This window comes from Pseudomonas sp. PS02288 (genome assembly GCF_029959715.1).
In the GTDB taxonomy this organism is placed as follows: Bacteria; Pseudomonadota; Gammaproteobacteria; order Pseudomonadales; family Pseudomonadaceae; genus Pseudomonas_O; species Pseudomonas_O kuykendallii.
Genome location: NZ_JASCPA010000018.1, coordinates 1 through 56,727 on the forward strand (window position 1 = coordinate 1; position 56,727 = coordinate 56,727).

The 56,727-nt window shown below is 56.7% G+C and carries 52 protein-coding genes and 2 pseudogenes; 26 read left to right on the top strand and 28 right to left on the bottom strand.

Features of this window, described 5'->3' with window-relative positions; translation table 11 throughout:
• The first annotated feature begins 83 nt into the window (after positions 1-83).
• Positions 84-686, top strand: coding sequence for a transposase (locus QMX85_RS09535; RefSeq protein ID WP_282340258.1), 603 nt, complete (start codon positions 84-86; stop codon positions 684-686).
• A gap of 406 nt (positions 687-1,092) precedes the next feature.
• On the opposite strand, the gene QMX85_RS09540 is transcribed toward QMX85_RS09535, so the two are convergent.
• Positions 1,093-2,772 (bottom strand): YfjI family protein, encoded by a 1,680-nt coding sequence (locus tag QMX85_RS09540; protein ID WP_282340260.1) that lies wholly within the window; start codon positions 2,770-2,772, stop codon positions 1,093-1,095.
• 177 nt (positions 2,773-2,949) lie between these two features.
• Between QMX85_RS09540 and QMX85_RS09545 the strand changes: the two genes are divergently transcribed.
• Together QMX85_RS09545 and QMX85_RS09550 are read left to right on the top strand one after the other, a co-directional pair.
• Positions 2,950-3,180, top strand: a complete 231-nt coding sequence (locus QMX85_RS09545; RefSeq protein WP_033937793.1) for an AlpA family transcriptional regulator — start codon at positions 2,950-2,952, stop codon at positions 3,178-3,180.
• Between the two features lie 478 nt (positions 3,181-3,658).
• Complete coding sequence (locus QMX85_RS09550) at positions 3,659-4,357, top strand: inovirus Gp2 family protein (RefSeq protein ID WP_282340425.1); 699 nt, start codon at positions 3,659-3,661, stop codon at positions 4,355-4,357.
• A gap of 3 nt (positions 4,358-4,360) precedes the next feature.
• Here QMX85_RS09550 and QMX85_RS09555 read toward each other — a convergent pair whose 3' ends face one another.
• Positions 4,361-4,471 carry a DUF4113 domain-containing protein gene (locus QMX85_RS09555; protein WP_225850683.1) on the bottom strand — a complete coding sequence of 37 codons (111 nt, stop codon included), beginning with the start codon at positions 4,469-4,471 and terminating at the stop codon, positions 4,361-4,363.
• Between the two features lie 156 nt (positions 4,472-4,627).
• Between QMX85_RS09555 and QMX85_RS09560 the strand changes: the two are divergent.
• Positions 4,628-4,984, top strand: a pseudogene (locus QMX85_RS09560) (type IIL restriction-modification enzyme MmeI); the annotation flags it as partial.
• Positions 4,985-5,089: 105 nt separating this feature from the next.
• Here QMX85_RS09560 and QMX85_RS09565 read toward each other — a convergent pair.
• Together QMX85_RS09565 and QMX85_RS09570 are read right to left on the bottom strand one after the other, a co-directional pair.
• Positions 5,090-6,466 carry a heavy metal sensor histidine kinase gene (locus tag QMX85_RS09565; protein ID WP_177429580.1) on the bottom strand — a complete coding sequence of 459 codons (1,377 nt, stop codon included), beginning with the start codon at positions 6,464-6,466 and terminating at the stop codon, positions 5,090-5,092.
• Positions 6,467-6,468: 2 nt separating this feature from the next.
• Positions 6,469-7,146, bottom strand: coding sequence for a heavy metal response regulator transcription factor (locus tag QMX85_RS09570; RefSeq protein ID WP_004374688.1), 678 nt, complete (start codon positions 7,144-7,146; stop codon positions 6,469-6,471).
• Between the two features lie 207 nt (positions 7,147-7,353).
• Between QMX85_RS09570 and QMX85_RS09575 the strand changes: the two genes are divergently transcribed.
• The 8 genes from QMX85_RS09575 to QMX85_RS09610 all read left to right on the top strand — a co-directional run bounded on the left by QMX85_RS09575 (position 7,354) and on the right by QMX85_RS09610 (position 15,432).
• Positions 7,354-7,713, top strand: coding sequence for a co-regulatory protein PtrA N-terminal domain-containing protein (locus QMX85_RS09575; RefSeq protein ID WP_282340273.1), 360 nt, complete (start codon positions 7,354-7,356; stop codon positions 7,711-7,713).
• Between the two features lie 167 nt (positions 7,714-7,880).
• Positions 7,881-8,438: a plastocyanin/azurin family copper-binding protein gene (locus QMX85_RS09580; protein ID WP_024616818.1), complete on the top strand. Its 558-nt coding sequence runs from the start codon at positions 7,881-7,883 to the stop codon at positions 8,436-8,438.
• A gap of 147 nt (positions 8,439-8,585) precedes the next feature.
• Positions 8,586-9,119: a cupredoxin family protein gene (locus QMX85_RS09585; protein ID WP_003246762.1), complete on the top strand. Its 534-nt coding sequence runs from the start codon at positions 8,586-8,588 to the stop codon at positions 9,117-9,119.
• A 79-nt stretch (positions 9,120-9,198) separates the two neighbouring features.
• Positions 9,199-9,447, top strand: coding sequence for a DUF2933 domain-containing protein (locus QMX85_RS09590; protein WP_003246761.1), 249 nt, complete (start codon positions 9,199-9,201; stop codon positions 9,445-9,447).
• 5 nt (positions 9,448-9,452) lie between these two features.
• Positions 9,453-11,816 carry a heavy metal translocating P-type ATPase gene (locus tag QMX85_RS09595; RefSeq protein ID WP_012018611.1) on the top strand — a complete coding sequence of 788 codons (2,364 nt, stop codon included), beginning with the start codon at positions 9,453-9,455 and terminating at the stop codon, positions 11,814-11,816.
• A gap of 173 nt (positions 11,817-11,989) precedes the next feature.
• Positions 11,990-13,717 carry an ATP-binding protein gene (locus QMX85_RS09600; protein ID WP_004374677.1) on the top strand — a complete coding sequence of 576 codons (1,728 nt, stop codon included), beginning with the start codon at positions 11,990-11,992 and terminating at the stop codon, positions 13,715-13,717.
• Positions 13,707-15,134: a UvrD-helicase domain-containing protein gene (locus QMX85_RS09605; RefSeq protein WP_282340285.1), complete on the top strand. Its 1,428-nt coding sequence runs from the start codon at positions 13,707-13,709 to the stop codon at positions 15,132-15,134. The genes QMX85_RS09600 and QMX85_RS09605 overlap by 11 nt, the downstream gene beginning before the upstream one ends.
• A gap of 97 nt (positions 15,135-15,231) precedes the next feature.
• Positions 15,232-15,432 carry a heavy-metal-associated domain-containing protein gene (locus QMX85_RS09610; protein ID WP_280066449.1) on the top strand — a complete coding sequence of 67 codons (201 nt, stop codon included), beginning with the start codon at positions 15,232-15,234 and terminating at the stop codon, positions 15,430-15,432.
• Positions 15,433-15,451: 19 nt separating this feature from the next.
• Here QMX85_RS09610 and QMX85_RS09615 read toward each other — a convergent pair whose 3' ends face one another.
• From QMX85_RS09615 to QMX85_RS09630, 4 genes are read right to left on the bottom strand one after another with little or no spacing between them, the layout of a single operon-like run.
• Positions 15,452-15,766, bottom strand: coding sequence for a hypothetical protein (locus QMX85_RS09615; RefSeq protein ID WP_282340292.1), 315 nt, complete (start codon positions 15,764-15,766; stop codon positions 15,452-15,454).
• 47 nt (positions 15,767-15,813) lie between these two features.
• A complete protein-coding gene (locus QMX85_RS09620) occupies positions 15,814-16,608 on the bottom strand; it encodes a DNA-binding domain-containing protein (RefSeq protein ID WP_003460128.1) in 795 nt (264 codons plus the stop codon).
• A complete protein-coding gene (locus QMX85_RS09625; RefSeq protein WP_004374664.1) occupies positions 16,605-17,441 on the bottom strand; it encodes a DUF692 domain-containing protein in 837 nt (278 codons plus the stop codon). Before QMX85_RS09625 ends, QMX85_RS09620 begins: the two co-directional genes overlap by 4 nt.
• A gap of 44 nt (positions 17,442-17,485) precedes the next feature.
• Positions 17,486-17,746, bottom strand: a complete 261-nt coding sequence (locus tag QMX85_RS09630; RefSeq protein WP_003460126.1) for a membrane protein — start codon at positions 17,744-17,746, stop codon at positions 17,486-17,488.
• Between the two features lie 283 nt (positions 17,747-18,029).
• Between QMX85_RS09630 and QMX85_RS09635 the strand changes: the two genes are divergently transcribed.
• The 6 genes from QMX85_RS09635 to QMX85_RS09660 all read left to right on the top strand — a co-directional run bounded on the left by QMX85_RS09635 (position 18,030) and on the right by QMX85_RS09660 (position 22,932).
• Positions 18,030-18,236, top strand: a complete 207-nt coding sequence (locus QMX85_RS09635) for a co-regulatory protein PtrA N-terminal domain-containing protein (protein WP_004374659.1) — start codon at positions 18,030-18,032, stop codon at positions 18,234-18,236.
• Positions 18,237-18,424: 188 nt separating this feature from the next.
• Complete coding sequence (locus tag QMX85_RS09640; protein WP_282340302.1) at positions 18,425-20,239, top strand: copper resistance system multicopper oxidase; 1,815 nt, start codon at positions 18,425-18,427, stop codon at positions 20,237-20,239.
• 12 nt (positions 20,240-20,251) lie between these two features.
• Positions 20,252-20,566, top strand: a complete 315-nt coding sequence (locus tag QMX85_RS09645; protein ID WP_282340303.1) for a hypothetical protein — start codon at positions 20,252-20,254, stop codon at positions 20,564-20,566.
• On the top strand, positions 20,556-21,647 hold the full coding sequence (locus tag QMX85_RS09650; RefSeq protein WP_282340430.1) for a copper resistance protein B: 1,092 nt from the start codon (positions 20,556-20,558) through the stop codon (positions 21,645-21,647). Before QMX85_RS09645 ends, QMX85_RS09650 begins: the two co-directional genes overlap by 11 nt.
• A gap of 9 nt (positions 21,648-21,656) precedes the next feature.
• Entirely contained in the window at positions 21,657-22,499 is an 843-nt protein-coding gene (locus QMX85_RS09655; RefSeq protein ID WP_282340305.1) for a cytochrome c, read from the top strand.
• A complete protein-coding gene (locus tag QMX85_RS09660; protein ID WP_003246746.1) occupies positions 22,489-22,932 on the top strand; it encodes a DUF411 domain-containing protein in 444 nt (147 codons plus the stop codon). Before QMX85_RS09655 ends, QMX85_RS09660 begins: the two co-directional genes overlap by 11 nt.
• A 177-nt stretch (positions 22,933-23,109) precedes the next feature.
• On the opposite strand, the pseudogene QMX85_RS09665 reads toward QMX85_RS09660, so the two are convergent.
• The 5 genes and pseudogenes from QMX85_RS09665 to QMX85_RS09685 all read right to left on the bottom strand — a co-directional run bounded on the left by QMX85_RS09665 (position 23,110) and on the right by QMX85_RS09685 (position 28,729).
• Positions 23,110-24,435 (bottom strand): annotated as a pseudogene (locus tag QMX85_RS09665) (OprD family porin).
• A gap of 157 nt (positions 24,436-24,592) precedes the next feature.
• Complete coding sequence (locus QMX85_RS09670) at positions 24,593-24,925, bottom strand: DUF2790 domain-containing protein (protein WP_004574339.1); 333 nt, start codon at positions 24,923-24,925, stop codon at positions 24,593-24,595.
• A gap of 341 nt (positions 24,926-25,266) precedes the next feature.
• Positions 25,267-26,526, bottom strand: a complete 1,260-nt coding sequence (locus QMX85_RS09675; RefSeq protein ID WP_169852810.1) for an OprD family porin — start codon at positions 26,524-26,526, stop codon at positions 25,267-25,269.
• A gap of 128 nt (positions 26,527-26,654) precedes the next feature.
• On the bottom strand, positions 26,655-28,058 hold the full coding sequence (locus QMX85_RS09680) for a heavy metal sensor histidine kinase (RefSeq protein WP_090256274.1): 1,404 nt from the start codon (positions 28,056-28,058) through the stop codon (positions 26,655-26,657).
• Positions 28,055-28,729 (bottom strand): heavy metal response regulator transcription factor, encoded by a 675-nt coding sequence (locus QMX85_RS09685; protein ID WP_090256273.1) that lies wholly within the window; start codon positions 28,727-28,729, stop codon positions 28,055-28,057. Before QMX85_RS09685 ends, QMX85_RS09680 begins: the two co-directional genes overlap by 4 nt.
• A 555-nt stretch (positions 28,730-29,284) precedes the next feature.
• Here QMX85_RS09685 and QMX85_RS09690 point away from each other — a divergent pair.
• From QMX85_RS09690 to QMX85_RS09705, 4 genes are all read left to right on the top strand, one after another.
• Positions 29,285-30,568, top strand: a complete 1,284-nt coding sequence (locus tag QMX85_RS09690) for a TolC family protein (RefSeq protein WP_241693741.1) — start codon at positions 29,285-29,287, stop codon at positions 30,566-30,568.
• 152 nt (positions 30,569-30,720) lie between these two features.
• Positions 30,721-32,310 carry an efflux RND transporter periplasmic adaptor subunit gene (locus QMX85_RS09695; protein ID WP_143003858.1) on the top strand — a complete coding sequence of 530 codons (1,590 nt, stop codon included), beginning with the start codon at positions 30,721-30,723 and terminating at the stop codon, positions 32,308-32,310.
• Positions 32,311-32,324: 14 nt separating this feature from the next.
• A complete protein-coding gene (locus tag QMX85_RS09700; RefSeq protein ID WP_090256271.1) occupies positions 32,325-32,666 on the top strand; it encodes a P-II family nitrogen regulator in 342 nt (113 codons plus the stop codon).
• Between the two features lie 11 nt (positions 32,667-32,677).
• Entirely contained in the window at positions 32,678-35,800 is a 3,123-nt protein-coding gene (locus QMX85_RS09705) for a CusA/CzcA family heavy metal efflux RND transporter (RefSeq protein ID WP_090256270.1), read from the top strand.
• A gap of 116 nt (positions 35,801-35,916) precedes the next feature.
• On the opposite strand, the gene QMX85_RS09710 is transcribed toward QMX85_RS09705, so the two are convergent.
• The 6 genes from QMX85_RS09710 to QMX85_RS09735 all read right to left on the bottom strand — a co-directional run bounded on the left by QMX85_RS09710 (position 35,917) and on the right by QMX85_RS09735 (position 42,848).
• On the bottom strand, positions 35,917-36,876 hold the full coding sequence (locus QMX85_RS09710; protein WP_282340342.1) for an arsenic resistance protein: 960 nt from the start codon (positions 36,874-36,876) through the stop codon (positions 35,917-35,919).
• A 465-nt stretch (positions 36,877-37,341) separates the two neighbouring features.
• Positions 37,342-37,578, bottom strand: coding sequence for a hypothetical protein (locus tag QMX85_RS09715; protein WP_143003857.1), 237 nt, complete (start codon positions 37,576-37,578; stop codon positions 37,342-37,344).
• A 192-nt stretch (positions 37,579-37,770) separates the two neighbouring features.
• Positions 37,771-39,096, bottom strand: coding sequence for an OprD family porin (locus QMX85_RS09720; RefSeq protein ID WP_282340345.1), 1,326 nt, complete (start codon positions 39,094-39,096; stop codon positions 37,771-37,773).
• 605 nt (positions 39,097-39,701) lie between these two features.
• A complete protein-coding gene (locus QMX85_RS09725) occupies positions 39,702-40,178 on the bottom strand; it encodes a hypothetical protein (protein WP_090256267.1) in 477 nt (158 codons plus the stop codon).
• A gap of 8 nt (positions 40,179-40,186) precedes the next feature.
• A complete protein-coding gene (locus QMX85_RS09730; RefSeq protein WP_090256266.1) occupies positions 40,187-40,549 on the bottom strand; it encodes a DUF3703 domain-containing protein in 363 nt (120 codons plus the stop codon).
• A 16-nt stretch (positions 40,550-40,565) separates the two neighbouring features.
• Positions 40,566-42,848, bottom strand: coding sequence for a heavy metal translocating P-type ATPase (locus QMX85_RS09735; protein ID WP_090256265.1), 2,283 nt, complete (start codon positions 42,846-42,848; stop codon positions 40,566-40,568).
• Positions 42,849-43,082: 234 nt separating this feature from the next.
• On the opposite strand from QMX85_RS09735, the gene cadR reads away from it, so the two are divergent.
• Positions 43,083-43,535 carry a Cd(II)/Pb(II)-responsive transcriptional regulator gene (gene cadR / locus QMX85_RS09740; RefSeq protein ID WP_282340432.1) on the top strand — a complete coding sequence of 151 codons (453 nt, stop codon included), beginning with the start codon at positions 43,083-43,085 and terminating at the stop codon, positions 43,533-43,535.
• An 82-nt stretch (positions 43,536-43,617) separates the two neighbouring features.
• Here cadR and QMX85_RS09745 read toward each other — a convergent pair whose 3' ends face one another.
• The 6 genes from QMX85_RS09745 to mreA form a co-directional block, all read right to left on the bottom strand.
• Entirely contained in the window at positions 43,618-44,262 is a 645-nt protein-coding gene (locus tag QMX85_RS09745; RefSeq protein WP_282340351.1) for a thioredoxin domain-containing protein, read from the bottom strand.
• Complete coding sequence (locus QMX85_RS09750) at positions 44,259-44,702, bottom strand: disulfide bond formation protein B (protein ID WP_137821415.1); 444 nt, start codon at positions 44,700-44,702, stop codon at positions 44,259-44,261. Before QMX85_RS09750 ends, QMX85_RS09745 begins: the two co-directional genes overlap by 4 nt.
• A gap of 853 nt (positions 44,703-45,555) precedes the next feature.
• Positions 45,556-46,272, bottom strand: a complete 717-nt coding sequence (locus QMX85_RS09755; protein ID WP_282340359.1) for a TraX family protein — start codon at positions 46,270-46,272, stop codon at positions 45,556-45,558.
• The gene (locus QMX85_RS09760; protein WP_137821414.1) at positions 46,269-46,709 is read right to left on the bottom strand and encodes a YqaA family protein; all 441 of its coding nucleotides are present in this window, start codon (positions 46,707-46,709) and stop codon (positions 46,269-46,271) included. The genes QMX85_RS09755 and QMX85_RS09760 overlap by 4 nt, the downstream gene beginning before the upstream one ends.
• Before the next feature lie 3 nt (positions 46,710-46,712).
• The gene (locus tag QMX85_RS09765) at positions 46,713-47,828 is read right to left on the bottom strand and encodes a nickel/cobalt efflux transporter (protein WP_282340361.1); all 1,116 of its coding nucleotides are present in this window, start codon (positions 47,826-47,828) and stop codon (positions 46,713-46,715) included.
• Between the two features lie 9 nt (positions 47,829-47,837).
• Positions 47,838-48,125 carry a metal-sensing transcriptional repressor MreA gene (gene mreA / locus QMX85_RS09770; RefSeq protein WP_042924893.1) on the bottom strand — a complete coding sequence of 96 codons (288 nt, stop codon included), beginning with the start codon at positions 48,123-48,125 and terminating at the stop codon, positions 47,838-47,840.
• A 118-nt stretch (positions 48,126-48,243) separates the two neighbouring features.
• On the opposite strand from mreA, the gene QMX85_RS09775 reads away from it, so the two are divergent.
• From QMX85_RS09775 to QMX85_RS09785, 3 genes are read left to right on the top strand one after another with little or no spacing between them, the layout of a single operon-like run.
• The gene (locus tag QMX85_RS09775; protein ID WP_282340372.1) at positions 48,244-48,603 is read left to right on the top strand and encodes a hypothetical protein; all 360 of its coding nucleotides are present in this window, start codon (positions 48,244-48,246) and stop codon (positions 48,601-48,603) included.
• Between the two features lie 47 nt (positions 48,604-48,650).
• A complete protein-coding gene (locus QMX85_RS09780) occupies positions 48,651-49,388 on the top strand; it encodes a HupE/UreJ family protein (RefSeq protein ID WP_137821411.1) in 738 nt (245 codons plus the stop codon).
• A gap of 12 nt (positions 49,389-49,400) precedes the next feature.
• The gene (locus tag QMX85_RS09785) at positions 49,401-50,063 is read left to right on the top strand and encodes a transmembrane anchor protein (RefSeq protein ID WP_137821410.1); all 663 of its coding nucleotides are present in this window, start codon (positions 49,401-49,403) and stop codon (positions 50,061-50,063) included.
• A gap of 68 nt (positions 50,064-50,131) precedes the next feature.
• Here QMX85_RS09785 and QMX85_RS09790 read toward each other — a convergent pair whose 3' ends face one another.
• Genes QMX85_RS09790 through QMX85_RS09800 form a run of 3 tightly spaced genes read right to left on the bottom strand, consistent with a single transcriptional unit; the run spans position 50,132 to position 55,982 of the window.
• Positions 50,132-53,266: an efflux RND transporter permease subunit gene (locus QMX85_RS09790; protein WP_282340376.1), complete on the bottom strand. Its 3,135-nt coding sequence runs from the start codon at positions 53,264-53,266 to the stop codon at positions 50,132-50,134.
• Complete coding sequence (locus tag QMX85_RS09795; protein ID WP_282340378.1) at positions 53,263-54,723, bottom strand: efflux RND transporter periplasmic adaptor subunit; 1,461 nt, start codon at positions 54,721-54,723, stop codon at positions 53,263-53,265. Before QMX85_RS09795 ends, QMX85_RS09790 begins: the two co-directional genes overlap by 4 nt.
• Positions 54,720-55,982 (bottom strand): TolC family protein, encoded by a 1,263-nt coding sequence (locus QMX85_RS09800; RefSeq protein WP_084342320.1) that lies wholly within the window; start codon positions 55,980-55,982, stop codon positions 54,720-54,722. Before QMX85_RS09800 ends, QMX85_RS09795 begins: the two co-directional genes overlap by 4 nt.
• Positions 55,983-56,727: the final 745 nt, after the last annotated feature.

The window sequence follows — 56,727 nt, forward strand, 5'->3', positions numbered from 1 at the left end:
TTTTCAGACCATCCCTAGGGAAGGTCTGAAAAAGACTTCCTGATTTGGCAAAATCCCCCGACTTCACCTCGCCGAGTTTTCCCATGAAGCAGATGACCTTCGCCGACGCCGAGTACGCAGGCAAGCGCAAGCAGACCCGCAAAGAGCTGTTCCTGATCGAGATGGATCGAGTGGTGCCGTGGAAGGGTTTGATTGCGTTGATCGAGCCGCACTACCCGAAGGGTGAAGGCGGCCGTCCGGCCTATCCGTTGATGGCGATGCTGCGAGTACATCTGATGCAGAACTGGTTTGGCTACAGCGATCCGGCGATGGAAGAGGCGTTGTACGAGACGACCATCCTGCGCCAGTTTGCGGGCTTGAGCCTGGAGCGTACCGGCGTCGACAAACGTCCGGAGCACGCCGACCGGAAGGTCGTCTGGCAGATTGCCGCCCGTCGCAGCACCTACAAGAAGCTGGGCAAGCGCAGCGTGCTGTACAAGGCCAAGCGCAGGATCGAACAAGCCAAAGCTCAGGTGCGCGCGAAGGTCGAACATCCGTTTCGAGTGATCAAACGCCAGTTCGGCTATGTGAAGACGCGCTTCCGTGGTCTGGCGAAAAACACCGCTCAGTTGGTGACACTGTTCGCGCTGTCGAACCTGTGGATGGCGCGAAGACATTTGATGAGTGCAGGAGAGGTGCGCCTGTAATGCGGGGAATAGCCGCCGCGAGAAGCTCGCAGCGGCTAAAAACCAAGAAATGAGCGGGTGATCGGGCGGGTTTTGATCGATTTGCCGCTTTCAAAATCGGCAAGGGCTGAAGTCGGTCAAAAACAGGCGGCTTTTTCAGACCTTCCCTAGTGGGCTCAGATGTTCCTATGGCTTATCATTTTACACTTCGCTTCGACTGCCCTGATTGCCTCTTGGATCTCGCGCATTGGCTTCTCGGCATTCCTGTTAGCTTCAGACTCCTTCTCAGAGAAAAACTCGGGTGCCTGTTCGTTAAATCCGGGTCTTCGCTCAGGTGTCTTATGGTTTTTATAATATGTTATAACGTAGCGTTAATTGTGTTCCAAAAAATCTTTCCCTTGGAATGGGTTGTCTTGGAATTAGTTTTTTAACTAATTTTGATGCGATAGCCCGATGTATGGTGAGGCGAGTTATTTTCTTGAACAAATTCCTGCTCGCAAAATAGCGGTAGCTCCTTGATTGTAATGATTTGGCCATTTTTTAGTTCAGGCTCTCCGGTGCTAAGAAGGATTGATTCTCTGAACCTGAAGTGACTTCTCTCCCTTTTGACGTGCCCCAGCTTGATAAGTAGATCTATTGCTGAATATAGTCGCTCAGAATTAGCGCGACCTCTTAGTACGCTTGGCCCAGACTGTTTAACTTGGGATAGTGTGAAAATAGTTTCCACGCCGATTATCAGATCACCTGGTTGCACTGGTCTAGCTTTGATTCGGTTAGGGTCCGATTTTCGATTGCTTTCAGTTTCGGGGTCTGGTGAGTGAAGGTCGCGCTTGTAAGCGGTTTTAAGCAAGAAGTGCGCAAGGAGGTTTGTGTCTGTGACGATTTGCGGTTCGTTGGCTAGGTGCTCAATAAAGTGCTTTGAACAGTTTTGGGTAAAAGACCAGCAAAACTTTAATGTGAAGATATCTATTTCTATATCGCTATTGTATTTTCGTTCGAAAGTATGCAATGTGGCTGCTAGTCGGCTAGTGTTTTCTAGTAGCTTTGAGGCGTGATCTTTGAGGTAATAATATAATCCGTTTTCCTGCATCTGCTTTTCAAGGTATTGGTTGCACATAAACCAGAAGTCTTTTGCCTGTTCTGAGAATTGCAGTACTTGTCTTTCTGATGATGATTCTGAAGTCAAAAGTTCTTGGATGCGGGTATTGAAGGCTTTCTTACGAGATAGCTTGGATAGTTTTTGGTTTGTTCGGTGCCCAGCCATTGTGCGAGGCTTTACGACTAAGAATCGAGCTAAAAATCCAGTTCCTCTAGCCTCTTCGCCGCGCTTGCTCATGAATCGATTAATTACATTCGGCTGAGCCATTAATGAAAGAGTAAGGCGAGCATTCTGTAGGACAAAACTATCCCTTGATATTCGGTCAACCTTCACGCTGCCGCCGTCCCACAGCGTGTTGAGTTTGTCCAGTTCTCCTAAGGCTTTCCCGCTAAAAATACTGCTTGCTTCGCTCGTTAATAAGCAGCCATGTGGAATATTCTCGTAGAGCATCTGTACGAGAGCCTGTGGGGTTGTGTCTTCGTACAAAAACTTTCCAGATCGAACTGGTTGTGGTTCAGCTCTGAGGTGCTCAGCTACTGCCTCTAAAGCTGCATGTGTAGCAGCCTCATCCCCTTGGGTCGCGCATTTGTTAAATGCACGCTCTAGGTGCTTTTTTTGTGTGATCCACAGCTGATGATCAACTTTTTGCTGAAGTAAGGCGGCTTCATTTGTGCGATGTGCGACATCATTTAGATTGGTGATGGCCTCAAAAAAATAGTTCTGTGTAACTGTTTTTCGCTCCCCAGACTCCGCAATGGTTAGGAGCATCAATGAGGTTGGCACTCTATGTCCGGTTGGCATTTCTACGTCAACGAGGCCTTGGCAGGCCGTGGCAATGGCACCTAGGGCGCACATCATCGCCATTTCACGAGAGACTTGATGCTCTCGCGCTGATTCCCCCACTGCGGCCTCAAAGAGGCTGTGCTCGCTAAAGTGGGGCCAACCTTGTTCGTCCATTGATGGGTTAGGGCTAGTCCAGGGTTGGTTTTTTTCAATTTCCTCAATCATCTTAAAACCTGCTATTTCTGCTATTAATCGCAAAAATAGCAGGTTTTTCTAATTACAAGCTGTGGATATTTTCAAAGCCACGAGTCTGTGAGCGGCATGCACCTGGTTCAGGAGAGGCGTATTGCGGTCTTTTTTTACCGTCTCAGCACATCTTCTGAGCCACAGAGGAGCCTGCTCATGCGAATTTTCCGCTTACAAGACGTGATCACTGCCACTGGCCTGTCTCGGTCGACCCTGTACAAGTACATCTCGGAAGGCACCTTCCCGAAACCGGTATCGTTGGGCGACCGCTGCGTCGGCTGGGTCGATAGCGAGGTGCACGACTGGATCCTGGCCAGGATTGAGGAACGTGACCAAGCCGAGGGGGCTGCTACGCGCCCGATTGGCCATCTGAGTATGGCCAGCTAGAACCGCCACCTGCGCCATGATCGGCTTCGGCTGGTCATGGCGCTTATGCCGCCGTTCATTGACTGGCTGTGCGGCCTCGCATGGCAAGTCGTGGCGGTATCGCTCCCGCCGCCCCGACAGCCTCTTCGATATCTGGCTCAGGCCTCTTCGGCTTGATTTATTTCCGAAATCCGAACTCGGTAAAAATTGCCGCTATGGCGGGACGATTGAGGTGGCTTTACCCGAGCTGCTCGGAGAAGGAAATTGCGGTGCGGGTATTATGCTTTTACTAGCCATTACCACCCGAAGGGTTCACGCCTAACCGAGTAGCAACCTTTACTGACCTACACAGGGAGTCGGACACTGATCCACCACCTGAGAGGCCATCACTACAGCGTATCCAGAGAGACCAACCAACGGATCAGGCGAGGACAGGTAACGGTTAAAAAGTACACAGCAGGCACTGGTTATGAAACTCAACCAACGAGAGGTCATAACCATGCTCAACGATACCGAACCCACCCAGCGCTACCCACTCCGTCATCCTGATAATCCCAACCTCCATCTGCACTACGGGGATACCTTCGAGGGCTTTCCCATACAGATCGAAGTAGGCCCCTTTATTCGGGAATACCTGTCTGATCTCAAGCGCACCGTCGATCTGGCACTAGCTGAGTATCCGAGGGTCTTGGCCTACAGGGTGGATCTCCGTTTGCCTCAGGGTGTCGAGCTACCCGACTTCGCCTATACAAACCAGGTCATCAGCCGGTTCTTCGAATCGTTTACGAAGAGGATTCAGTACCACCAGGAGCGAGTGGCTGAGCGTGGGTACTCGCGTGGTTGCAAAGTCCGGTACGTCTGGTCGAGAGAGATCGGCCAGGCCGGTCGGCAGCATTATCACCTGCTGATACTGTTGAACCGCGATGCCTACTACGGCATTGGGCGTCTTGGGTCAGAACGGGTGAACATGATCAGCCGTATAGAAGAGTCCTGGGCACGTGCGCTGGGACAACATGTCGACTGCGTCAGGGGGCTGGTGCACATCCCGAAGAATGCTGAGTATCGAATCGATCGAGTAAAGCGTCGAGACAAGGGCGATGAGCTGGATGATCTGTTCAAACGAGCCAGCTACCTGTGTAAGAAAGCGACCAAGTCCTACGGGGATCGTCAGCGAGGATTCGGCACTAGCCGAGGGTAGTGGCTAGTTCGCCTTTGCGACCATTAACTCAGACCAGCGAGTGGTGTAGGCGGGGGATAGCAGTTTTCTTCGCATAGCCCACTCGACTGGCTTGGCGATGCGTCCTGGCTGCAGCGTTCCACGTCCTCAGCAGTTTTTGATAGCTTCCATGGGGCACAGGATCATTTTCACATGCCAATGCTCGTTCCTTTATCATCCATGCACTTTGCATGGATGGTGGGCCTAGAGGCCCCCTTGCCGCCTTGGCAGCAGTGATCGGAACAGCCTTATATGAACGCCGTAGAAATCGAACAAGCCATCACCGACCTGGCCAGCCAGCCGTTTGACCGGGTCGAGTTCCCTTATGCCTTCCTGCAGGCTTTCGGTAATAAGGAAACCACCCTCAAGCGCCTGCGTTCGGGTGCAACCAATAAGTCCGATCTGGGCGGCGTACTGCAGACCAGCAATATCCATTTGGCTGTGTGTGAGCCAGGCAAGGTCACCGAAACCCTGGCGGCACTGAAGGCCAGCCCCGCGACGGCCCGTGCCAAGGCTAAATATGTGCTCGCTACCGATGGCGAGACGCTGGAAGCTGAGGAGCTGGAAAGCGGCGAGACGGTCGCCTGCGACTACCCGCAGTTTCCTGACTGTCTGGATGGCGAATGCAATCTGCGCTCAGTCGAGTTGCACCTGCACCCACCCTGTCAAGTTGGGCTAGCGGTTAGCTGTAGCCTACTTACCGCCAGACCGGCATTATCTGGGATGGGGCAATTCGATGTGAAAGCCCGTGAGGCTAGCCGCTGAGGTGCACCAGATGCGGCCTTTGTGAGCCTCAATGATGGATCGGGTGATTGCAAGCCCGAGCCCGGCGTTGCTCGGGCTGCCCTCCCGCCGAGCGGGGTCAACCCGGTAAAAACGGTCGAAGAGCTTCTCTAGATGCTCTGAGCTGATTGTGTCCCCTGGGTTCTCGATACTGAAGGTAGTGGAGTCCTCTGTCTCGCGGATCAGAACCGAAATTGTCTGTCCCGCCGGCGTGTAGCGCAGCGCATTGGACAGCAAGTTGGATAGCGCGCGATCAAGCATCAGCCGATCTCCCAGCACTTGGCCTTTGCCTGTGAGCGATAGCTCAATGCCGCGCTCTTCGGCCAGAAGGTGGTAGTAGTCAAACAGCTTGAAGACTACGTCAGCCAGTTCGATCCTGGCCTGCTCGGGGATGATCAGGCCATTATCAGCCTTGGCCAAGAACAGCATGTCATCAATCATCCGAGACATGCGCTTCAAGTCCTCCAGGTTGGAGTACAGATTCTCCTCATAGGCATTGATATCGCGTTTTTTACTCAGCACGACCTCGGTGTGGGTCATCAGGTTGCTAACGGGCGTGCGTAGCTCGTGGGCAATGTCGGCCGAAAAATTGGAGAGCCTAACGAAGGCATCCTCTAGCCGAGCCAACATCGCATTGAAGGATAGAACCAGTTGCTGAAGTTCCCGCGGCACTGGTTCGAGAGGGATTCGTTCCTGTAACGAGCGAGCGGACATCCCGGAGGCCACATGAGTGACTTGCCGCAGAGGCCTAAGGCCGCTGCGAGCAACCACCCAGCCGAGCGCGGCACTGAACAGGGCACTGATGACCAATCCAATCCAGAACCATCGTTGCAGCGTGTCGAAAAAGTGTGTGTGATTGGTGACGTCAAGAATCAGCAAAGCTGTGAGCGGCTCAGCCTGATCGGCTACCGAGATTTGCGCCGTCATGCCGCGGTACATGTGTTGGCCGTTCTGCCACTCCCACATGCTCTGCTCATTTTCACGTCTGAAACGCTCTGGTACTTCGACTGCTCTGGGGTCGGAGAACAGTACAGAACCGTCACTGGCCAGGATAGTGGCCGCCAGATCCTGATGGGCTCCCAGCAAGGCTCGCAACTGCGGTAATTCTTCCGAAAGGCTCGCTTCACCGCGAGCATTGTTGAGGATATGTTTGGCGGATTCGAGTTTCTCCACCAGGGCCTGCCGATCCAGCATCTTGAAGTGGTGCTGGCTGAGCATATTGAAACTCAGCCCTGCTACCGTCAGGACTGCAATTACCGCGGACATGAACATCAGGCTCATGCGTGCTGTCAGCGAAAGGTGCTTCATATTCACTCCGGCGCATCCATCATGTATCCCATGCCGCGGGCGGTATGAATCAGCTTGAGATCGAAATCGTCATCGATTTTTGCGCGTAGCCGGCGTACCGCAACCTCAATGACATTGGTGTCGCTGTCGAAATTCATGTCCCAAACCTGAGAGGCAATCAGCGACTTCGGGAGCACCTCGCCGCGCCGGCGCAGTAGCAGTTCCAGCAGTGAAAACTCCTTCGCGGTCAGGTCAATTCGTTTACCGCCGCGGATGGCGCGACGCTTCATCAGATCGACTTCCAAATCGGCAATTTTCATCGTTGTTTGCGTGGGTGAGCCATTGCCTCTACGCAGCAGCGTTCTGACCCTGGCCAGAAGCTCTGAGAAAGCAAATGGCTTGATCAGGTAGTCGTCCGCACCCAGCTCCAACCCTTTAACGCGGTCTTCCACACCATCGCGTGCCGTCAAGAACAGTACGGGGACGTCTTTTCCTGCTGCGCGCAACATGCGCAGCACTTCCCAACCGTCCAGCCCAGGCATCATTACATCCAGAATTAGCAGGTCATAGGCTTCGCTAAGTGCATGCTGAAGGGCATCTGTACCGGTCATAACCCGGTCGACATTGAACCCAGCCTCGGTGAGACCTTGCTGGAGGTACGTACCGGTTTTGGGTTCGTCTTCAGCTACCAGTAGTTTCATGTGTGCAGACTCCAAAAGTCGGGTGGCCTGAGTTTGCAGGCAAACCGCGGCCCCAACCAGAAGCTTACGAAAATGTAATTCTGACTTCAGCTCACTGACAGGGTGGCTTGTCTAGGGTGCAAGCATGAGCACTAGGTTGTGCTCTCGGCCCTCGACAGACCAAAAGCAGAGGTGCCGGCCATAGTTAGCACTGATGGAGACTGCCCCATGAAATCGCTGAAACCTTTACTTCTGGTTGGTTCGCTGCTGCTTTCTTCTATGGTCTGGGCCGAAGGGGGGGGTGATCGTACCTTTGAGCGCATGCAGCAGATGCGCGACAAAGCGGTAGCCGTGCTGATCCAGGCAGAGAAGGCCCCAGTCGGCGAGCGGCATGTGCATATGAAGGAGCACATGAACATGCTCGAAGACCTCATGAGTCAGCTGCACAATGAACATCCTGCTCCAGGCATGTCTGCCGAAGATCATTTGGCCTGGATGGAAAAACACGACAAGTTAGTAGACGACGTGCTGGGTCAAATGATTCGCGAGCACAAGCTGATGATGGCCGACAAAGAGTGCCATAAGTAAGAGTTTCCCCCATCTTCCAGGCCTTCCGTGATTGCTCCTTTGGCCTAGCGGCGCCTCAATGGCGCCGTGCTTTTTTCCAGCTGACGCAATTGTAGTTTTGGGGTCAGCGGCCTGGCAGGAAGCGGGGAATAGCATGAGATTTCCAGCCTACCTAGCGAGGTCTCACCATGAAACGCATCCCTCTTAAGCTGCTGATCAGCACACTGTTCATCAGCACCACTTTTCCGGCATTTGCCGAGACCAGCGACAGTAGCAATGGCATTGGGCAGCAGGCCCAGGCGACGCCAGCGACTCGTACCATCTTGGTAAAGATGGACGACATCAACTACAGCCAGAAAACGATCGATGTGAAGCCAGGTGAAACCGTGCGCTTCGTTCTGAAGAACGAGGGCGCGTTGATGCACGAGTTCAACATCGGGCAGGCAGCGTCCCAGCTGGAGCACCAGCGCAAGATGGCGTCCTTGTTCAAGGACGGCACACTGACCCCGACCGGCATGGCCGAGCGCATTGTCTGGCATGAGCGTTATGGCACGGGAGACTCCAACCCTCCAGGCTATCCGGAAGTCATCAAAGCCAAGCATGACGACCCGAACGCGGTTCTCGTCGAGCCCGGCACAACCAAAGAGTTCGTGTGGACCTTCCCTAAGGCGGGCAGTTTGAGCTTCGCCTGTACATTGCCTGGGCATTACCAGGCGGGGATGGTCGGTGAGTTTGCTCTGCGTTAGTCCGGCATCGGTGCTACCCGTTGGCAGCGGGCTGGGTAGCACCGATCTGACGAACCTTACTGCGATGTAGTTTTCACGTCAGCGTACCGCCAGCTGCACCTCATTAGCATCGGGACTCATCCCTCCTCAACACCTCAGAGGCACACCATGAAACTCAGACCCGCTTTCATAATCACCACCCTTGGCTTGCTGCTCAGTGCTGCCAATGCGCTGGCCAGCCCGGGCCACAAGAAAGACAGTATTGGGCAACCGGGAGACGGTCAGGCAGTAGATCGCACCATCGAAGTCCGGATGGGGGACATCTTCTTCGAACCCAAAGCAATGGAGATCAAAGCAGGCGAGACAGTTCGCTTCGTCCTGAAAAATGACGGTGCACTGCTACACGAATTCAATCTTGGCAAAGCGGCATCCCATGCCGCGCACCAGAAAGAGATGGCCGCGATGTTTCAGAACGGCACGCTGTCCCCTACAGGTGCACATGACATGAGCAATATGGGCCATGCCATGGGCGGCATGAAGATGGTCGGTATGGAACACGATGACCCCAACAGTGTTCTTGTCGAACCTGGAGCACGCGAAGAGTTGATCTGGACCTTCTCCGCCGCCACCGAACTGGAGTTCGCCTGCAATATTCCAGGACATTATCAGTCGGGAATGGTCGGTAAGGTGACCGTACGCTGACGTTTATTGATACTCGCCAACTCCGTCCAGTCTGAGACACCTATACTGATCCGGCCGCCATTGAAACGAGGCTATTGTCGTGGACCATACCCATCACACCAGTACCACTGAGCCGCCTTTTTGGAAGAGCAAGATTGGCATTGCGCTGATCATGCTGGCCGTAATCGGCATCTTCTATGTAGCGCGTGAGCATTACGGTCATCTTTCGCAGGCCCTGCCGTACCTCATCCTGCTGCTATGCCCGCTGATGCATCTGTTTGGCCACAATCACGGCGGGCACTCCCACTCCAGCAGCACCGCTGTTTCCAAGGACGAAGAAAGGACATAGATCGCATGCAAAAGACCTCCTGCCATCATGACCAGGATCATTCACATAACTCGCACGCCCACTCCGAGAGCCAGCGCGACCCGGTGTGTGGCATGGAGGTCAAACCTGATGGCCCTTATCGCGAGAGCTTTGAAGGGAAGGCCTATCATTTCTGCAGTGCGAAGTGCCTAGAGAAATTCCAAGCAGATCCTCATCAGTACATGAGCCATCAGTCTCATGGGGAGCATCACCAGCACGCGACTCCAGCACCCACATCGACACCTGTAGGTGCTGAATACACCTGCCCGATGCATCCAGAAATCCGTCAACCGGCTCCCGGAAACTGCCCGATCTGCGGGATGACGCTGGAACCTGTCATCCCGGAGCTGGAAGAGGAGGAAAATCCAGAGCTGAAGGACTTCTCGCTGCGGTTCTGGTGGACCCTACCGTTGACCGTCATCGTGACCGTATTGGCGATGGCCGGCCATTCCTTGCAACTGTTTCATGGCACGACCCAGAACTGGGTCGAGCTGGCTCTGGCGACGCCCGTGACGCTATGGGGTGGCTGGGTATTCTTCACCCGCGGCATTGACTCCATCCGCCACCGCAGCCCCAACATGTGGACCCTGATCGGTTTGGGAACGGCCGCTGCCTACCTCTACAGCGTGGCCGCTACCTTGGTTCCGCAGTGGTTTCCGGCGGCTTTTGCCCAGGACGGACGTATCGGCGTCTATTTTGAAGCAGCCGCGGTGATTATCTCACTCACGCTGTTGGGCCAAATGCTCGAACTCAAGGCCCGCTCGCAGACTTCGGCAGCCATCAAGTCACTGCTGAGGCTGGCACCAAAGACTGCGCGTCGCATCAAGCCCGATGGCCAGGAAGAAGATATTCCGCTGACACATGTCCATCAGGGCGACCACCTACGTGTCCGGCCGGGAGAGAAAGTCCCGGTGGACGGTACGGTTCTAGAGGGGGAGAGCGCCGTCGACGAGTCGATGCTTACCGGAGAACCGTTACCCGTGACCAAGCGGGTAGGGGATGCCCTTATCGGTGCCACCCTGAACACCCACGGCAGCCTGGTGATGGAGGCGCAGAAGGTCGGTGCCGAGACCATGCTGTCGCAGATCGTTCAGATGGTGGCCAGAGCCCAACGTTCCAAGGCCCCCATGCAGCGTATGGCTGATGCGGTGGCAGGGTATTTCGTGGTCGGGGTGATCCTGATCGCGATTCTGACCTTCTTCGGCTGGGGGCTATTAGGGCCGGAATCAGGCTGGGTATTTGGCCTGATCAATGCGGTGGCGGTGCTAATCATTGCGTGTCCCTGCGCTCTGGGTCTGGCAACCCCGATGTCCGTCATGGTTGCGACTGGCAAGGCCGCTAGCAGCGGTGTGTTGTTCCGCGATGCCAGCGCCATCGAAAATCTATGCAAGATCGACACGCTCATCGTCGACAAGACTGGAACCCTGACTGAGGGGCGTCCCGTATTTCATAGTGCGGAAGGGACAGGCGGTTACGACTCCAATGAAGTGCTGCGCCTGGCTGCTAGTCTCGACCAGGGTAGTGAGCACCCGCTGGCTCATGCCATCGTCGATCATGCGCGCGGTCAGGGCATTGCACTGGTCAAACCGGACACTTTCGAATCTGGCTCGGGTATTGGTGTGCGCGGCCAGGTCGATGACCATCAGCTGCAGCTCGGCAACACCGCACTGATGGACGAGGCGGGCGTCGATATTACCCCGCTGCGCAATCGCGCCGAGCAACTGCGTCTGGAAGGCATCAGCATCATCTATTTGGCCGTTGATGGTCGCCTGGCGGGACTCCTGGCCGTTTCCGATCCGATCAAGCCTACTTCTCAACAGGCTGTCTCCAAGCTTCAAAGCGAAGACGTAAAGGTCATCATGGCCACTGGTGATGGCCTCACCACAGCAAGAGCCGTGGCGAAGCAGCTCGGAATCGAGGAAGTGCATGGTGAGGTCAAACCGCAGGATAAGGAGAAACTGGTCGCCGATTTGCAGGGCTATGGCCGTCGTGTCGCCATGGCGGGTGACGGCATCAACGATGCGCCCGCCCTGGCCAGGTCTGACGTAGGTATCGCCATGGGCACCGGTACCGATGTGGCGATGAACAGCGCCCAAGTGACGCTGGTCAAGGGAGATCTGATGGGCATCCTGCGAGCGCGCACCCTGTCAGTGGCAACCGTGAAAAACATGAGGCAGAACCTCGCCTTTGCGTTCCTCTACAACGCGATGGGAATCCCGCTAGCAGCGGGGCTGCTGTACCCGCTGACGGGGCATCTTCTGTCGCCCTTGATTGCTGCGCTGGCGATGAGTGTCAGCTCGGCGTCGGTGGTCTTCAATGCTCTGAGGTTGAAATCAACGGACATCGGATAGGCTTCCATACCACCGACCAGGTGATTATTCAGAAGCGCATCTGACCGGAAAATGCCGTACGGTAGTTTCCGGTCCGACCTATCTGTCGCAACACATAGTGACGAGGTGACGTTCGATGGACTGTTGCCGCTGCGGGTAGGAGACTGGTCGTCGTTAACCCATGAGGACTCTCCGTGGCCCGCATTCGCAGACTGATTATCAGCAACTTCCGATCTATCCAGGCGCTCGACTGGGTGCCGGCCCCAGGAATTAACTGCCTCATAGGTCCTGGCGATAGTGGAAAGTCCAGCATTCTAGATGCGATTGACCTTTGCGTCGGCGCCCGCCGAGGCGGCACGTTCGGCGACATGGACTTCTTCGCATTAAACGTCGATGTACCCATCACCATCAGCGTGGCGCTTGGCGATCTGCCGTTATCGCTGATGGATATTGATGTCTACGGCGAGTTCTTGCGTGGATTCCATCCCGGTACGGGGGAAGTCGAAGACGAACCGCGAGCGGGGCTGGAGACCGTCATCACCTTGCGTCTGCAAGTTGGTGCCGATTTGGAGCCTGTTTGGACACTTTTCTCCGAGCGCGCGGAGCAGCAGCAACTTGAACGCACTCTTCCCTGGAAAGAACGAGCGGCACTAGCGCCCGCCCGTATCGGCAGCTTTGCGAGCTCGAACCTGTCGTGGAGTCGTGGCTCAGTGCTCAATCGACTTACCGATGAGCGCGCCGAGCTTGGTGCTGAACTGGCGCGCGCCGCTAGGCAAGCAAGAGCGAACTTTGGCAATCAAGCAGCCGAACATCTGACCCAGACGCTTGAGGTCGTGCAACGCACAGCACAGCATCTTGGCGTTTCGGTCGGGGCTATGCCTCAGGCGCTCCTTGACGCACATTCTGTGTCGATTGGCGAGGGGGCGATCGCGCTGCACAGTGAAACAGGTATTCCGCTGCGCTCCCTTGGCACGGGCTCGTCACGCTTGCTAGTGGCAGGGCTTCAAAGGGCTGCGGCCAGCGCCGCGCCAATTGCCCTGGTTGATGAGGTGGAATACGGGCTTGAACCTCATCGGCTCATGCGATTCCTGGACTCGCTGGGTGCAAAGGACGCTGCCGCTCCGTTGCAAGTGTTCATGACGACGCACTCGCCGGTCGCGCTGCGCGAGCTGTCCGGCAGCCAGTTATTCGTTGTTCGGTCAGCACCTCAGCGCCACAGTGTTATGCCAGCTGGGGAAGCCAACGAGGTACAAAGTACCCTTCGGAAGGACCCCGAAGCATTCCTCGCCAAATCCATCATCGTTTGCGAGGGGGCCAGCGAGGTTGGCTTCGCGCGTGGCCTTGACCAATGGTGGGTCAGTCTTGGCGCTACCTCATTCCTGGCCCATGGCGGCGCGTATGTGGACGCCGGCGGGGGAAGCCCCGATAACAGTCTTATCCGGGGAACAGCACTTCTGAACTTGGGTTACCGCGTGATGGTTTTTGTAGATGCCGACAAGCCTTCGACCGCGGGGCTCGCTGAAGCATTCTTGGCCGCCGGCGGGCAAATTCTTACATGGCGACCAGGCCTCACGTTGGAGGACGAGATCTTCCGCCATCTCAGTGAGCAAGCACTCGATGCACTTCTGGCGAAAGCCGAAACAATAGTGGGTGCAGAGCTGATGAACGCACACATTCAGACGAAGTCCCAAGGCCGCGTGACGCTGAACGATATCCGAGCCAAGCGACTCGTGGATGGGTACTCACCTGAGAGACGAGAGCTGCTGGGAACCGCATCCCGTATCCGCAACAGCGGCTGGTTCAAGTCTCTGACAACCTATCAGGAGGTTGCAAGGGACATCGTCGGTCCGTCTTTACAGAACGCCGAACCGGGCTTCATGGCAGTCACGAATCAGCTCTGGACGTTTACAAGTGCCCCCTGAGATTGATCTTTTCGCTATCGAGCGTGGCTCCATAACGGCCCCCGCAGGTTGTGGAAAAACGCAATTGATTGCCGAGACGCTCATCGCGCATACGCAGAGCAAACCCATCCTCGTCCTGACACATACGAACGCCGGCGTTGCGGCCTTACGGGCGCGCCTGAGACGAGCCGGTGTTCCTAACTCCGCATATCGAGTCTCCACCATTGACGGATTCTCGATGCGCCTGATCGCTAAGTTCCCAGCGCGAAGCGGCCATAACCCGCAGATCCTACAGCTGCATCAACCCAATACTGACTACCCGGCAATTCGGGAGGCCGCCATGCAGTTGTTGCAGGCCGGTCACCTCGCTCAGCCCCTTCGCGCCACCTATGCACGGTTGCTTGTCGACGAGTACCAAGACTGCAACGTCGTCCAGCACGCCATCGTGTCTCGTTTGGCCCAGGTGCTTCCGACCTGCGTGCTCGGTGACCCGATGCAAGCCATATTCAGCTTCCGTGGCAATCGACTGGTGCATTGGGCGAATGAGGTGCAACCCCTGTTTCCCGCAGCGGGAGAGTTGAGGATACCGTGGCGCTGGCGGCTGGCTGGAGCTGAGAACCTCGGGCAGTGGCTGCTCGCCATAAGGCAACAACTTCAAGCTGGTCAGCCGGTGGATCTGCGCACGGCTCCAGCAGAAGTGCGTTGGGTGCAGCTAAACGCCGGAACCGAAGTTCAGCAGCGACTGGTGGCCGCGAGAACCGAAGCTCCCAACGCTCAGGGTAGCGTCCTCATCATCGGGGACTCCATCAACGTGCAAGGTCGCCATCAGCTCACGAGCCAGACACCCGGTGCCATGGCCGTAGAAGCCGTCGACCTGAGAGATCTCGTCAACTTCGCCAGGAACTTTGACTTGCAGGGTGCCAATGCTCTGGCACAACTTGTGGAGTTTGCTTCCAGCGTAATGACGGGGGTAGGTGCAGCAAACCTGCGAACGCGCGTGGAGTCGCTGCGTGCAGGAAGGGCCCGAACGCCTCCGACCGCGGCCGAGGCTGCGGCGATCGATTTCGTAGCAGCGCCAACATTGGGGCAAGCGCTCCGTGTGATCGATACGCTCGCTGAGCAGCACGGGGCACGTGTATACCGACCGGAGGTTCTGTACTGCTGCCGGTCTGCAATGCAAGCGGTGGTGGGAGGTGCTGCCGACTTTCTGAGTGCAGCCATTCAAGCGCGAGAGCGCAATAGACACCTTGCCCGACCGATCGCAAGACGCTCTGTAGGCAGCACATTACTTCTCAAGGGGCTGGAGGCGGATGTCTCGGTTGTCCTGCATCCTGAGCTTATGACCCCCCAGAATCTATACGTCGCACTGACGAGGGGCGCAAGGCATGTCGTGGTGTGTTCACCAACCCCCATCCTTACGCCCGTGGTAAACGGCTGATCCTTTTGTAGCGCTTACGGGCTTGACCTTGCCATCGTGTCAAGGTCGATGCTGTCCGTGCGGTAACTTGAGCCGCGGACGAAATGAGGTGAAAGACATGTTTAGTCTGAGTGTTGCGGGGATGGGCTGTGGCAGTTGCGTGAGCAAAATCACGAAGGCCATTCAAGCTCTGGATCAGGATGCACGAGTAGAAGTGGATCGAGCGGCCGGCAAGGTCACCGTTGAGAGCACAGAAAGTGCCGAATCGATCCGCGAGCTGATCCAGGAGCTTGGTTATGCGGCCCAGGTCAGCGCTTGAGCGCTGGCCTGCCGACCGACTAAATCTCCAGTTCTGAGAGCTCTTTTAGCCCTGGGATACTGGTGACCTCGTTGGTCATACCTTCTGAACCATCTCGGCCGCGAAGCCAGTTTGAGTGATCGCCTGGCTCGCGCATTTCCAGCGTGTCATAGGAGTACCGCTTGCGCTTGAACAGGCTTTTCAATGCAGCGAACTCGTGGATTTTTTCGTCTTCTATGCCGACGACTTCTCCTGCAAGCCGCTCCCAGTGGCCAACGCCGTCGGCCAGCATTGCCTGATAGGTCTCCGGGTCAAGCAAGGCTTGCTGTTTGAAATGCATGATGCGGTGAGTCATAGCGCTCGGAGTGGCCAAAGAGAGAGCGCTAGCCTAAAGGTTCCGGGTCATTCGTGTAATAGCTGGCCGCGCTTTAGCAAACCGTCGTTGACCCACAACTTCAACCAGGTCGCGGCTTGCAAGGGAGCTTGCTCGCCATGCGTGGCGCTCAACGACTCGCAGAGTTCAGCGAACGATCCGCCCTCGATGAGAAACTGCAATGCCGAAGCCTCCGCTGGCTCCAGGCTCCGGTACTGGCAGACGAGTTCATGACGCCAAACAAGACAGGCTAGGTTCGTTGGCAGGCGGGTAATATCAGGCAGCAAGCTGCCGGACTTGGCGGCTTTCCACAACTCCAGCGTGTTGTACTGCAGCTGCAACCACCGGGCAGATGCAGTCAGGGAAACCCTGAGTGAAATCCAGTCTTCAGCCGAAAAATCACTCATGGTCTCCAGCGAAAGCGCTTCGACATCCTGAGCGTCGAAGGCCAGTGTAAAGGCCCATTCCAGTTCCGCGAGTTCGCGCATCGGCGATAGTTGGGGTTCTTCGACGTAGCTGCTAATGAACTCGGGCAGCTTCTCGCCCAGCCAGCGAATGCTGAAATGTCGTGGTGGCCAGGCGGCCAAGTAGGCCAGTGCGAGCTGCTCGAATGATTCGTTGCCGATCCAGTGAAGCAGGGCAGGGAAGTCTTCTCGCAAGACCGCAAGCAGGCGCGAACGGTAAGCGTTGTGGTAGATCTGCAGGCCTTCGAGAGCACTCAGCGCTGTGCTACCTCGGATCTGCTCCAAAAGCTCGTTGGAGGGCAGGGCACTGTCACCTGTCAGGTAAGTTTCAAATGCAGTCTGTAGGGCGATCAGGCTCAAGGGGTGGCCCCCGATATCACAGATTTGGCGATAGCACGGGCATGTGCTAATTCGGACAACAGCTCTTCCAGCGGCGGAAACTGGTCATCCCGCTCGATCAAGGTCGATGTCGGGCCCAAGTAGCTCAAAGTCTTGCTGTAGAGAGACCAAACCGGATCAGCGATGGGCTGGTCATGGGTGTCGATGAGGTACTGCCCGTAATCGCTGTGCCCGGCCAGGTGAATTTGCCGAATCCGCTCGTGCGGCAATTCCATGATGAACTGCCAAGGGTCGAAACCCTGGTTGCGCGAACTGACGTAGACGTTGTTCACGTCGAGAAGCAGCTCGCACCCGGTCAGGTAACTGAGCTCCGAGAGGAACTGAGACTCGCTCATGCTGGATGTTGTCCACTGCACGTAGGAGGAAACGTTCTCCAGCACGATGGGACGTTCCAAAACATCCTGCACCAAGCGCACCCGGGCCGCGACATGCAGCAGGCTCTCCTGGGTAAACGGCAGCGGTAGCAGATCGTGAAGTTGATGGGCGTTGCCTCGACTCCAGCACAGGTGATCAGACACCCACTGAGGCTGCACCCGATCCGCCAGCTGCTTGAGCTGTCGTAGGTAGTCTATGTCCAAGGCATGTGAGCCGCCAATCGAAAGAGATACTCCGTGCATCACCAGGGGGTAGTGCTCGCCGATCGCATCAAGGAAGTAGAGAGCCTTGCCGCCCTCCACCAGGTAATTCTCGGAAATGATCTCGAACCAGTCGACCGCAGGCCGTTCCTCCAGGATCTGCCGGTAATACTCGTTACGAAGGCCAAGACCGAAACCCAGAGTTTTGCGCTTACTCATTCGAGACTCCAGCAGGGGAGTGGCATGCACTCCCCTGAACCGCCTTATTCGCTGGTTTTGCCACCGGCTTCGTCACATTTGGTCTGGGTCATCAACTTGAACCCTTGGCCTTTGCATTCGCCTTGGCCTTTGCAGTCGTTTTTCGCGGTCATGCAGTCGTTCTGCCCTTTGCAACCATTGATCCCGAAGCACTTCACTTCTGCTGCTTTGGTTTCCTGAGCAGCCTGGACGGGCAGGGTGGAGAACAGGCTGGCGGCCACCAGAGCCAAGGCGGCACCGGTAGCTACGTTGGATTTGTTCGACATAGTGGCTATCTCTCTTGATTGTTTGATGGTCGCGATCCGTCGGTGCGAATGAACGAGTTAGCTCAGGCATTGCTACCGATCAGGCCCATGGAATCCGCAAGGCTGCGCGGGCAGGAAGACAGTACCGAGCCTTCAGGAGGGCCTACAAGAAAGAAATAGCAAACTGACAGAACTGTAATGTTCGGATCAGGTTGCTGACAGGGCGTCGTGGTTAACGTAGCAGCGAGCTTAACGCTCGTCCCCACTAGTTACAGGGGCTTCTAAACTTCTGAGGATTAACGAAATGAAATCGATCAAAACCCTGTTTGTAGTTGCTGCCCTGAGTGTTTCCAGCCTGGCGATGGCCGAAGGCGGTGCTGATCGCACGTTTGCACGCATGGAACAAGCCCGCCAGGTCTCGCTGGAAGCCTATCAGTTGGCCAAGCAGCAGAACGATGAAGCTCCTGTCGCCGGCAGCCAAGCCAAACAGGCGGAACACGCCAGCTGCTGAGCCCCCTCAACCTTACAGAAATGTAATCACCCGGATGGTTGAGATATGGCAGTTTCATACTGCTTGGTGTCAGGGGAACTTGCGCAGCACGCAAGGCTTGAAGATCAAATCTCCCGACACTGGAGCAGTCAATGAACCCGAGACCGGATGCATATCACCGGCTCATCTGACGGATTGGACATAACGGCATGCAAAGCAAAACCACAAGACGTACTTTCGTCAAAGGCCTCGCCGCCGCCGGTATTCTCGGCGGCATGGGCATGTGGCGCACGCCGGTCTGGGCGGTGAACAGCCCCGGCCAGCCCAACGTACTGACTGGTAACGAATTCGACCTATTCATCGGTGAAACCCCGGTGAACATCACCGGCGCAGCGCGCACGGCCATGACCATCAACGGCTCGCTCCCTGGGCCGATTCTTCGTTGGCGCGAAGGCGATACCGTCACATTGCGCGTGCGCAACCGCCTCAAGGAGGACACCTCCATCCATTGGCACGGCATCATCCTGCCGGCGAACATGGATGGTGTTCCTGGCCTGAGCTTCCATGGCATCGCCCCTGATGGCATGTATGAGTACAAGTTCAAGGTCAACCAGAACGGTACCTACTGGTATCACAGTCACTCGGGGCTGCAGGAGCAGGTCGGCGTATACGGCGCGCTGGTCATCGATGCCAAGGAGCCCGAGCCCTTCAGTTACGACCGTGATTACGTCGTGTTGCTGAGCGACTGGACGGATGAAAATCCAACGCGGGTACTGGCCAAGCTCAAGAAACAGTCGGACTACTACAACCAGCACAAACGCACCGTTGGTGACTTCATCGATGACGTAAGCGAGATGGGTTGGTCCGCCGCCGTAGCCGATCGCAAGATGTGGGCCGAGATGAAGATGAGCCCGACGGATCTCGCTGACGTCAGTGGCTACACCTACACCTACCTGATGAATGGCCAGGCACCCAATGGCAACTGGACCGGCATATTCAAACCAGGCGAAAAGATCCGCCTGCGCTTCATCAACGCCTCGGCGATGACCTATTTCGATGTGCGCATCCCGGGCCTGAAGATGACTGTGGTTGCGGCCGATGGTCTGCACGTCAAACCGGTCAGCGTCGACGAGTTCCGTATCGCCGTGGCCGAGACCTACGACGTGATCATCGAACCAGACAGCGAACAGGCCTATACCGTGTTTGCACAATCCATGGATCGCACTGGCTATGCGCGCGGCACCCTTGCTGTACAGGAGGGGTTGAGTGCACCAGTACCCAGCCCCGACCCGCGTCCGCTGATTGCCATGGGCGACATGGGTATGGATCACGGCAGCATGGGCGGTATGGATCACGGGAACATGGCCGGGATGGATCAGGGCAATATGGCGGGAATGGATCATGGCAGCATGCAGGGTGGCATGGCTGGTATGGATCACAGCCAGATGGCCGGAATGGATCATTCAAACATGGCTGGCATGGCTGGCATGGCTGGCAACATGCAGGCACACCCGGCCTCAGAGACCAACAATCCTTTGGTCGACATGCAGACCATGACGCCGACGCACAAGCTGGACGACCCAGGTATCGGCCTGCGTGATAACGGCCGGCGCGTGCTGACGTACTCTGACCTGCGCAGCACCTTCCCTGATCCGGACGGGCGTGAGCCAAGTCGCACCATCGAGCTGCACCTCACCGGGCATATGGAGAAATTCTCTTGGTCCTTCGATGGAATCAAGTTCTCTGACGCCGAGCCTCTACGCCTCAAGTACGGCGAGCGTGTTCGCATCACGCTGGTCAACGACACCATGATGACTCACCCGATCCATCTTCATGGCATGTGGAGTGATCTGGAGGATGCGAACGGCAATTTCCTGGTGCGTAAACACACCATCGACATGCCGCCAGGTTCCAAGCGCAGCTATCGGGTGACCGCCGATGCGTTGGGGCGTTGGGCCTACCACTGCCACCTGTTGCTCCACATGGAAATGGGCATGTTCCGTGAAGTCCGTGTGGATGAGTAAAGGAGATTTCTGATGAGTACTTTTATGAAGCGAAATGCCCTGGCTGGCAGCGCAGTCATGTTCAGCCTATTGGCTGCCCTGCACGCACCGGTTTCGTTGGCAGGTGAGGGGCACAGTGAGCACGAACAACATGCTGCCGAGTCGGCTGCGCCCGAGGCCATCAGTGACAAGCCTGCAGATCAATCGAAAGGCAAGGTCGCTGGCCAGCAGATGGATCATGGCACCATGGATCATGAGGGCATGAACCATGACGATATGGGGCACGAGAAGATGATGGATAAGCATGGCGGCACCGAAGCCGAAGCAGGTTCGAACCATGACCACTAGGTTTTCACGCCCGTCCCTCATAGCGCTGGCCGTGTCGCTGAGTGCACTCAGCGGCGGCGTTACCCAGGCTGCGGAAGAAATGGATCATTCGGCAATGGGGCACGGCTCCGTGTCGATGGACCACAGCCAGATGGGCCACGGTTCCGCCAAAGCGCCGATGGAGGGCATGGATCACAGCAAGATGAATCATGGTGCCATGCAGAGCGAATCGGGCAGCATGGACCATAGCCAGATGGGCCACAGCCAGAGCCAAGAGAAGGCCCCAGCCATGGACCACAGCAAGATGGGACACGGCACCATGCAGGGACAGATGGAGGGCATGGATCATTCGAAGATGAACCATGGCTCCGCTGAAGCCCCGAGAACTACCAGTCGTACGCCGATTCCCGTTCTGACGGATGCTGATCGCCAAGCGGCTTTCCCGCCATTACCTGGCCACAAGGTTCACGACAGCGCCATCAACAGTTTTTTCCTGCTCGATCAGCTCGAATACCAGGACGCAGATGAGGGCAGCACCCTGGCCTGGGATGCGTCGGGCTGGGTAGGCGGTGATATCAACCGGGTCTGGTTCCGCTCCGAAGGCGAGCGTACCAACGGCGTGACCGAGGATGCTGAATTACAGCTGCTGTACGGCCGCTCGATCGGCCCTTGGTGGGATGTCGTCGCGGGCGTTCGCCAGGACTTCAAACCGGAGTCGCCGCAGACTTGGGCCGCCTTCGGTATCCAGGGCATGGCGCTTTACGCCTTTGAGGCCGAAGCCACGGCCTTCGTCGGCGAGAATGGCCAAACTGCTGCCCGACTAGAGGGCGAGTACGACATTCTGCTGACCAACCGGCTGATTCTCCAGCCAACTGCCGAAATGAACTTCTACGGCAAGAACGATCCTGAGCGAGGTGTGGGGTCTGGGTTGGCAAATACCGAGCTCGGCTTGCGTCTGCGTTACGAGATTGTCAGACAGTTTGCTCCCTATGTCGGGGTTTCCTGGAGCCGCTCCTATGGCAACACGGCAGACATGGTGCGCGACGAGGGCGGTGATGTAGACGAGGCGCGTTTTGTCGCCGGTATCCGGATGTGGTTTTGAGAACCTGACATGAAAAGAACAATTAAAACTTTGGTGGCGGCCGGCGTGGTCGGTAGCACAGCTGTCCTGGCCGGCGCCTACTTTGGCGTGGTCAACGTGGGGGCCGATGATCCCCATTTTCCTGCAGTGCATGCGTTTCTCACGATGGCCCGTGACCGCTCTATCGAAGTCCGTTCGCAGGACATCGAGGTTCCCAACCTGGATGATCAAGCTCTTATTCGCGCCGGTGCGGGCAACTACAACTCCATGTGTATCGGCTGTCATTTGGCGCCAGGTGTGGCGGAGACCGAGCTAAGCCAATCGCTTTATCCTGCGCCCCCCAACCTCGCCAAGATCGGTGTCGATGGCAATCCGTCAGCAGCGTTCTGGGTGATCAAGCATGGCATCAAGGCAACGGGTATGCCTGCGTGGGGCAAGAGCATGGGAGACGAGTACATCTGGGGCATGGTTGCCTTCCTCAACCAACTGCCGACGATGGATGCCAAGCAATACCAAACACTCGTCGCATCCAGTGGCGGCCATCAGCACGGTGGTGGGGAAACGCAGATGCATAACCATGAAGGACAGCACGGCGACAACAAGCCTGGCCATCATGACAATAGTGGCGGTGGCGATGACCATCATGGATCAGGTGATGCTGGAGAGCCTGGTCATCACGATGCCGCGGCTACGGATAGCGAGGGTGGCTCCGCACCTAAGGCAGGTCACCATTCGGATATGAGTGGCGATGACCACCATGCTGGGGATGAGGCGTCGTCCAACGGAGGTGATCATCACGCCGAGCAGGCTCCGAACGCCTCGCCCAAGACCCACACCCACGCCGATGGCAAAGAGCACGTACATGAAAGCTAAATATCTGGCCTTACTGGCCGCTCTCTCCGTCACGTCTGCGGTTCAAGCAGCTGATGCCCTGACGATTGATGTCCATCGTGATGCCAATTGCGGATGTTGCAAGAAGTGGATTTCACACCTCGAAGCGAATGGCTTCAAAGTCGTCGACCATGTTGAAAGCAACATGACAGCAGTGAAGCAAAGACTGGGCGTCGCGCCACGGTTAGCGTCTTGCCACACCGCGGTGATTGACGGCAAGTTCGTCGAAGGTCATGTGCCGGCGGCTCAGGTCATCGAACTCACCAAGCGCGATGATCTGCTGGGCATCGCTGTTCCCGGGATGCCGGCGGGCTCCCCCGGCATGGAAGTCGATGGCGTACAGCATGCCTACCAGGTCATTGGCTTGACCAAGACGGGTTCTGATCAGGTCGTTGCAGAATATCCCGCCCAGTAGTACTGCCTGCCAGCACGGCCGCTTGTGTGTAGTGGCCGACTCATTTTCATACGTCCTTTAACCTAAGTAAAAAAGGCGCCCTAGGGCGCCAAGGGCTGTCTCCAAACCAAAGGAGCACTACGAGGGGACAGCAGGACCAAGGAGCGAGCGGGCAATCAACCCGCTCGCTTGCCAGGGTTAGAGAACTTCCAGCGGGTACTCGACAATCAGGCGGAACTCATCCAAATCCGACTCGAAGTCGGTGGCGCGAGTCGTGGCTTGTCGAATGCGAAAGGACATGTCCTTCAACGACCCAGACTGCACAACGTACTTGGCCTCGATGTCCCGCTCCCAGCGCTTCTGGTTGGTCAACGGATCGCCGTTGTCATCACGGCGCATATAGACTTCGTTGGCGTTGCTGTAGTCGGCATCCCAGCCCTGGGCATATCGAGTCATGAAGCTCAATCCAGGCACACCGAAAGGCTCCATATCCAGGTCATAGCGCACTTGCCATGACTTCTCCTTCGGCGAGTTGAAGTCGCTGTACTGGATGGAGTTGTCGAGGTAGATGGAGTCCGATTGGCGCAAGTAGTCGAAGTCATCATCGCCATTGTTGCGCTGGAGACCCACCAGCACTGTATGAGCGCCGAATTGGATGCCGACCTTGCCGCTCCAGATGTTGTTATCGAAGCTCCCGAGGAGCTGCCTCCCTTCATCGACCGCCTTGTAGTAGTTCAGCCCGCCGATCAAGGCGACATCGTCCGCAAGCGGGTAGCTCAGCGTGGTGCCCGCGTAATATTGATTCCAGGCATCCTTGAGGCGGCTGGTGTAGAGACTAAAGCCGACGTTGTCATTAAGCGTGTAATCACCACCGAAATAGGCGATCCATGGCGAGTCCACTTCGCCCGCGTAGAAGGTAGCGAAGCCGTCGCGCATGCTGCTGGTATTGGGTTGGCTCATCGAGTGGAGGCGACCGCCTTGAAGCGACAGTCCTTCCACGCTGCTGTTGACCACGGTGACACCTCGGAAACTCTCCGGTAAAAGCCGTGCATCACCGTATTAGACGACCGGGCTGACGGGAAAGACGTCGCCTACCTTGATCTCGGTATCCATGAACCGAGTTTTCACCGCGCCCCCCAGTTTGGAGTAGTTGTCCTCAGCCTGCCCGAGGCTGTTGTAAGGCATCACGTCGACTGAGCCGCCTGCTCCAGAACGGCCGTCGCCGGTGTCAAGCTTGAGCCCTAGCATGGCAAAGGCATCGACACCAAAGCCTATGGTGCCCTCGGTGAAACCAGACTCGAATCTGCCTATCACGCCATGCGCCCACTCTTCCGAATAGCCATTACCCGAGCTGCTGGACTGGCCTTTACGGAAATCGCGGTTGAAGTAGAGATTTCGATTGAGAATGGTCAGGCTGCTGCCTTCGATAAATCCCTCGCCTTTCTCGCCGGCGGCCATTGCAGCTTGCCCGGTACTGACGCTCAGAGTGAGCAGAGAAAGTCCTAACAGGGTTCTGTTATTCATAAATGCTCCTGATGTTATTGGCAGTTGTCATTGTGTGGTCGCATATATGTGCCAAGCGCGCCGGGCATAGCCAGGCACGCCTTGATCATATTTCCACATGCCAAATAACGTCAGGGTGACTTGGAAATTACATTTCAGTCAGCGCGATGTCATTTATCTAGTTTTGATTACGGCAACCTGTCCCGGCTGCCCGGTATTCAAGAATATTCAGATCGCCATTGGAGTCCTCGTAGGTCATCTGGGCCGGCATCACACCGCAGCTAGAGTCCGTCGGGGTAGTGGCCACGACCCTGGCGATATCGAGTTTCATGCCGTAGCGGTAATGAATAACTTCAGGCGGATTCTTTCCGTTAGCGGCAGCATACTCTTGCATGGCCTGCTCATTGGCCTGAATCATCCGACCATAAACACGATCAGCGCCGCCTTCTGCCAGAGTGGCAGAGGAAACAACCATAGCGGCAAGGGCTGCAATAACTTTGAGGCTTTTCATGTTTAATCACTCCTTCAAGGTGGTGATTAAAATATAAACGCAAGACCCTGTCACAAACGTGAAGCGAGAATTACATTCCTGTAATGGATCTAAACTCTTTGAGAGTAAAGGTTTTGATACGTCAGTTATGTTTGGCACTCGTCAGAGCAATTACAGGCGTCGGCTACCGAAGATAACAATTTCTACCCAGGTATCAGTGAGTGGGTCATTGGAAAGTCAGCTTTGGTGAGGCGATCGTTAGCGGTAGTAATGCACTCTTGGCGGCTCCCCATAGTCGCCGTCTGTGCATTTCGCTAAATGCGTGCGCTGCACAAACAGTGCAACGCACGGATTATTGCTAATTACAACAGCGGAAGTGTGTAGCTGACGATCAGGCGGTTCTCGTCAACATCGTTGCCGAAATTGGTCGAACGTAGCGTGGCGTTGCGCCATTTTACGCCCAGGTTTTTCAGCGCACCGTTCTGGAAGACATAGGCGATGTCAGTATTGCGCTCCCATTCCTTACCATCGGCTTTGCCTGCGCCTAGATCAATATTGTCACCAGTCAGGTAACGGGTCATGAACGTCAAGCCAGGGATGCCAACGCTGGCAAAGTTGAAGTCATAGCGGGCCTGCCATGAAGTTTCGTCTTTGTTAGCGAAGTCGCCGATCTGTACATAGTTGACCAGGAACGGATCGGTGCCGTTGATGTAGGCGTAACCGGTGTCTCCGCTCATGCTCTGGTAACCAACGCCGAGTGCGTGGCCGCCAAAGGCATAGGTGAACATCGCCCCGAATGCCTTGTTGTCGACGTTGCTGTTGCCTTCGTCGGTGGAGCGAGCGTAGCGCAGATCAGTTTTCAGCGATTGTTTGTCACCTAGCGGCAAGGTGTGCAGGACCGTGAAAATATGCTGCTTGTAGAACTCGTCCAGATTGCCGTAGTTGTAGCCGGTGGCCAGGTTGCTGTTCCATTTGTAGGTCGCCCCGGCGAAGTTGAATTCATCGCTCGTCTGGGTTCCGCCGCCGCTGATAGCGCGGGCTGCGCCGCTGGCAATGCTGAGGTCTTCGCTATCGGATGAGTCGCGCTGACTTACTTGCTTGAGCTGGCCTGCATCGAAGGTAAGCCCGTCAATCTCCAGCGAATTCAGGTGCCCGCCTTGAAAGGTCTGTGGCAGCAGGCGCGAATCGTTTGCTTGGACGGTTGGCAGTCTGGGTTGCAGCGTGCCCAGTTTCAGCACGCTGTTTGAGGCGCGCAGCTTCGCGGTTAAGCCCATCTCACCATATTCATCCTGCGCGGCACGAGGTGCTTCTTTATCGCGCTTGAGCAGGCCCGAGCCTGAGCGGTCGGCGCTAGAGTCCAGCTTGAGGCCAAGCATGCCAATGGCGTCGATGCCCACGCCGACTGTCCCTTCGGTGAACCCGGATTCGTAGCGCAGCAGGAAGCCCTGGGCCCATTCTTCCTGCTTTGATTGGCTGGCTGAGTCTTGGCGGAAGTCGCGATTGAAATAGAAGTTACGCGCTTCCAGCCCGGCTTTGCTGTCTGCGAAAAACTCAGCTGCGGCTGGCTGGCTAAGACTGAGTACCCCAGTACTCACCGCGACTGCCAAGAGGGTCTTCTTCATTGTTGTTTATCCATGTTCAGGGGGGTGGCATATCGGGGAGCCGTCGCTGTATGCCGTGCTCTCCGAATAGGGGCGGGTTCCTCTGCGGCCAATCTTCGGCTGGTCGTTATGCCTGTACGCCTGCAGGTCTAGGTCGAGGAACCATTGCGGACTTTGGGGAAGATCAAACGGAATACGGTGAAGCTGCCTGGCAGGCTACTGACCTCGACCGTGCCCTGATGCAGGCTCATGATCGAGCGAACAATTGCCAGGCCCAGCCCTGTCCCACCTTCGGCACGAGAGCGGCTGGTATCGACGCGGTAGAAGCGTTCGAACAAATGAGGGATGTGCTGTGCGGGGATGCCAATCCCCGGGTTTCCCACCGAGAACGACACGGTTTCGCTGTGCTTCTCGATCAGCAGCGAGATGTTTGCGCCAATGGGGCTGTGCCGAATCGCATTGGACAAGAGGTTTGAAATGGCGCGCTGTACCATCAGCCGATCACCGAAGGTTCGGCCGGCCCCGGAAATGCTCAGGCTGATCTGTTTCTCTTCAGCGGAGATGCTGAACAGATCCACAACGCGTCTTGCCTCGTCCTCCAGTGCAATCTTCTCGAAGGGAACCAGGGATGCGGGGTGGCTGACTTGAGCGAGAAACAGCATGTCGGACACGATTCGGGTGACGCGCTCCAGCTCTTCTGTGCAGCATTCCAGTACGGCTTTGTACTCCTCAGGTGGACGCTGTCTTGAGAGCGTTACCTGCGCTTTACCCATCAGGTTGGTGATAGGTGAGCGCAACTCATGGGCCAGGTCATCAGAGAACTGCGATAGCTGCTGAACGCCACCATCAAGACGATGCAGCATGAAGTTGATGCCGTGGGCCAGCGCGCTGAGTTCTTGTGGAAGTTTGTCGACGGAAATCCGATGGGTCAGATCCTGCGTGGATATCAGCGATGCAACCTGGCGAAATTGCCGGAGCGGAGAAAGGCCCCGTTGTACAATCCACCATGCGCCCATGCCAATTAGCGCCAGAAGAAGAGGGAGCGCGATCAACGTTGACTTGAGGTAGGCACTGAGCAGTGCTTCGTCGGCAGATCGATCAATTGAGAGTAAGACCCTGACGTGGTCGCCGTCGTTGAGCAGCATCACCTTGGATGCGGTCAGGAAGTTGTTTCCCTCAGCATCCGACCAGCTTTGGTAAATAGGGGTATCGCCTGCTGGTATGTTGGCAAGAATGGGCTCCCTGGATTTCTCACCCAGATTCAGGAGTAATTTGGTGCCTGACTTTTTCCCGTAGATCGTCAGGTGCAGATTGTCATGCCCCATGACCAGATCCAGCAGCTCGTGAGGTTGCTGGGCAATTGCATGTGCGCTCATGTCTTCGGCGAGATTGTGCTGAATCTGCTCAAGTTTGCCGTCAAGACTCTGCTTGGCCAACGAGTCCAGCTCATGGGTAAGCGCGAAGTAGGCGAGTGCTGCTAGCAGAACAACCAGTGCCGCCCCCATCACGCTGACCGACAGGCCAAGGCGCATGGATAGACTGGTCGGCTTCATGCACGTTCCTCAAGCACGTACCCGACACCCCTGAGGGTGTGAATCAGCTTGTTATCGAACGGGTCATCAATTTTGGCGCGTAGTCTGCGGATGGAGACTTCGACGACGTTGGTGTCGCAGTCAAAATTCATATCCCAGACCAGCGAAATGATCTGGGTGCGCGATAGCACTTCCCCAGAGCGGCGCATCAGTAGGTGCAGCAACGCAAACTCTTTAGTGGTCAGGTCGATGCGCTGCTCACCACGGAACGCGCGGTGCCTCGCCGGATCAAGCTCAAGGTCGGCTACCCGCAGCACTTCCGGTACTGGAATTTGCTCGCTTCGCCGTAGCAACGTACGAATTCGCGCAAGTAACTCAGGGAACTCGAACGGTTTGACTAAATAATCATCCGCCCCCAAATCCAGGCCTTTAATTTTATCCACTAAGCGCCCGCGTGCAGTCAGCATTATCACGCGAGTACTGCTGTTACTGCGTATATGCTCAAGCACGCCCCAACCATCAATTCCAGGCAGGTTTACATCAAGCACTACCAAGTCGTAAGTGTGCTGCCTAACAAGGTGGAGACCGTCCACGCCAGTGGCGGCCTTATCAACTACATAGCCACTTTCGCTTAAACCTTGGTGTAAGTATTCGGCAGTCTTGGGCTCGTCCTCGACAATAAGGATTCGCATAAAAATTCACCTTAAAATATGCGGCCAGTATTTTTAGATATTTTTTTGTTATGGCTGCGGAGTGGTTTTAATTCTTTCATCGGCGGTCACGGATATGACCTACGGCTTTTCAGGTTGCTCCAAGGCTAAAGCCTGAAGCGGCTTTAGGGTCAAGCTGTAATGCCTATTTCGCATGGCTCAAAGGGGTTAAGCGACAACATGTCGCAGTACTTGTCCTTATCCAAAACACCCAACTTTTGACTGGCAGGGCTGCCCGGGGGCGCTACCCGCGAGGCAACCGCTATTTAACTGTGTTTGTTTCTAGTTGTTGCTGGGCGCTAAATTGCCTGCTCTCTTGAGCGCTGCCAATACTAATACAGGCCTACTTGGAAAAGTGCTGGATAACGTATTTGTAATTTTCCAGTCACCTTGCTGATAGGCATGGAGCACTACATTCTGCCGGGAATTGGCTTTCTACTTATTTTCCCAAGCGATAATCCTCGATATCCCTCGGGATTAATAAATATAAAGGCCTTCATTATATTCCAGCAGAGCTAGTTCTGTGGAGGACTTTAAGTGCATGTAAAAACAATGGCCGGACATGGAGTTGGAATAGGTAAATTCTGTGTATTTTCAGGGCTACTGGCTGCATTGTTAATTGCTCCAGTTCCAACAACTGCTGCCGAATCAACAAGGCAGTCAATAACGATTGATGAGGCGTTTGCGCAAGCGCTCACTGAGAACCAGGAGTTCGCTGCAGCACAATGGAATACAGGTATTGCCGAAGGTGCTCGTACTCAAGCTGGGCTGATCCCGAATCCTGAGTTGTCCTGGAGCGTTGAGGACACGCGCAGTGAGTCGCGCGTTACCAGCATTCAGGTATCTCAGCCAATTGAGCTGGGAGGCAAGCGTAGCGCGCGTATTGATGTGTCTGAGCGTGATCAGGACGCGGTGGCGATTGATCTGGAGCGTAAGAAAAACATCTTGCGCGCTGAGGTCATCCAGGCCTTTTACTCAGCTCTGCGTGCCCAGGAAGGACTGCAGCTTTCCACACAGTCGTTAGACCTTGCCCGTCGCGGACTTCAGGTGGTCGAAGGGCGCGTAAAGGCCGGCAAGGCTTCGCCAATCGAAATTTCGCGTGCTCAGGTGCAGCTTTCGGAAATTCAACTGGAGCTGAATCGCGCACGCCTCAATCAAAGCAATGCCTACAAGCAACTGGCGCTCATAACGGGTGCCAAGACACCGAACTTCGCGCATGTCGAGGGTGATCTTGAGCGCCTGCCGTACCTGCCGTCGCAGGCTGAGATGCTTGCACGCATAACAGATACAGCGGACCTACGGCTGGCCAACACGCAAATCCAGCGTGCCGAGTCTTCCTTGGAACTCGAAAAGTCGCAGCGCATTCCAGACCTCACCGTCAGCGTTGGCAGCCAGTACGACGAAGGGCTTGGCGAGCGCGTCAATTTGCTCGGCTTGTCGATGCCTATTCCGTTGTTCAACCGCAACCAAGGCAATGTGCTGGCCGCTGCTCAAGGAGCTGACCAAGCGCGGGATTTGCGCAATGCCGCAGAGCTCCGCCTGCGCGCGGAAGCCCAGCAGGCATTTGAGCAGTGGGAAAGCGCTAGAAGTGAAGTCGACTCGATCAGCGGCACACTGCTGCCGACCGCGCAGCAAGCAGTAGAGGGCGCAGTACGTGGATTCGAGATGGGCAAGTTTGCCTTTATCGATGTACTCGATGCTCAGCGCACCCTCGTAAGCATGCGCTCCCAATACCTGAATACCCTGGATGAAGCTATTTCGGCCTGGGTGAGCTTGGAGAAGATTTACGGCTCCCAACTCAACATCGAATTCAAAAAATAAGCATCTCTCACACCTACATAACGCCTTAGATGGTCGCGTCATGCGACATGAAGCCTCGCCTGCTTTCCTGGCGGCTGCATGTTTATTGAGCGCGTTTAGTCGCCGCCTGGGCATGAGTCAAATTCAATACTTTTGATAATTTGGAGTTACCAATGGCATCAACAACTCCCAGAAAGCAGTGGCTGATGATTGTGGCTGTTGTCGTCATCGGTTTAGCCGTGGCGGGTCTGATTCTAAGTGGTAGCCCTGGTAAGTCCGGGGAGGAAGGCCATGGCCATGATGAGAGTCATGAGGATGTATCGGCTCACGCAGATCCCGAGCACCACGGGGAGGCTTCGGCCGACGAGCATGAAGAGGCCGATGAGCATGCAGATAAAGAGCACCATGAAACTGTAGAACCCACCAAGGGCGAGCATGGCGGCAAGCTTTTCACCGAGGGTGATTATGCACTTGAAGTGACGATTTTTGAGGAGGGCGTAGAGCCTCAGTTCAGGCTCTATACCTACCTGGACGGTAAGCTTTTAAATCCTACTGAAAGCACGGTACAGGTGACCTTGTTGCGTCTTGGCCAACCTGCGCAAATCATCAATTTCAGCAAAGAGAATGACTACCTACGTGGCGATGCCGCGGTTGTAGAGCCGCATTCATTCCAGGTTTCCATCAGCGCCAAGCACAGTGGCAAGAGCTATTCGTTCGGTTACGAGCAGGTTGAGGGCCGCGTGACGATGACGGATGCGCAGCTTGAGCAGGGTGGCGTCACGCTCGCCACTGCTGGTCCAGCGAAAATCGCCTCCACGCTGCAAGTGCTCGGCGAGGTTCGTTACAACGGTGACCGCACGGTTCAGGTGACCCCGCAACTTGCCGGGCGCGTCGACTCGGTGGCGGTTAGTGCTGGCGATACGGTCAGCAAGGGTCAGGTATTGGCCAAAATCTCCAGCCAGGCGCTGGCCGAACTGCGTGGCGAGCTAATGGCCGCCCAGCAACGCTCTGCGCTTGCCCGCACGACCTATGCACGTGAAAAGCAATTGTGGGAAGAGAAGATTTCCGCCGAGCAGGACTTCCTGCAGGCGCAAGTTGCCATGCAGGAAGCTGCTATCGCAGTGCAGCGCGTCCAGCAACAAATCGCTTCGCTGGGCGGTGCCCCGGCCAAAGGCCAGAATCTCACCGAATTCGAGATTCGTGCCCCTATCGATGGCGTGATAACCAGCAAAAGCATCTCTGTTGGTGAAGTACTCAAAGAGGACTCCGCAGTCTTTACCGTCTCGGATTTGTCGACCGTATGGGTGGACTCAACCGTCGCGGCGAAAGACTTGGGCGTAATCGCCGAAGGGCAAAACGTTGTCGTGAGCTCCAGCGCATTCGCCGCCACGGCTAAGGGCTCCATTTCCTATGTCAGCGCTCTGGTTGGGGCGCAAACCCGCTCGGCGACTGCTCGCATCGTGCTAGCCAACCCAGATCGGATATGGCGGCCTGGTTTGCCAGTGACGGTCGAGGTGATTGCCCAGGAGAACGACGTTCCCGTTGCAGTAGCGGTCGAAGCGATCCAGACCGTTCGCGATTGGCAGGTAGTGTTCGGCCGCTTCGATAACCAGCTAGAAGCTCGGCCTCTTGAGCTGGGCAAATCCGACGGCCACTTCGTCGAGGTTATCTCGGGTCTGAAGGCGGGCGATCGATACGCGCTGAAGAACAGCTTCCTGATCAAAGCTGAGCTTGGCAAAGCCGGCGCGAGCCATGACCACTAATTCGGAGTCGAGCTATGAAACAAGTTACAGCTATTTTTCGTCCGATCCGGCTTGAAGCCGTCGAGCAAGCGCTGCACGCACTGCCGCATCTACCAGGATTCACCATCCTGCCAGCCCATGGTCATCCGCGTGGTCACGGCAAGGATCATGGATATATCGCAGACGAATGGAATCCAGACGCCCATCAGCATCTCGTGCTGCTGGCGTTCTGCTCCGATGAGGTTGCCGATGAGATCGTCCATGCCATCGAGAAGGCCGCCCACACAGGTGTTCCCGGTGATGGAATCGTCGCCGTGGCCCCTTTGACCGACGCATTGCGCATCCGTACTGGAGAGCGCGGTGATGCTGCGCTTTAGGGGAAATTGACATGTACGAACGATTAATTCGCTTCGCCATCGACCAGCGCTGGCTAGTCTTGCTGGCTGTGCTCGGCATGGCGGCGTTGGGTGTTTACAGCTACCAGAAGTTGCCGATTGATGCGGTTCCCGACATCACCAACGTGCAGGTGCAGATCAATACCGAGGCAAAGGGCTACTCGCCACTGGAAACTGAGCAACGCGTGACCTTTCCGATTGAATCGGTAATGGCTGGGCTGCCCAACTTACAGGAAACGCGTTCAATCTCACGCTACGGGTTGTCGCAGGTCACCGTCATTTTCGAAGACGGCACAGACATCTACTTCGCTCGTCAGTTGGTGAATGAGCGGATACAGGAAGCGCGTAGCAATCTACCCAGTGATCTGTCGCCGAGCATGGGGCCAATCGCTTCTGGTCTGGGCGAGATCTACATGTGGACCATCGAGGCGCAAGACGGTGCGAAGAAGCCGGATGGCAGCGCCTATACTCCGATGGATTTGCGTGAGATTCAGGACTGGATCGTCAAGCCGCAACTGCGAACCGTCAAAGGTGTTACCGAGATCAACACCATTGGCGGTTATGCCAAGGAGTTCCAGGTTTCACCCAAGCCGGAGCGCCTGGTCGCACATGGCCTCAGCCTGCAGGACATTGTGGTTGCGTTGGAGAGCAATAATGCCAACGTTGGTGCGGGCTACATCGAACGCAGCGGCGAGCAGTACCTGATCCGCGCTCCGGGACAAGTCGGCAATATCGCTGACATCGCCAACATCATCATCAAGAACACCGATGGTGTTCCTGTGCGCATCGGTGATGTGGCCGAGGTTGGCCTGGGTAAGGAGCTGCGCACCGGGGCCGCTACTGAGAACGGCCAGGAGGTGGTGCTCGGCACTGCCTTTATGTTGATTGGTGAGAACAGCCGCTATGTATCGCAGGCTGTCGACCAGCGCATAAAGGAGATCAATCGCAACCTGCCGAAAGGAGTCATAGCGAAGACGGTCTATGACCGCACTGTATTGGTCGATAAGGCCATCAATACGGTGAAGAAGAATCTGATCGAAGGCGCTCTGCTGGTTATCGCTATCCTGTTCCTGTTCCTGGGTAACATTCGGGCGGCCCTCATCACCGCAATGGTGATTCCGCTGTCGATGCTGTTCACCTTTACGGGCATGGTCAGCAACAAGGTCAGCGCGAACCTGATGAGCCTTGGCGCACTCGATTTCGGCATCATCATCGATGGTGCCGTGGTGATCGTAGAGAACTGCGTGCGTCGTTTGGCTCACGCCCAGGCCGCAGCAGGCCGAACGTTGACCCGTAATGAGCGCTTCCATGAGGTGTTCGCGGCGTCGAAGGAGGCGCGTCGTCCACTGCTGTTCGGCCAACTGATCATTATGGTGGTGTACCTGCCGATATTTGCGCTGACCGGCGTGGAAGGCAAGATGTTCCACCCAATGGCGTTCACCGTGGTGACAGCCCTGTTCGGAGCCATGATCCTCTCGGTGACATTCGTCCCGGCAGCTGTTGCACTGTTCCTCAATGGCAACGTCAGTGAAAAAGAAAATCGGCTAATGGCCTGGGTCAAGCAAGGCTACGCGCCGTTGCTAGATTGGGTCATGGTCAGCAAGCCGTTAGTGCTGACCATTGCGACAGTCATCATGGTGCTTTCTGGTTTAGCTGCTTCGCGGATGGGCAGTGAGTTCGTGCCGAGCCTGGATGAGGGCGATATCGCTTTGCATGCCCTGCGTATTCCTGGCACTAGCCTTTCGCAAGCAATTGAAATGCAGGTGCAACTCGAACAACGAATCAAATCCTTTGCCGAGGTTGATACGGTGTTCGCCAAGCTTGGAACTGCTGAAGTCGCAACCGATCCAATGCCGCCGAACGTGGCGGACAACTTTGTCATGCTAAAGCCGCGCGACCAGTGGCCCGATCCTGATCGCAGCAAAGCCGATTTGGTTGCGGCGATGCAGGAGGCGGTTGAACAGGTTTCCGGCAACAACTATGAGTTCACTCAGCCCATTCAGATGCGCTTCAACGAGCTGATCTCCGGCGTACGCAGTGACGTCGCAGTGAAAGTGTTTGGCGATGACATGGATGTGATGAACGAGACCGCCGAGCAAATCGCTGAGGTGCTGGAGGGTATTCCAGGAGCAGCTGATGTGAAGGTCGAACAGACCACCGGTCTGCCGATGCTCAGCGTACAAATCGACCGTGAGAAAGCCGCACGATTCGGTTTGAATGTCTCGGAGATTCAGGACGCCATTTCCACCGCCATCGGCGGGCGCGAGGCGGGTGCACTGTTTGAAGGTGACCGGCGTTTCGATATCCAAGTTCGCCTGGCGGACGAGTGGCGCAATGATGTCGACAAGATCCAGCAGCTACCTATTCGTCTGGCCAATGGCGATGGGTTGGATGGCCCAGGGTTTGTGCGCTTGGCTGATGTGGCGAGTGTGGTGTCCGCACCGGGGCCGAACCAAATCAGCCGTGAAAGTGGCAAGCGCCGCGTGGTGGTCACCGCTAACGTTCGCGGTCGCGATATCGGCTCATTTGTCGCCGAGGCCGAGAGCAAGATCGCCCAGGCGGTTAGCGTCCCTACAGGCTACTGGACGACCTGGGGCGGCACCTTCGAGCAGCTTCAGTCGGCGGCCAAGCGCCTGCAGATTGTCGTACCGGTCTCATTGCTGCTGGTGTTCACACTGCTCTTTATGATGTTCGGCAATGTCAAAGATGGCCTGCTGGTGTTCACCGGCGTGCCCTTCGCGCTGACAGGCGGGATCATGGCCTTGTGGCTGCGAGATATTCCGCTCTCGATCTCCGCGGGCGTGGGTTTCATTGCTTTGTCGGGCGTGGCGGTGCTCAACGGCCTGGTAATGATTTCCTTCATTCGCAGTTTGCGTGAGAACGGCATGGGGCTGGACGAGGCTATTCGTGAAGGCGCGTTGACTCGTTTGCGTCCGGTGCTGATGACAGCTTTGGTGGCGTCTCTGGGCTTTATTCCAATGGCCACTGCCATCGGTACGGGCGCAGAAGTTCAGCGCCCTCTGGCGACGGTGGTGATTGGCGGAATCTTGTCTTCAACCGCGCTGACGCTGCTGGTTTTGCCATTGCTCTACCGCTTGGCCCATCGTCTGCGCTAAGTTCACAGCGCTATTTGTGTGCAACTGAAAAGCCCCGCTCTTGAGCGGGGCTTTTTGCTTACCGTAAATACCGCTCAATGTGGGCAGTGACTGTGCCTGTGACGTCCTCAGCGGTTTTATTTACGCCAAATGAGAATCGGCACTGCCCGGATGTAGACAAGCTCACCCACCAACTCAACCAGCGTCTGGGTGATGACCGCTGCGGCTGCAAGCCCTCGTATTTCTTCAGGCAATGCCAGGGCCAGCGGAAGAACCACCAACGAGTTACGTGTGGCGGTACTGAAAGTAACCGCTCTCGCCGTCGAGGCGGGCAGTTTATAAGCTCTTGAAGCGAGTGCGCCCACTACGGGGGCCAAAAGCATGAAACCGATATACACCGGGATCACCGGTAAAAGCTGGTCGATATCACGTACCACCGGCGAGATTTGCGACCCAACCACCGCAATGAGAACTGCCGCCATCGCAGGGACTGGCATCCATGCCCATACGGTGTTCCAGCTACATACGACCCGCGAGCGCTTAGCCAAGGCTGCTGTAACCACCGCGAACAACAAAGGCGCGACAATCAGTGCGAGAAACGCTTCAACGAAAGGGCCTATCGAGATAACGACTTCGGATTGCTCCCCTAGCATGAAAGCCAAATACACAGGCAACAGCACAAGCTGCAACAGCAAGAGGATGGGGGTTGCTGCAAGAATCGCACGCGAGTCGCCTTTGCCAATGTGAGTAAAGACCACCACGTAGTCGATACAGGGGGTGAGCAAAACCAGAAGAGCGCCGATTAGGATTGCCGGGTGGTCTGCGAGCCCTCTGGTTAGTGCCCACACCAGCAGTGGAATCAGTACGAAATTGGCGATAAGCAAGGCTGACATGAAGCGCTTGTTGCTAAGACTTTCGCGAAGATCAAGAAAGGGAATTTGCAGGAACATCGCGTACATCAGCACGGCGATGGTCGGGGTCAGTAATGCGTTCAGGCTCTGCGCAGCTGCAGGAGCTATTAACCCACCGATTGCCGCTGCAATGACCGCAACGAAATAGATCGGTATCTGGTTTTGTTCAAGCGCATCCCTACTCATAGCATCCTCAAGGAGGAAAAAACGTCAGCTTACATTAGGTAGCGGAGAGCGTGGGGGCACTCTTGGATGGCCTGAGCCTTGAAGGATTGAGATAGGCGCAGCGTCTGGCTACTGAACGAGTGTCTGCTGACGGTACAAGGGCGCGGTGTTCAAATGACACCGTGCTCTAGCATCGTGGAGATAGCCAAGTGCATTTGCAGATATCAGGCAGATCAATGTAAGGCCTTCGGCCCGTATCATTTTGCCCTTCTTGCTACACGCTGACAGCGATGGCTTGTTGCTGATATGAATTACATGCGAAGGAGTAGAGTTTAGTTCTCTAGCGTGGCGTTTTATATTCTCAGTTAGGCTATTGGATATGGAGGGGGTTAAATAAAAAAAGCGCCCCGAAGGGCGCTGAGGGTACACCTCTTTCCAAAGGAGCTCGGGAGCTTCTAGAGGTGAACATCGTTCGGAAGTGAGCAGTTAGTCAGCTTTGGTTTCTTTTTTAGTATCGGTATCGATCCGATCTTGGCTGCTGTTCTTAACCTTTGACTCGTCCGCCTGCTTGGCGGCGGGCTTAGTTCCGTGAATTCGTTTTTGATCTGCTCGAAATCTTTCCTGAAATTTCATTGAGCGGTCGTAACCATCTCCTCTTGCATAAGTCTGTGTTGAGGCCGCAAGAAGTAACGATCCAATAATCAGGGCTTTCAATATCTTCATAAGGCAGGCCTCGTAAAATTCAATTAATAGCTTGTCGAGTTTTATGGACAAGTTCTGCAAGTTCGAATGAATTTTACTAGATGGAAGCTAACAGCAGCGTGAGCTCAACATTACATTCTTGAAATCTAATCACTATCTTTCTTGTTATGCATGAGCAGGCAGGGCTTTTAGAGCCCGCCCGCCCATCCATTTTTAGAGCACGCTCAGTGGGTACTCGACGATCAGACGAACCTCGTCCAGATCCGACTCGTAATCCGTTGCGCGGGTAGTCATCTGGCGAACACGGAAGGACATCTCTTTCAGTGAGCCCGTTTGGACGACGTACTTGGCTTCGATGTTGCGTTCCCAGCGCTTCTGGTCAGTCAGCGGGTTGCCATCGGTATCACGACGCATATACACACTGTTGGCGTCGGAATAGTCCGCATCTGTACCCAGCGCATAGCGCGTCATGAAGGTCAGTCCAGGAACGCCATAGCTGGCCATATCTAGGTCGTAGCGCAGCATCCAGGACTTCTCTTTCGGCGAGTTGAAGTCGCTGTACTGAATAGAGTTGTCGAGGAAGATGGAATCAGACTGGCGCAGGTAGTCGAAATCATCGTCGCCGTTGTTGCGCTGGTGCGACAGGGCAACGCTGTGTGCACCGAACTGCACACCCACTTTGCCGCTGTAAATGTCGTTATCGAACTCACCCAACAGCTGCTGGCCGTCATCAACAGCTTTGTAGTAGTTCAAGCCACCGAACAAGGAAACACTGTCGGTCAGCGGGTAGGTGAAGGACGTACCGGCATAGTGCTGCTTCCAAGCATCCTTGAGTTGGCTGCTATAGAGACTAAAGCTCAGGTTGTCATTTAGCGAATAGTCACCGCCGAAATAGGCAACCCATGGCGACGCGACAGAGCCCGCATAGAATGTTGCGAATTCATCACGCATGGTGCTGACTTGCGGCTGGCTCATGGCATGCAGGCGGCCACCTTGAAGGGTCAAACCATCAAAGCTAGTGTTCTCAACCGTGACGCCGCGAAAGCTTTCCGGCAGCAGGCGGGAGTCACCGTAGTGAACCACTGGCGTCATGGGGAAGACATCACCCACTTTGACAACGGTGTCGAGTACTCGGGCTTTTACTGCACCGCCAACTTTGGAGTAATCGTCTTCAGCTTCGCCGTCACTATTTACAGGAAGCATATTGACGGTGCCACCTGGGCCGTAACGACCATCGCCGGTATCCAGTTTAAGGCCGAGCATGGCGAAGGCATCAATACCGAACCCTACCGTGCCTTGGGTAAAGCCCGACTCAAACTTACCAATGATCCCGTGAGCCCATACCTCAGTGTAACCATTGTCCGTGGGGCTTGACTGGCCTTTACGGAAGTCACGGTTCATGTAGAAGTTACGGTTGAGAATATTGAAACTGCTACCTTCTACAAAACCTTCGGCTTGCTCTTCTGCGGCCGCCATGAGCGGAGCTGCACTGACAATCGCCGAAAATACTGCAAGGGATAGTTTGGTTTTATTAAGCATTTATTGCTCCTTTATAATTGGCAGTTATTAGTCTAGTTTTCGCCATGGCGTTCTTATAGGTATTGCACCCTCAAGCGCTCTGCGCCTTTGGGGAGCTGAGCCCTATCCTTGCAAGCTGAAGATAACTTGAAGATGATTGGAAGATTACAATTCTGTAATCTTCACAAGGCGGCAATAAAAGTTGTCTTAAAGCGACATTTGAATTCAGATTTTCAATAGAATCCGACGGGTAGGTCGAGAGAGCTCCGGCCTTGATCAGGCCGAATGATCACGACTGCCAGCTCATCGGACGGTGCACTCAGATTGACCGATAGCGCCGGGCTGATGTGCCAAGCCGGCAGGGGGGGACGCCGGTTGATCTTGTATGGAGGCCCGTAAGCCTCCATCCGAATCACCTTGTGCGGTTCGGGCATGCTGCTCACTCCCGTCGTGTAAGTCAGCATTTTGCTGATAAGCTGGAGCTGGCAGGCGCACTGCGTATATTCCAGCTCATGGCAGTAATGGTGCTTGGAACTGTGACCGCAGGAGTGTGAATAGCCATGGGCTCAGCGCTTGCCAGAGGAAGCGTTGGCTGATGCGGCCAAGAATCAAGCAAGGGGCGATGACTACAGCGGCTGAGAGTTTCCGTAGTTAAAGCCATTTGCCGCCAAGGCTGCCCAGCGGCGCTGACGGTGTGCGTAAAACAGGCGCGCAAAGAGCCACACGAATGGGGTGAGAATGCCGGCCTCGATAGTCACGCGATCTCGGTAAAGTGTTCCGCCACTCACCTCATGTGCCGTAATGAGGTGATCCCACTTGCTGATCAGCGGGCTATAGCCGTTGTCTCTAAGCATGAAGGTCTGAGCGTTTTCCATCTGCGGGTAGGTAATCACAATCGCCTGACGGCCAATGGGAAGTACGCCGAATAACTTCAGCTTGACCCAGTAGGTGCCCTCGCTCCAGGTATCAGGAAACTCAGCCGGAGCCAGCGGGCTGAAACTCAATAAGGGTGAAGCAACCTGACGCAGCAGGCGTGGTGTGCGCACCTGGGCGATCACCTCTGCAAGTGTGCACGGCAGCTGGGTGGCGAGATCGACTTGCATGGACACAATCACCGACTGGATGGGTTTTGCTCATCGCTCGCAAGCAAGGCCTGGAGTTCTTCAGGAACCGGCATGGGCTTGAACGCACTGACTCTGGAGCGGCCTGTATTGCCAATGGGCACCCAGATTTTGGAGAACAACAAGGCCGCGAAAATGCGCGGTATTTGCCCGGCCACCTCGCGATAATCGCCAATCTGCCAACCGAGCGTGAGCATCAGACAGTGTGATCTGGCGTGCAGCAAGGGCTGGCGTTGAGTCAGGATGTGCGCGCGCTCCAGCCATTGAAAGGCATCGGTATTACGCCTCTCCTGCATGGCGTGCTCGGCCTGTTGAAAGGCTTGTTCAATTGCGAGTTGCAATGCTGCTTTCATCTTCAATCCTCCGATCCTACTTTTTAAGCAGGCGCAGGCCGTTGAACACCACCAGCAGGCTGACGCCCATGTCGGCAAAGACGGCCATCCACATCGTCGCCTGCCCCGTTAGGGTAATGGCGAGAAACAGGGCCTTGATCCCTAACGCCAGCACGATGTTCTGCTTGAGGATGACGGCGGTCTGTTGAGACAGGCGGATGAAGGCCGGGATCTTGCGCAGGTCGTCATCCATCAAGGCCACATCCGCTGTTTCGATGGCCGTGTCCGTGCCGGCGGCGGCCATGGCGAACCCGATTTCGGACTTCGCCAACGCCGGCGCATCGTTGATGCCATCGCCGACCATTCCTACAACGTAGCCGCGCGCCTGCAATGCTTCAATAGCCTGCAACTTGTCGACTGGCAGGAGATTGCCGCGTGCTTCGTCGATGCCCACCTGCTGTGCGATGGCTTCTGCGGTGTGCGGGTTATCGCCGGTCAGCATCGTGGTCTTCACGCCAAGCGCATGAAGCTCCTCGATTGCCTGGCGGCTAGAGTCCTTGACGGTATCGGCAACGGCGAACAGGGCAATGGCACGCTGCGGATTGCACAGCACCACCACTGTTTTACCTTGGCGTTCGAGACGCTCCAGCGTCGCTTCCAGCTCGGGTGAGCAGAGGCCAAGCTCCTCCACCAGGCGGTGGTTACCCAGGTGGAAATCTATGCCTTCGATGGTGCCTCGAACACCTCGACCCAATAGGGCTTCGAATCCCTCAACGGCAGCAAACGTCAGGCCATTCTCAGTGGCATGCTTGGCTATTGCCTGCGAAACCGGGTGGTCAGAGCGACTGGCGAGGCTGGCAGCATGTGTACGGTAGAGTTCTGAGTCCTGTCCAACCAACGGCATGTAATCGGTCTGTACCGGCTTGCCATGAGTAATGGTTCCGGTTTTGTCGAGTGCCAGGAAGCCAAGCTTGCCACCGATTTCCAGATAGACGCCGCCTTTGACCAAAATGCCTTTACGCGCCGCCGCTGCCAGGCCACTGACAATGGTGACGGGCGTCGAGATGACCAAGGCGCAAGGGCAGGCGACCACCAGCAGCACCAAGGCACGGTAGATCCAGTCGTACCAGGGCTCGGCCATGAAGAGTGGCGGCACAATGGCGATTGCTAGGGCGAATAGGAATACGACAGGGGTGTATACCTTGGCGAATTGATCGACAAAGCGCTGGGTCGGCGCACGTGACCCCTGCGCCTCTTCGACCGCGTGAATGATACGTGCCAGCGTGGTGTTGGCAGCGGCGGCTAGGACGCGGTACTCCAGGGAGCCGGCTTCGTTGATGGTTCCTGCAAAAACCGGGTCGCCAATGATTTTCTCTACGGGCAGGCTTTCCCCCGTGATGGGCGCTTGGTTGATGGTGGAGTTGCCGGAAGTAACCTCGCCGTCGAGACCGATTCGTTCGCCCGGTCTTACCCTGACCAATGCGCCTACGGCGATGGTTTTAACGTCAACTTCAAGCCATGTACCATCGATCTGCTGCACCGTGGCGCGCTCAGGGGTCAGATCCATCAGGCCGCGGATGGCATTGCGCGCCCGATCCAGCGACTTCGCTTCGATCAACTCGGCGACAGAAAAGAGGAACATGACCATGGCCGCTTCTGGCCATTGCCCAATCAGCACCGCACCGGTCACCGCGATACTCATCAGCGCATTGATGTTCAGGTTGCGGTTCTTCAGCGCGATCCAGCCCTTCTTATAAGTCGTCAGGCCGCACAGCAGGATGGCGAGCAGCGCCACGCCAGCCACAACCCACTCCGGAGCAAGCTCGGCAAAGTGGATCACTTCAGCCGATACAGCAGCCACACCCGATAGCGCCAAAGGCCACCAGGCCTTCTTGCGCGGGGTTCCTTGCGTGCCTTCGTCTGATGTCGCTGCCCCTTCAACCACTGGCGTGAAACCAAGGTCGCGAATAGCGGCCAGTGCTGTTGGCAGTGCATCTGCTGTGTGGCGAATCGTCAGTACGCGCTGAATCAGGTTGAATTCCAACTCGCTGATGCCAGGGAGTGAGGACAGCTTGTCGCGGATCAGCTTTTCTTCCGTTGGGCAGTCCATCTGTTCTATTTTGATGCGGGCTTGTCCTTCGGCAGATAACGGTTCTGCTTGCATGCCCAGGGACGAGATCGCCGCTTCGATAGGCGCGGTCGACGGCAAGTTGTGCCATACCCCAAGAGTCCGATTGATCAGGTTGAAGTCGAGCTTATCTATGCCAGCGAGCTTGCTCAGCTTGTCCTGAATCAGCGACTGTTCGGTAGGGCAGTCCATTTGCGCAATGCGAAAGCTGCTGAGCCTGGAGCCAGCTAGGGCATTTACCGTTGAGGCTGTAGCGGAGGAGCACTTAATCGCCTCATTGGGGTCACAGCAGACATCCTTTGAAACCGCTTCAGGTTTGTGTTCATCACTGCAGCAGCCAGCCATGGGGGTATCCTCATTGATCAGTTGTGCAGAGTGAACACCCTGAAGCCACTACAGGGTCAAGCGTTTGTCGAAGAGGTATTCATGAAAATTGGAGAGCTGGCCAAGTTTGCCGATTGCCAAGTTGAAACGGTTCGCTATTACGAGCGCGAGGGGCTGTTGCCGGCTCCGGCTCGCAGCGAGGGTAATTACCGCCTTTACAGCAGTGAGCACCTTGAGAGGCTTACGTTTATTCGTAATTGCCGAACACTGGACATGACCCTGGACGAGATCAGAAGCTTGTTGGCGCTGATGGATCGGCCAGAGGGGAACTGTGAGGGTGTGAATAGCTTAGTGGATGAGCACATCGAGCATGTGCAAGCGCGAGTGACCAGCCTGCTGGCACTGCAACAACAGCTGGTTGAGTTACGCCACCGTTGCGCCTCTGAGCGGGGTGTAGACGAGTGTGGAATTCTTCAGCGGCTGAACACCACTGGCGGAGTCAGTGCACTTCCAGATGATGGCCATACCCACGTTGGGAAAAGCCATCGCCACTAAACAATGCGCCACCACCTGCAGTACTCGGCACGAGACATTGCAGGCGGTGGTGCGGGTTCGTTTGTTTACAAACTGCAAGCGCTTATTTGCTTTGTTCGATTTCAGCTTTAACCAGATCAATCAGTGGCTGTGCACCAAAGCTCAGGAGCGGCTTGCCATTCACAAAGAACGTGGGCGTCTGGCGCACGGCAGCAGCTTGGGCATCCTGGGCGTCTGTTTTAAGCGTTTCGGTGATATCGGTAGCCATCATCTCTGCGCGGGCCTTTTCCACATCTAAGCCTGCAGCTTCAGCAGCCTCCCAGGCTTTGAGCACCTGAGGGTCACTGTGCCATTGCGGTTGAGCCGCGATGATTGCCTCCAGAACCGGCTCATAGACCCCCTGCTTACGCGCAGTTTCAAGGATTCTTGCCGCTGTTTCAGAGCCGTCATGGAAGAGGACGTAACGCAGCACCAAGCGCACATCTTTCGGGTTCTCAGCCAGGATCTGCTTAACCAGTGGAAAGAAGGCACGGCAGGCTTCGCAGGACGGATCGAAGAACTCAACAATGGTTACTGGCGCATTAGCGGCACCGATAACTGGCGAATGGAAGCGCACCAAGGAGCTGGTTGCCGGGGCCGCTGGCGGAGTTTCTTCGCTTGCCGAATATCGATCATAAACGAATGCCGCAGCAGCGAAGCCGAGCGCAGTAAGAATGCTGATGACGAGGACGATTGCACGTCTGCTCATAGGGAAGACCTCCGGCGGATGAGAACAAGAAGAACAGCGATAAGGGTGAATGCACCCAGCGAAAGCAGTGGCAGCGGTATGCTGCCGAAAATCATCATGTCAGCGCTGGAGCATGATGGTCCTGCACCACAGGGCTTGATGCTCTCCGGGATGATCCCGAGGTAGAGCAGGCTGTGGTAAAGCGCGATGAGCCAACCCACGACGGTAACTGGCAACGCATAGCGCCAGACGCCGAAATCTGAGATGTAGCAACCAGCGGCCAGAATCACGACCAGTGGGAACATGAATGCGCGCTGGAACCAGCAGAGAACGCAGGGTGTTTTCCCCATGACCTCGCCGATGAACAGCGCGGCTAAAGTTGAAACAAGCGCAATACCCCAGGCCATAAGTAGCAGGCCCCAGGGGTTGATAGCGCGAGTGTTTGTCTCTGCTTCCTTCATGGTTGATACCTGCCCTCGACTGAGGTGGATGGCGCGGAAACTAGCTTTGGCGCGATACCGCTTGTGGTGACGTCTTGAGCCCGTGCATCTGCCATGCCCATAACCATCAACGAGATGGCGAACAGCGATAAGAGCGCCGGGCGGCGTAGGTGCACGGACAGAGCCACGAACCCGCGAGGAGAAAGCGATTGCATAAGTTGATCCTGGATTGCAGTGGTCTTTGGCCGCAATGCGGTTTTGTCTAGATCACGCGTCTGGATCGTGGAGGGCGCTCAATCAGGTAGATAGGGCGAACTGGCGTAGCTTGATCCGAAATAGCCGCAAGTGCGTTGTTTTCTGCTTGGGCAGGCAGGGTAAGCAACGGCCCGAGGTAAGGGGTTTCATGCACATGGTCAGCAGTCACCGGCGAGTGCCGATGATCTTCACACCATGAGCAAGAGGGGGCTGTATCTGTGGACAAACTACTGTGCGTGGATTCGCTTTTGAATCCCGCTTGCGGCTCTGTACCCGTCAACAAGGAAGATGTATGCCAGACCATGACCAGCAGTAATGCCAGGCTCAGTGCAAGTACTGCTTGAGTTGTAATAGTACGGCTGGGCATCGTTGATGTCGGTAGGCATTAAGTGGGGGAGGGAGGTTTGATCCTAGCCTCATTGAAAATACGGTCGTCGTACGAATTGTCCCGCATGAGATCACTCTCAGGTGGGCGGCACAAGCACCATAGGCATCGCATAACCTTTTAAAAGGTGACGCGCCCAAAGGGCTAATTACACAGTGCACGGCGGCTGTTAACGATGGTTCCTTGCTGATTATATGGAGTGAGCAAGCAGGCTTTGAAGAAGGAAAACCCACACTAGCTGAGCGTGCGGATCAGGTGCAGTGCTACTAGATGACTAGGGTAGAACCAGTAGCCCCAGCGCTTGACCGGCCAGATCCTGAAATGGCGCGTTCGGCGCAGTAGCCATAGCCCAATTAAGGGCGCCGCGAACGCTGTGGCCAGGATCAGCAACGTATAGGGCTGCAACTCCCACTCCGCGAGCCAGCGGTTACGGCTGTTGGCCAGTACGCAAAGTGCGGCTGGCAATAGCCAAACCAGACCAGGGCGTTGCATGGCCAGCAACAATGCTGCCGGCAACAGCGCACCGAAAATCCCGTACATCAGGCGTTCTTGAATCAGCACTGCCAGGCTCACTCCGGCCAGAGCCAGAATAAGGCCATCGCGGCCACGATGGTGTGCGCCCCAGACGATAAGCAGGCCCAGCAGCAGCGAGGGCATTACATTGAGCGTGCTACTGTCGCTGGAAAGCAGGCGATAGGGCAACTCCGAGATCACGGCAAACGCAACCATCCAGCCCAAATAACGAACGTTGTCATCGGTGTACAGTGCTCCCGATTGCGAGCGCGCCACATTGGCTGCAATGCCCAGGCAGAACAGCGGGAACGCTAAACGACCGACGATAAACAGCCATTCGGCTTCAGGCCAAACGTAGCGCAAGTGATCCAGCAGCATCGTCAGCATCGCCAGCCACTTGATCAGATCCAGGTTGGCGTCGCGTGCATGCGGGCTCACCCGAACCACCCAAGCGTCAGCGCAGCCAGCAGCAGGTAGCGAGTGGCCTTGGCCAGCGTCACGACTAACAGGAAGCTCCAGAACGGTTCGCGCATGACACCGGCTACCACGGTAAGTGGATCACCAATGATCGGTACCCAACTGAGCAGCAGCGACCAGCGACCGAAGCGGTGATACGCCTGCTGGACCCTTTCCAGCTTGCCTTCGCTGACGGGAAACCAGCGCTTGTGCCGGTAGTGCTCGATGGAGCGACCCAGCAGCCAGTTCAGCACCGAGCCCAGCACATTGCCCGTGGTGGCCACCGCCAGTAGTGTCCATGCTGTATAGCGGTCAGTCAGCAGCAACCTGACCAGTACCGCCTCCGACTGCATGGGCAGCAGCGTGGCGGCACCGAAGGCTGTGAGGAACAGACCGAAATAACCGGATAACTCCCACATCGGCTAGGCGTTCAGGCCGATCCAACCGTGGAAACCGACGTAAATCCCCACGCCGATGATCAGCAAGCTGGACAGGTAAGGGGCGCGACGCGCTACAGCGCCAAGCCACGGCCAGCGACTGGAGGCTTGGCGAGCGCCGATAGCGGCGGCAGCGCCAACGGTGACCAGAGTGATGGCCAAACCAATGCTGAAGCACAACACCAGTACGGCTCCCAGCGCAACTTCCTTCACTTGCAGGCAGAGCAGCAGCACGGTGATTGCGGCCGGACACGGAATCAGCCCTCCCGTTAGGCCGAACATGATGATCTGACTGGTGGTGACGTTAAGGCTGCTGAAGCGTTTGCGGATGTCGTTGGCGTGCGCCCGTTCATGGGCATCTTGATAGCCCTCCAGCGACAGTTCCAGTTCCTCCTGCTCAGCATGCTCATGACCGTGGCTGTGCTCGCGGAACTCCAGGTCATAGTCGTGGGAATGACCGGTATGGCCCAGGCTAAGCCGTGCAGTGAAGTCATGGGGCTCAGGAATCTCGACCAGTGATTCCAGATAGCCTCCTCGGTCTACGAACCAGAATTGTTCGGTCTGGCCATCGGGCCGGGTAGCCAGCAGGCTCACTTCAATAGCCGACCAGGTATGGCCACTCAAGGACTTCAGCCGCCAGCGTGGTGGAACTCCTTCTTCAAAGATCGACAGCTCGATACACCCATGCCCGGTATCGATGCGATGGGTTTCATCGTGTTGGTGATGGTCATTGCCCTCCTCGAAGCGCCACATCTGCTCGCCACGCCAGGTGCGCCAGAGCATCCACAGGGCGATGGTGATAATGATGGCGGCGGACGCGAGCTGGAAATAAGGCTCGGTAGTTTCGGCATCTAAATTCTGCCCTAGGTACATGCCGCCCATGGCCACCAGCCAGACTACGGCGGTGTGCGAAAGCGTTGCGGCCAGTCCCAGCAGAATGGCCTGCTTCACCGTGCCACGAATGGCCACGATAAACGCCGCCATCATGGTCTTCGAGTGCCCAGGCTCCAAGCCGTGCAAAGCACCCAGCAGAATGGCGCTGGGGAAGTACAGCCAGGCCTGCGAGCCCCCCTGTTGCAGCAATTCGGCGAAACTCGACATGGGAGGGGCCTAGAGGTACTTGGTGATTTGCTTGAAGTCTTCGAGTGAAGCGCGCTCGCCTACCGCAAGTGCTTCGACTGTATGTTCCAGACAGTGGTCGATATGGTCTTGGATAAGCACACGCTTGGCCTGGCAGACGGCTTTTTCCACGGCATGTAGCTGCTGAGCAATGTCGACGCAGGCCCGGCTGTCTTCAATCATGGTGACGATGCTGCGCAGGTGGCCCTCCGCACGCTTCAACCTTTTGATGATGTCGCCATGACTTTGGTGCTGGTGGCCGTGTTCGTGATCGCTCATGCCTTGAGTCTCGTGCGTCGATGAATTACGCTCTCATGCTATCCCCCTGGGGGGGATATGGTCAAACCGGCTACCTCTCCATAAAAGCCACTCGCTTAGGCATCGAAAGAACCACAACATGCTCAGCAATCCCATTAGCACCAAGGTGATTTTTGCCCTTGCTCTCGCCATATTGCTGGCTTGGGCCGGGCATACCTCTGCGCTGTTTATGGGATCGAGCCAGCCTTCCTTGAGTGGAAATGACAGTGCTCATTCGCATGCGCATGGTGATGAGACGCAGGCCTGTGCTGCGTACGGGGATCACTGCCACTCGCCGCTGACAGCCGACCACTTGCATGAAACACCACACCTGACTGCGCTGCTGAGCATCAGCACGCTGCCAGAACGTGCGCAGCCGATACCCGCCCCTCGCTACTCCATTCCTCCAAGCCCGATCTTCCTGATCGAGCGGCCACCGCGCGCCACATTTGTGCTCTGACACAGGCCGCTGTGCGGCCCAAGACCCCTTTAATTTAGGACTCAACCATGCAATCGCTATCTATGGGCGCAATGGACGCATCTGTCGTGCGCCCGAATCGCTCGTTACTACTGTTGCTGCTGTTCACGGCATTGCTGTTTCTCGGCATGCCTGACGCACTGGCCCACGCTGTCGCCGAGGGCGACAAGGGCTTTATCCAGGAAAGCTCCGGGGTGATGGTGCTGCCGTTCATCTACATGGGCGCTAAGCACATGATCACCGGCTACGACCACCTGCTGTTCCTCTTCGGGGTGATCTTCTTTCTCTACCGCCTGAAGGACGTGGGGCTCTACGTCACCCTGTTCGCCCTGGGTCACACCGTGACGCTGCTATTGGGCGTACTGGCGGAAATCAACATCAGCTCCTATGTGATCGACGCCATCATCGGTTTCTCGGTGGTGTACAAGGCGCTGGATAACCTGGGCGCATTCCAGCGCTGGTTCGGCCATCAGCCGAACACCAAAGCGGCCACGCTGATTTTCGGCCTGCTGCATGGTTTTGGTCTGGCGACCAAGATTCAGGAATACGAGATCTCGGCAGATGGCCTGATCACCAACCTGATCGCCTTCAACGTCGGCGTCGAAATCGGTCAGCTCCTGGCCCTGGGCGCAATTTTGATTGTCATGGGCTACTGGCGACGTACCGCCAGCTTCTGGCGTCATGCCTACACCGCCAACGTCGCCATGATGAGCGCCGGTTTCCTCTTGATGGGTTACCAGCTCACCGGCCTGATCGTCTCTCAGTAAGGAATTCTCAGCATGTTCAATACCAAACTCCCGACCCAAAGCGAATTGCCGACCAGCCGCCAACTGCTGCGCTCCACTGTGATCGCCGTGGGTGTTGCCGCTGCCTTACTGGTCACCGTGGTGATGCCTTCGGAGTACGCCATCGACCCGACGGGCGTTGGTCGCGTACTCGGCCTGACCCAGATGGGCGAAATGAAGATAACCCTGGCCGAAGAAGCGGCAGCGGATGCATCGGTTCAGCCAGCGGCGGCTCCCGTAGCTCAAGCTCCTGTACCTGTTCAGCCAGTAGTTCAAGAGCCTGTTGCAGCAGCATCTGTGGCCGAACCAGTAGCTGAGCCGCAGCCAGCCCTGAAGTCTGACGAGATAACCGTCACCCTGAAGCCAGGTGAGGCCAGTGAAATCAAGCTGGAGATGCTGAACAAGGCCACGGTCAGCTACGAGTGGACGACCAATGGTGTTCCGGTCAACCACGACACCCATGGCGAACCCTACAACGGCCCAAAGGGCTACTACCACAGCTATAGCAAGGGTAAGCAGATCAAGGGCGACAAGGGTGAATTCACCGCCATCTTCGACGGTACACACGGCTGGTTCTGGCGCAACCGCAGCAACCGCGACGTGACCATCACGCTGAAGACCAAGGGCGATTACCTGAGCGTTAAACGCGTGATTTAAGACAGATAAGCCCCTTCGTCATATGGCGGAGGGGCTCACCTGAACATTCAGAGCTATAGCTCCTGTGGTTAGTAACTCTTTCGTTTACCCCGTCGACGCATCAACCAATAGGCGGCAGGCAACACCAGCATGGACAGCAGCGGGGCTGTGATCATGCCGCCAACCATAGGTGCGGCAATGCGTTTCATGACCTCTGAACCCGCTCCGCCGCCCCAGAGAATGGGCAACAGGCCGGCGATGATCACGGCCACCGTCATCACCTTGGGCCGCACACGCAGCACCGCGCCTTCGCGAATTGCCTCCAGTAGGGCCGGATCGTCGCTGCGCCCTGCATCCATACGTGCATGCCAGGCATTCTTCAGGTACAGCAGCATGATTACCCCGAACTCTGCCGAGACGCCGGCCAGGGCGATGAAGCCCACGCCGGTGGCCACCGACAGGTTGAAGCCGAACCAGTAGAGCAGCCAGATGCCGCCCGACAGGGCAAAGGGCAGGGTGGCCATGATCAGCAGGGCCTCGCCGAAGCGGCTGAAAGTCAGGTAGAGCAGCACGAAGATAATCAACAGAGTCGCCGGCACCACCCAGGCCAGCCGCGCATTGGCGCGCTCGAGGAATTCGAACTGACCGGAGTAGGAGACGGTCATGCCGGCGTCGAGTTGTACCCGCTCGGCGACGCGCTGCTGCAGCTCGCGCACGGTCGAGGCCAGGTCGCGCCCGCGGACATCGACATAGACCCAGCCGGACAGTCGCCCGTTCTCGCTGCGCAGCATCGGCGGCCCTTCGGTCAGACTAACCTGGGCGACGGTGCCCAAGGTGATCTGCTGGCCGGCTGGGGTGAGGATCGGCATACGCCGTAGTGCCTGCGGACTGTCTCGCCACTCCTTGGGATAGCGCAGGTTGATCGGGAAGCGGGCCAGTCCTTCAACCGTCTCGCCAATATTTCTGCCGCCGATTGCGCCCGATACCACCGTCTGCAGATCGGCGATGCTCAGGCCATAGCGCGCCGCGGCCAGTCGATCGATCTGGATATCCACATAGCGACCTCCGGTCAGGCGTTCTGCCAAGGCCGAACTCACCCCAGGCACCTCTTTGGCCACGGCCTCGATATCGCGCGTTATGCGCTCGATGTCGACCAAGGAGGTTCCGGACACTTTCACCCCAATGGGGCTCTTGATCCCCGTCGCCAGCATGTCGATGCGGTTGCGGATGGGCGGCACCCAGATATTGGACAGCCCGGGGACCTTCACCGCGCGGTCCAACTCCTCGACCAGCTTCTCCGGCGTCATCCCGGCTCGCCATTGCTCGCGCGGCTTGAACTGCACCGTGGTTTCGAACATTTCCAGCGGTGCTGGATCGGTGGCGGTCTCCGCACGCCCGGCCTTGCCGAATACCCGAGCCACTTCGGGCACCGTGAGGATCATCCTGTTGGTTTGCTGCAGCAACTGGGTTGCCTTGCTCGCCGGCAAGCCGGGCAGGGCCGAGGGCATGTACAACAGGTCGCCCTCGTCCATGGGCGGCAGAAACTCTCCTCCGAGTCTGCTGAGGGGCCAGAGACTGGACAAAAAGACCAGCAAGGCCAGCGCCAGGGTCACTTTTGGCCAAGCCAGCACCCACTCCAGTACCGGCCGGTATGCGCCGATCAGCCAGCGGTTCAAGGGGTTCTGTTGTTCGCTGGGGATATGCCCGCGAATCCAGTAGCCCATCAGCACCGGTACCAAGGTGACCGAGAGTCCGGCGGCAGCCGCCATGGCATAGGTCTTGGTGAAGGCCAGCGGGCCGAACAGGCGGCCTTCCTGGGCCTCCAGGGTGAAGACCGGGAGGAAGGACAGGGTGATGATCAGCAGGCTGAAGAACAGCGCCGGCCCGACCTCGACCGCGGCTTCGCCGATCACCCGCCAGTGCGCCTCGCCCTGTAGCTGCTCACCAGGGTGTCGAGCCTTCCAGGTTTCGATGTGCTTGTGCGCGTTCTCGATCATCACCACGGCGGCGTCGACCATGGCGCCGATGGCGATGGCGATCCCGCCGAGCGACATGATGTTGGCATTGACGCCCTGGTAGCGCATGACGATGAAGGCCATGAGGATGCCCAGGGGCAGGGTGATGATCGCGACCAGCGACGAGCGCAGGTGCCAGAGGAAGAGCAGGCAAACCAGGGCAACCACCGCGAACTCTTCCAGCAGCTTGTAGCTGAGGTTATCGATGGCGCGGTCGATCAATTGCGAACGGTCATAGGTGGTGACCACCTCGACGCCGGCCGGCAAGCTGCCCTTCAGGCTGTCCAGCTTGGTCTTCACCGCGGCGATGGTATCGCGGGCATTCTTTCCGGAGCGCAAGATGACCACGCCACCTACAACTTCACCCTGGCCATCCAGCTCGGCAATGCCACGACGCATCTCTGGCCCCAACTGAATGGTGGCCACCTGACCCAGCAGCACCGGAACTCCGCTGGCCGAAGCCCGCAGCGGCACATTGCGGAAATCCGCCAGGCTCTCTAGATAGCCTGAAGCCCGGACCATGTACTCGCGCTCTGCCAGCTCCAGGATGGCGCCGCCGGTTTCCTGATTGGCGCTCTTCAGCGCCGCTTCGACCTCCTGCTGAGTTACCCCATAAGCCACCAGCTTCTGGGGATCGAGCAGCACTTGGTATTGCTTGACCATGCCGCCGAGGGTGGCCACTTCGGCTACGTTGGGCAGGCTCTTGAGTTCGTACTTAAGGAACCAGTCCTGCAGTGCCCGCAGCTGGGCAAGATCATGCTGGCCGCTGCGGTCGACCAAGGCGTACTGGTAGATCCAGCCCACGCCGGTGGCATCCGGCCCAAGGGTGGTGGTAACACCCTCGGGCAGGCGTTCCTGCGCCTGGTTGAGGTACTCCAGCACCCGCGAGCGTGCCCAGTAGAGGTCGGTATCGTCCTCGAACAGCACATAAACGAAGGAGTCGCCGAAGAACGAGTAGCCGCGCACTGTCTTCGCCCCCGGCACCGAGAGCATGGTGGTGGCCAGCGGGTAGGTCACCTGGTTCTCGACAATCTGCGGTGCCTGCCCGGGGAAGCTTGTGCGGATGATGACCTGGGTGTCGGACAGATCCGGCAGTGCATCCAACGGCGTGTTGCGCAGCGACCAGATGCCCAGGGCGGTGATGAACAGGGTCGCCAGCAGCACCAGAAAGCGATTGCCGATAGACCAGTGGATCAGGCGTGCGATCATGGCTGGTCTCCTTCCTTGCTGAGCTGCTCGATCATCAGGCCGGAGTTTTTCTGGCGGGCGCCGATACGTACGTGATCTCCTGGCTTAAGTCCCACAGCTACTTCTGAGCTGACCAATGGAAAAGCCATGGTCATACCTGGCATATTCAGGCTCTCGAAGGGCCCGTGCTCCAGGGTGACTGACTCCGCGTCCAGAGCACGAATCACACCATGGGCCTCATGTAGTTCCTTCTTATTGTCCTGCTCGGCATGGCTGGCCATGACACCCTGTAGGCTGGCCTCCGAATCGATGAGGAACTGGCCGGAGGTAACGACCGCCTGACCCTCCTCAAGACCGGACAACACCTCCAGACGCCCATCAGCCTCGCGGCCCAAGGTTATTTCCAGGGGGCGGTAGCGCCCATCGCCTTCTACCAGCATCACCAACGCACGCTTCCCGGTGCGAATCACGGCTTCACTCGGCACAAGAAGCGTGGATTGTTCGACGGCACTGTTCAGGCGTACGGCGGCGAACATGCCGGGGCGCAACTTACCGGCAGGGTTGGGTAGCTCGCTGCGTACCGTGAGCGTGCGTGTTTGCGGATCGGCACTCGGCAGCAAGGCTATGACGCGGCCCAGCAGCGGTCGATCAGGAAAGGCCGTCAGGTTGGCGCGGATCTCGTCCCCGACCTGGATACTTCCGGCCATGGCCTCGGGTATCGCCGCATCGAGCCAGACACTGGATAGCCCGTTAATCAACGCCAGATCCTGCCCGGCTTCGACGGTCATCCCGGCGCGTACCTGCAAGGCTTGGAGCTCGCCGCTGATAGGTGTGGTGAGGGTTTGCACCGCCCGTGGTTTGCCGCTGCGGCGGACCTGCTCGATCAACGTTTGAGGCATGCCAAGCAGGCGCAGGCGCTCTTGGGCCGCACTTATCAAGCGAGTGTCAGCGGTACGCAGTACCGCCAGGAACTCCAACTGCGCGGCGGACCATTCGGGAATCAGCAGGTCGACCAGGGGGGCTCCGGCAGGCAGCACATCGCCCGGGGCGCGACCGTAAACCCGCTCGACGAATCCGCCGGCGCGGGCCTGGAGGTTCGCCACTTCTCGCTGGTTATAGGCCAGGGAACCCACCGCCTCGATATCCGAGGGCAGTACACCTCGGATCACCATCGAGGTTCGCATTCCGAGGTTCTGCACGGCTTGAGCGGGGATGCTCAGGACAGACGGATCCTGCTCGGATCCTGCGTATTTAGGGACAAGTTCCATATCCATGAAAGGTGACTTGCCCGGTTTATCGAAGCGCTGCTCAGGCTGCATAGGGTCGTACCAATAGAGCACCTTGCGCTCTTCCGTCGGTGCGGAGCTAGGCAGTAGCTCGTGTTTGGCTTGCCGCTGGGCCAGCCAGTAGCCACCGCCCGCCGCGCCAATGCCCACGGTCAGCACGGCGACCGCAAAACCAAATGTCGATATCTTCATTTCAGGCCCTCCACATAGGCGTAGTACAGGCTTGCGGAGAGCTGGCTCAACTTGCGCTGCTGTTCAATCTGCCGCAGCTGCGCCTCAATCAGGTCGCGCTGGGCAGTAATAACGGATGTGAGCTGGCTGTTACCGGCTTGGTAGGCGGCCAGTTCGAGATCGGCCCGTTTGCTTGCAAGCGGGATCAAGGTTTTTTCGGTGCGTGACAAGGTCCTGCGCAGTTGCTCAAGCTCGGCAATACCGCCTTCCAGCTCAGCCTGATGGGCGCGCAGTAATGCTTCCTGCTCGGCTTCCATCTGCGACACGCTTTGTTGTCTGGCGTTGATCTTGGGCCCCTGACGTGTGCCTACGAACAACGGCAGGTCGAACGTGAATTGCACCATCACCATATCGCCGAACTGGTTGTCGCGATTGTTGTAGGCAAACTCAACACCCCAGTCGGGGGTCTTCTCGGCGATGGCCTCGTTCAGCTCGGCGCTAGCCTCGCCGACTCGGGCGGAGGCAGCGCGCAACTCAGGGTGTGAGGCAATGCGTTGCTGCAGGTGCGGTGCCACCAGGTTCAGATTGGGAACACCTCCTTGCAAAGGCTGGTCAGCCTCGTTGCCTATCCAGCGGCGCAGCTTGGCACGAGCTACTGCCACATCGCGATTCAGTTCATCTCGCCGATCTTGTAACGCCAAAGCTTCCTGGTCGGCCTGCAACAGCTCGCCAGGCTGAGCACTACCGCCGGCAATTAGCGATTGCACGGTCGAGCGGAGCATCTCGATCTGACGGTCCAGTTGATCGAAGAGGCCAACACTGCGTTCGGCGTAGTACACGTCCAGCCAGCTCACTGCCGTCTGGCGCTTGATTTCCAACTGCATGGCACGCTGCTCGGCCTCGGCCCGCGTCATGGAGGCTTCGGCCAGTTGGCGACGGGCCAGACGCTTGTCGCCGTTTGGTACCTCCTGCATGAGTCCAATGCGGCGCATGGTCATGGAGTCACGATTAAGTGTGTAACGGTCAGGGCCTTCGATCGGCAGGTTGTCGATGCCTATAATCAGCTTGGGATCGGGCAAGGCGTCTGCGGGCCCTACAGCCTGCTGTGCCGATGCCACCTGCGCCTGGCGCGCGAGGTTCTCAGGGGCACTCTGTTCGGCCAGAGTTTGGGCTCGTTCGAAGGTTAGGGGCTGTGCCTGCGCGGCAAGCCAGGGAGCTGCCCAGAATGCGGCAGCCAACACGCCGAGATAGCCACGGCGTGGAAAAAGGAAAGCGGACATGCTTTCGCCTCCAATGCGATTGATCGAGGTCGCAGCTACGAAACGTGGTCGCGACGATGCGCCTGACTGTAAGGCGCGGGATGATCACGGCATTAGACGAAACGAGGAGGGCGCCAGAGTCCTGCGGGCTCTCGCTTAATCACCGACTGGGTCAGCAATATCTCGGGGCGTGAGGGGAGAGGGGATATGCTCTTGATCACGGTGGTCTGGAGAAGTCCTCCGGTCTTGCATTCCTGGCCGGATTTGCAGGGGGACTTATTGGCCACCCCATCAGACGTGTCCATTTGCTCGCAGCACGGAGCATCGACCATTGCATGGCCCTGATGATCGGCGCTCTGCATCGGGCAAGGTTGTGCCGGCATGCTGAAAGCCACACCGCCGAAGGTCGGCAGCACGAGGCTAGCAATCATTAGCAGGATCAATCCAATCCGACGCACAGCAATTCACCAGGCGGGGCAATAGGCCGACGATAGCAGATTGCCCCCGAGCCATGAATGCTCCTTTTGACGATAACAGCACTTCGTTGATTTGGATCAAATAGAGTGTCTAGTCTCACAGGGCGAGCTGATTTTGTAGCGGGTGAGATTTCAATCGAGCAAGCGATAGAGTTCAGGCCAAAGAGGATTCTATAATCACTCTATAATTAACTACATGGATCAGCGTATTATTTTTGGATAATTTGGATAATTTAATTCCGAAATTGTATTGATTGTTAAAGGCTCTGTAATTGCTTTGTTTTATCTAT

What these genes read in the sequence shown, in the direction of transcription:
- QMX85_RS09535 (WP_282340258.1), top strand. Translation starts at nt 84, where the DNA reads ATGAAGCAGATGACCTTCGCCGACGCCGAGTACGCAGGCAAGCGCAAG.
- QMX85_RS09540 (WP_282340260.1), bottom strand. Translation starts at nt 2,772, where the DNA reads ATGATTGAGGAAATTGAAAAAAACCAACCCTGGACTAGCCCTAACCCA.
- QMX85_RS09545 (WP_033937793.1), top strand. Translation starts at nt 2,950, where the DNA reads ATGCGAATTTTCCGCTTACAAGACGTGATCACTGCCACTGGCCTGTCT.
- QMX85_RS09550 (WP_282340425.1), top strand. Translation starts at nt 3,659, where the DNA reads ATGCTCAACGATACCGAACCCACCCAGCGCTACCCACTCCGTCATCCT.
- QMX85_RS09565 (WP_177429580.1), bottom strand. Translation starts at nt 6,466, where the DNA reads ATGAAGCACCTTTCGCTGACAGCACGCATGAGCCTGATGTTCATGTCC.
- QMX85_RS09570 (WP_004374688.1), bottom strand. Translation starts at nt 7,146, where the DNA reads ATGAAACTACTGGTAGCTGAAGACGAACCCAAAACCGGTACGTACCTC.
- QMX85_RS09575 (WP_282340273.1), top strand. Translation starts at nt 7,354, where the DNA reads ATGAAATCGCTGAAACCTTTACTTCTGGTTGGTTCGCTGCTGCTTTCT.
- QMX85_RS09580 (WP_024616818.1), top strand. Translation starts at nt 7,881, where the DNA reads ATGAAACGCATCCCTCTTAAGCTGCTGATCAGCACACTGTTCATCAGC.
- QMX85_RS09585 (WP_003246762.1), top strand. Translation starts at nt 8,586, where the DNA reads ATGAAACTCAGACCCGCTTTCATAATCACCACCCTTGGCTTGCTGCTC.
- QMX85_RS09595 (WP_012018611.1), top strand. Translation starts at nt 9,453, where the DNA reads ATGCAAAAGACCTCCTGCCATCATGACCAGGATCATTCACATAACTCG.
- QMX85_RS09610 (WP_280066449.1), top strand. Translation starts at nt 15,232, where the DNA reads ATGTTTAGTCTGAGTGTTGCGGGGATGGGCTGTGGCAGTTGCGTGAGC.
- QMX85_RS09615 (WP_282340292.1), bottom strand. Translation starts at nt 15,766, where the DNA reads ATGACTCACCGCATCATGCATTTCAAACAGCAAGCCTTGCTTGACCCG.
- QMX85_RS09625 (WP_004374664.1), bottom strand. Translation starts at nt 17,441, where the DNA reads ATGAGTAAGCGCAAAACTCTGGGTTTCGGTCTTGGCCTTCGTAACGAG.
- QMX85_RS09630 (WP_003460126.1), bottom strand. Translation starts at nt 17,746, where the DNA reads ATGTCGAACAAATCCAACGTAGCTACCGGTGCCGCCTTGGCTCTGGTG.
- QMX85_RS09635 (WP_004374659.1), top strand. Translation starts at nt 18,030, where the DNA reads ATGAAATCGATCAAAACCCTGTTTGTAGTTGCTGCCCTGAGTGTTTCC.
- QMX85_RS09640 (WP_282340302.1), top strand. Translation starts at nt 18,425, where the DNA reads ATGCAAAGCAAAACCACAAGACGTACTTTCGTCAAAGGCCTCGCCGCC.
- QMX85_RS09645 (WP_282340303.1), top strand. Translation starts at nt 20,252, where the DNA reads ATGAGTACTTTTATGAAGCGAAATGCCCTGGCTGGCAGCGCAGTCATG.
- QMX85_RS09650 (WP_282340430.1), top strand. Translation starts at nt 20,556, where the DNA reads ATGACCACTAGGTTTTCACGCCCGTCCCTCATAGCGCTGGCCGTGTCG.
- QMX85_RS09655 (WP_282340305.1), top strand. Translation starts at nt 21,657, where the DNA reads ATGAAAAGAACAATTAAAACTTTGGTGGCGGCCGGCGTGGTCGGTAGC.
- QMX85_RS09660 (WP_003246746.1), top strand. Translation starts at nt 22,489, where the DNA reads ATGAAAGCTAAATATCTGGCCTTACTGGCCGCTCTCTCCGTCACGTCT.
- QMX85_RS09670 (WP_004574339.1), bottom strand. Translation starts at nt 24,925, where the DNA reads ATGAAAAGCCTCAAAGTTATTGCAGCCCTTGCCGCTATGGTTGTTTCC.
- QMX85_RS09675 (WP_169852810.1), bottom strand. Translation starts at nt 26,526, where the DNA reads ATGAAGAAGACCCTCTTGGCAGTCGCGGTGAGTACTGGGGTACTCAGT.
- QMX85_RS09680 (WP_090256274.1), bottom strand. Translation starts at nt 28,058, where the DNA reads ATGAAGCCGACCAGTCTATCCATGCGCCTTGGCCTGTCGGTCAGCGTG.
- QMX85_RS09685 (WP_090256273.1), bottom strand. Translation starts at nt 28,729, where the DNA reads ATGCGAATCCTTATTGTCGAGGACGAGCCCAAGACTGCCGAATACTTA.
- QMX85_RS09695 (WP_143003858.1), top strand. Translation starts at nt 30,721, where the DNA reads ATGGCATCAACAACTCCCAGAAAGCAGTGGCTGATGATTGTGGCTGTT.
- QMX85_RS09700 (WP_090256271.1), top strand. Translation starts at nt 32,325, where the DNA reads ATGAAACAAGTTACAGCTATTTTTCGTCCGATCCGGCTTGAAGCCGTC.
- QMX85_RS09705 (WP_090256270.1), top strand. Translation starts at nt 32,678, where the DNA reads ATGTACGAACGATTAATTCGCTTCGCCATCGACCAGCGCTGGCTAGTC.
- QMX85_RS09710 (WP_282340342.1), bottom strand. Translation starts at nt 36,876, where the DNA reads ATGAGTAGGGATGCGCTTGAACAAAACCAGATACCGATCTATTTCGTT.
- QMX85_RS09715 (WP_143003857.1), bottom strand. Translation starts at nt 37,578, where the DNA reads ATGAAGATATTGAAAGCCCTGATTATTGGATCGTTACTTCTTGCGGCC.
- QMX85_RS09720 (WP_282340345.1), bottom strand. Translation starts at nt 39,096, where the DNA reads ATGCTTAATAAAACCAAACTATCCCTTGCAGTATTTTCGGCGATTGTC.
- QMX85_RS09725 (WP_090256267.1), bottom strand. Translation starts at nt 40,178, where the DNA reads ATGCAAGTCGATCTCGCCACCCAGCTGCCGTGCACACTTGCAGAGGTG.
- QMX85_RS09730 (WP_090256266.1), bottom strand. Translation starts at nt 40,549, where the DNA reads ATGAAAGCAGCATTGCAACTCGCAATTGAACAAGCCTTTCAACAGGCC.
- QMX85_RS09735 (WP_090256265.1), bottom strand. Translation starts at nt 42,848, where the DNA reads ATGGACTGCCCTACCGAACAGTCGCTGATTCAGGACAAGCTGAGCAAG.
- cadR (WP_282340432.1), top strand. Translation starts at nt 43,083, where the DNA reads ATGAAAATTGGAGAGCTGGCCAAGTTTGCCGATTGCCAAGTTGAAACG.
- QMX85_RS09745 (WP_282340351.1), bottom strand. Translation starts at nt 44,262, where the DNA reads ATGAGCAGACGTGCAATCGTCCTCGTCATCAGCATTCTTACTGCGCTC.
- QMX85_RS09750 (WP_137821415.1), bottom strand. Translation starts at nt 44,702, where the DNA reads ATGAAGGAAGCAGAGACAAACACTCGCGCTATCAACCCCTGGGGCCTG.
- QMX85_RS09760 (WP_137821414.1), bottom strand. Translation starts at nt 46,709, where the DNA reads ATGTGGGAGTTATCCGGTTATTTCGGTCTGTTCCTCACAGCCTTCGGT.
- QMX85_RS09765 (WP_282340361.1), bottom strand. Translation starts at nt 47,828, where the DNA reads ATGTCGAGTTTCGCCGAATTGCTGCAACAGGGGGGCTCGCAGGCCTGG.
- mreA (WP_042924893.1), bottom strand. Translation starts at nt 48,125, where the DNA reads ATGAGCGATCACGAACACGGCCACCAGCACCAAAGTCATGGCGACATC.
- QMX85_RS09775 (WP_282340372.1), top strand. Translation starts at nt 48,244, where the DNA reads ATGCTCAGCAATCCCATTAGCACCAAGGTGATTTTTGCCCTTGCTCTC.
- QMX85_RS09780 (WP_137821411.1), top strand. Translation starts at nt 48,651, where the DNA reads ATGCAATCGCTATCTATGGGCGCAATGGACGCATCTGTCGTGCGCCCG.
- QMX85_RS09785 (WP_137821410.1), top strand. Translation starts at nt 49,401, where the DNA reads ATGTTCAATACCAAACTCCCGACCCAAAGCGAATTGCCGACCAGCCGC.
- QMX85_RS09790 (WP_282340376.1), bottom strand. Translation starts at nt 53,266, where the DNA reads ATGATCGCACGCCTGATCCACTGGTCTATCGGCAATCGCTTTCTGGTG.
- QMX85_RS09795 (WP_282340378.1), bottom strand. Translation starts at nt 54,723, where the DNA reads ATGAAGATATCGACATTTGGTTTTGCGGTCGCCGTGCTGACCGTGGGC.
- QMX85_RS09800 (WP_084342320.1), bottom strand. Translation starts at nt 55,982, where the DNA reads ATGTCCGCTTTCCTTTTTCCACGCCGTGGCTATCTCGGCGTGTTGGCT.